The sequence below is a fragment of the Nocardioides sp. CCNWLW239 genome (genome assembly GCF_037137035.1).
Taxonomy (GTDB): domain Bacteria; phylum Actinomycetota; class Actinomycetes; order Propionibacteriales; family Nocardioidaceae; genus Nocardioides.
Genome location: NZ_JBBBNW010000002.1, coordinates 512,256 through 568,570, shown reverse-complemented (window position 1 = coordinate 568,570; position 56,315 = coordinate 512,256). Strand labels below are relative to the sequence as shown.

54 protein-coding genes and 3 tRNA genes (2 of these 57 cut by a window edge) are annotated in these 56,315 nt (G+C 68.5%); 42 read left to right on the top strand and 15 right to left on the bottom strand.

Going from position 1 to position 56,315, the window contains the following annotated elements:
• On the bottom strand, positions 1-561 hold part of the coding region annotated (locus tag WBG06_RS08680; RefSeq protein WP_336736187.1) for a hypothetical protein (this coding region is incomplete at its 3' end). The annotated region extends 2,472 nt beyond the left edge of the window; 561 of 3,033 annotated nt are visible.
• A 110-nt stretch (positions 562-671) separates the two neighbouring features.
• On the opposite strand from WBG06_RS08680, the gene WBG06_RS08675 reads away from it, so the two are divergent.
• Positions 672-1,850 (top strand): Fic family protein, encoded by a 1,179-nt coding sequence (locus WBG06_RS08675; protein WP_336736186.1) that lies wholly within the window; start codon positions 672-674, stop codon positions 1,848-1,850.
• 146 nt (positions 1,851-1,996) lie between these two features.
• On the opposite strand, the gene WBG06_RS08670 is transcribed toward WBG06_RS08675, so the two are convergent.
• Positions 1,997-2,524 carry a type III effector gene (locus WBG06_RS08670; protein ID WP_336736185.1) on the bottom strand — a complete coding sequence of 176 codons (528 nt, stop codon included), beginning with the start codon at positions 2,522-2,524 and terminating at the stop codon, positions 1,997-1,999.
• A gap of 266 nt (positions 2,525-2,790) precedes the next feature.
• On the opposite strand from WBG06_RS08670, the gene WBG06_RS08665 reads away from it, so the two are divergent.
• Positions 2,791-4,560, top strand: coding sequence for a hypothetical protein (locus WBG06_RS08665; RefSeq protein ID WP_336736184.1), 1,770 nt, complete (start codon positions 2,791-2,793; stop codon positions 4,558-4,560).
• A gap of 69 nt (positions 4,561-4,629) precedes the next feature.
• Positions 4,630-5,526: a DMT family transporter gene (locus WBG06_RS08660; RefSeq protein ID WP_336736183.1), complete on the top strand. Its 897-nt coding sequence runs from the start codon at positions 4,630-4,632 to the stop codon at positions 5,524-5,526.
• On the opposite strand, the gene WBG06_RS08655 is transcribed toward WBG06_RS08660, so the two are convergent.
• Together WBG06_RS08655 and WBG06_RS08650 are read right to left on the bottom strand one after the other, a co-directional pair.
• Positions 5,523-5,744 carry a hypothetical protein gene (locus WBG06_RS08655; RefSeq protein ID WP_336736182.1) on the bottom strand — a complete coding sequence of 74 codons (222 nt, stop codon included), beginning with the start codon at positions 5,742-5,744 and terminating at the stop codon, positions 5,523-5,525. The genes WBG06_RS08660 and WBG06_RS08655 overlap by 4 nt on opposite strands.
• 68 nt (positions 5,745-5,812) lie before the next feature.
• Positions 5,813-6,922 (bottom strand): glycosyltransferase, encoded by a 1,110-nt coding sequence (locus WBG06_RS08650; protein ID WP_336736181.1) that lies wholly within the window; start codon positions 6,920-6,922, stop codon positions 5,813-5,815.
• A 109-nt stretch (positions 6,923-7,031) separates the two neighbouring features.
• Between WBG06_RS08650 and WBG06_RS08645 the strand changes: the two genes are divergently transcribed.
• From WBG06_RS08645 to WBG06_RS08595, 11 genes are all read left to right on the top strand, one after another.
• On the top strand, positions 7,032-8,063 hold the full coding sequence (locus WBG06_RS08645) for a pirin family protein (RefSeq protein WP_336736180.1): 1,032 nt from the start codon (positions 7,032-7,034) through the stop codon (positions 8,061-8,063).
• 68 nt (positions 8,064-8,131) lie between these two features.
• Complete coding sequence (locus WBG06_RS08640) at positions 8,132-9,070, top strand: ROK family protein (RefSeq protein ID WP_336736179.1); 939 nt, start codon at positions 8,132-8,134, stop codon at positions 9,068-9,070.
• Complete coding sequence (locus WBG06_RS08635; RefSeq protein ID WP_336736178.1) at positions 9,067-9,456, top strand: CidA/LrgA family protein; 390 nt, start codon at positions 9,067-9,069, stop codon at positions 9,454-9,456. The genes WBG06_RS08640 and WBG06_RS08635 overlap by 4 nt, the downstream gene beginning before the upstream one ends.
• A gap of 76 nt (positions 9,457-9,532) precedes the next feature.
• Complete coding sequence (locus tag WBG06_RS08630) at positions 9,533-10,210, top strand: LrgB family protein (protein WP_336736177.1); 678 nt, start codon at positions 9,533-9,535, stop codon at positions 10,208-10,210.
• 45 nt (positions 10,211-10,255) lie between these two features.
• Positions 10,256-11,686, top strand: a complete 1,431-nt coding sequence (locus WBG06_RS08625) for an amidase (protein WP_336736176.1) — start codon at positions 10,256-10,258, stop codon at positions 11,684-11,686.
• A 74-nt stretch (positions 11,687-11,760) separates the two neighbouring features.
• Positions 11,761-11,833 (top strand) — tRNA-Thr (locus tag WBG06_RS08620).
• A gap of 50 nt (positions 11,834-11,883) precedes the next feature.
• Positions 11,884-11,957, top strand: a tRNA-Met gene (locus WBG06_RS08615).
• Positions 11,958-12,003: 46 nt separating this feature from the next.
• A complete protein-coding gene (gene rpmG / locus WBG06_RS08610; protein ID WP_091042824.1) occupies positions 12,004-12,174 on the top strand; it encodes a 50S ribosomal protein L33 in 171 nt (56 codons plus the stop codon).
• A 215-nt stretch (positions 12,175-12,389) separates the two neighbouring features.
• The gene (locus WBG06_RS08605) at positions 12,390-12,797 is read left to right on the top strand and encodes an FAS1-like dehydratase domain-containing protein (protein ID WP_336736175.1); all 408 of its coding nucleotides are present in this window, start codon (positions 12,390-12,392) and stop codon (positions 12,795-12,797) included.
• Complete coding sequence (locus tag WBG06_RS08600) at positions 12,797-13,195, top strand: MaoC/PaaZ C-terminal domain-containing protein (protein WP_336736174.1); 399 nt, start codon at positions 12,797-12,799, stop codon at positions 13,193-13,195. Before WBG06_RS08605 ends, WBG06_RS08600 begins: the two co-directional genes overlap by 1 nt.
• Entirely contained in the window at positions 13,188-14,216 is a 1,029-nt protein-coding gene (locus tag WBG06_RS08595; RefSeq protein ID WP_336736173.1) for a UDP-N-acetylmuramate dehydrogenase, read from the top strand. Before WBG06_RS08600 ends, WBG06_RS08595 begins: the two co-directional genes overlap by 8 nt.
• Here the strand turns inward: WBG06_RS08595 and WBG06_RS08590 are convergent.
• Positions 14,194-14,859, bottom strand: coding sequence for a response regulator transcription factor (locus WBG06_RS08590; protein WP_336736172.1), 666 nt, complete (start codon positions 14,857-14,859; stop codon positions 14,194-14,196). The genes WBG06_RS08595 and WBG06_RS08590 overlap by 23 nt on opposite strands.
• The gene (locus tag WBG06_RS08585) at positions 14,856-15,965 is read right to left on the bottom strand and encodes a sensor histidine kinase (RefSeq protein ID WP_442945418.1); all 1,110 of its coding nucleotides are present in this window, start codon (positions 15,963-15,965) and stop codon (positions 14,856-14,858) included. Before WBG06_RS08585 ends, WBG06_RS08590 begins: the two co-directional genes overlap by 4 nt.
• A 171-nt stretch (positions 15,966-16,136) precedes the next feature.
• Between WBG06_RS08585 and WBG06_RS08580 the strand changes: the two genes are divergently transcribed.
• Entirely contained in the window at positions 16,137-16,511 is a 375-nt protein-coding gene (locus WBG06_RS08580; protein WP_196875697.1) for a DUF6223 family protein, read from the top strand.
• Positions 16,512-16,599: 88 nt separating this feature from the next.
• Here the strand turns inward: WBG06_RS08580 and rlmC are convergent, their stop codons facing one another.
• The 5 genes from rlmC to WBG06_RS08555 are packed head-to-tail and all read right to left on the bottom strand — an operon-like array spanning position 16,600 to position 21,188.
• A complete protein-coding gene (rlmC, locus tag WBG06_RS08575) occupies positions 16,600-17,727 on the bottom strand; it encodes a 23S rRNA (uracil(747)-C(5))-methyltransferase RlmC (RefSeq protein ID WP_336736170.1) in 1,128 nt (375 codons plus the stop codon).
• A 3-nt stretch (positions 17,728-17,730) separates the two neighbouring features.
• Entirely contained in the window at positions 17,731-18,129 is a 399-nt protein-coding gene (locus tag WBG06_RS08570; RefSeq protein ID WP_336736169.1) for a DUF4190 domain-containing protein, read from the bottom strand.
• Positions 18,130-18,132: 3 nt separating this feature from the next.
• Positions 18,133-18,831 carry a DUF4190 domain-containing protein gene (locus tag WBG06_RS08565; protein ID WP_336736168.1) on the bottom strand — a complete coding sequence of 233 codons (699 nt, stop codon included), beginning with the start codon at positions 18,829-18,831 and terminating at the stop codon, positions 18,133-18,135.
• Between the two features lie 15 nt (positions 18,832-18,846).
• A complete protein-coding gene (locus WBG06_RS08560) occupies positions 18,847-19,908 on the bottom strand; it encodes an adenosine deaminase (RefSeq protein WP_336736167.1) in 1,062 nt (353 codons plus the stop codon).
• Positions 19,905-21,188 carry an aminotransferase class I/II-fold pyridoxal phosphate-dependent enzyme gene (locus WBG06_RS08555; RefSeq protein ID WP_336736166.1) on the bottom strand — a complete coding sequence of 428 codons (1,284 nt, stop codon included), beginning with the start codon at positions 21,186-21,188 and terminating at the stop codon, positions 19,905-19,907. The genes WBG06_RS08560 and WBG06_RS08555 overlap by 4 nt, the downstream gene beginning before the upstream one ends.
• A 128-nt stretch (positions 21,189-21,316) precedes the next feature.
• Between WBG06_RS08555 and WBG06_RS08550 the strand changes: the two genes are divergently transcribed.
• From WBG06_RS08550 to WBG06_RS08535, 4 genes are all read left to right on the top strand, one after another.
• A tRNA-Trp gene (locus WBG06_RS08550) sits at positions 21,317-21,389 on the top strand.
• A 16-nt stretch (positions 21,390-21,405) separates the two neighbouring features.
• Positions 21,406-21,684 (top strand): preprotein translocase subunit SecE, encoded by a 279-nt coding sequence (gene secE / locus WBG06_RS08545; protein WP_336736165.1) that lies wholly within the window; start codon positions 21,406-21,408, stop codon positions 21,682-21,684.
• A gap of 62 nt (positions 21,685-21,746) precedes the next feature.
• Positions 21,747-22,553, top strand: a complete 807-nt coding sequence (gene nusG, locus WBG06_RS08540) for a transcription termination/antitermination protein NusG (protein WP_336736164.1) — start codon at positions 21,747-21,749, stop codon at positions 22,551-22,553.
• 478 nt (positions 22,554-23,031) lie between these two features.
• On the top strand, positions 23,032-24,360 hold the full coding sequence (locus WBG06_RS08535; protein ID WP_336736163.1) for a LamG domain-containing protein: 1,329 nt from the start codon (positions 23,032-23,034) through the stop codon (positions 24,358-24,360).
• A gap of 62 nt (positions 24,361-24,422) precedes the next feature.
• Here the strand turns inward: WBG06_RS08535 and WBG06_RS08530 are convergent, their stop codons facing one another.
• The gene (locus WBG06_RS08530; protein ID WP_336736162.1) at positions 24,423-25,607 is read right to left on the bottom strand and encodes a lytic transglycosylase domain-containing protein; all 1,185 of its coding nucleotides are present in this window, start codon (positions 25,605-25,607) and stop codon (positions 24,423-24,425) included.
• A gap of 240 nt (positions 25,608-25,847) precedes the next feature.
• Between WBG06_RS08530 and rplK the strand changes: the two genes are divergently transcribed.
• The 6 genes from rplK to WBG06_RS08500 all read left to right on the top strand — a co-directional run bounded on the left by rplK (position 25,848) and on the right by WBG06_RS08500 (position 31,213).
• Positions 25,848-26,276, top strand: coding sequence for a 50S ribosomal protein L11 (gene rplK, locus WBG06_RS08525; RefSeq protein ID WP_008362894.1), 429 nt, complete (start codon positions 25,848-25,850; stop codon positions 26,274-26,276).
• A 62-nt stretch (positions 26,277-26,338) separates the two neighbouring features.
• Positions 26,339-27,055, top strand: a complete 717-nt coding sequence (gene rplA / locus WBG06_RS08520) for a 50S ribosomal protein L1 (RefSeq protein ID WP_336736161.1) — start codon at positions 26,339-26,341, stop codon at positions 27,053-27,055.
• A 154-nt stretch (positions 27,056-27,209) separates the two neighbouring features.
• Positions 27,210-28,766, top strand: coding sequence for a carboxylesterase/lipase family protein (locus WBG06_RS08515; protein ID WP_336736160.1), 1,557 nt, complete (start codon positions 27,210-27,212; stop codon positions 28,764-28,766).
• A gap of 79 nt (positions 28,767-28,845) precedes the next feature.
• Positions 28,846-29,637, top strand: coding sequence for a transporter substrate-binding domain-containing protein (locus WBG06_RS08510; protein WP_336736159.1), 792 nt, complete (start codon positions 28,846-28,848; stop codon positions 29,635-29,637).
• Positions 29,634-30,446, top strand: coding sequence for an amino acid ABC transporter permease (locus WBG06_RS08505; RefSeq protein WP_336736158.1), 813 nt, complete (start codon positions 29,634-29,636; stop codon positions 30,444-30,446). The genes WBG06_RS08510 and WBG06_RS08505 overlap by 4 nt, the downstream gene beginning before the upstream one ends.
• Positions 30,446-31,213: an amino acid ABC transporter ATP-binding protein gene (locus WBG06_RS08500; protein ID WP_336736157.1), complete on the top strand. Its 768-nt coding sequence runs from the start codon at positions 30,446-30,448 to the stop codon at positions 31,211-31,213. Before WBG06_RS08505 ends, WBG06_RS08500 begins: the two co-directional genes overlap by 1 nt.
• 4 nt (positions 31,214-31,217) lie before the next feature.
• Here the strand turns inward: WBG06_RS08500 and WBG06_RS08495 are convergent, their stop codons facing one another.
• Positions 31,218-32,408, bottom strand: coding sequence for an MFS transporter (locus WBG06_RS08495; RefSeq protein WP_336736156.1), 1,191 nt, complete (start codon positions 32,406-32,408; stop codon positions 31,218-31,220).
• Between the two features lie 64 nt (positions 32,409-32,472).
• Between WBG06_RS08495 and WBG06_RS08490 the strand changes: the two genes are divergently transcribed.
• Both WBG06_RS08490 and WBG06_RS08485 read left to right on the top strand, forming a co-directional pair.
• Positions 32,473-33,012 (top strand): CGNR zinc finger domain-containing protein, encoded by a 540-nt coding sequence (locus WBG06_RS08490; RefSeq protein WP_336736155.1) that lies wholly within the window; start codon positions 32,473-32,475, stop codon positions 33,010-33,012.
• 224 nt (positions 33,013-33,236) lie between these two features.
• Complete coding sequence (locus tag WBG06_RS08485) at positions 33,237-33,947, top strand: maleylpyruvate isomerase family mycothiol-dependent enzyme (RefSeq protein ID WP_336736154.1); 711 nt, start codon at positions 33,237-33,239, stop codon at positions 33,945-33,947.
• A gap of 6 nt (positions 33,948-33,953) precedes the next feature.
• Here WBG06_RS08485 and WBG06_RS08480 read toward each other — a convergent pair whose 3' ends face one another.
• Positions 33,954-35,150 carry an MFS transporter gene (locus WBG06_RS08480; RefSeq protein ID WP_336736153.1) on the bottom strand — a complete coding sequence of 399 codons (1,197 nt, stop codon included), beginning with the start codon at positions 35,148-35,150 and terminating at the stop codon, positions 33,954-33,956.
• 148 nt (positions 35,151-35,298) lie between these two features.
• Complete coding sequence (locus tag WBG06_RS08475; protein WP_336736152.1) at positions 35,299-36,288, bottom strand: aldo/keto reductase; 990 nt, start codon at positions 36,286-36,288, stop codon at positions 35,299-35,301.
• Positions 36,289-36,534: 246 nt separating this feature from the next.
• Between WBG06_RS08475 and rplJ the strand changes: the two genes are divergently transcribed.
• The 15 genes from rplJ to WBG06_RS08400 form a co-directional block, all read left to right on the top strand.
• A complete protein-coding gene (rplJ, locus tag WBG06_RS08470; protein ID WP_336736151.1) occupies positions 36,535-37,116 on the top strand; it encodes a 50S ribosomal protein L10 in 582 nt (193 codons plus the stop codon).
• Positions 37,117-37,209: 93 nt separating this feature from the next.
• Entirely contained in the window at positions 37,210-37,599 is a 390-nt protein-coding gene (gene rplL / locus WBG06_RS08465) for a 50S ribosomal protein L7/L12 (RefSeq protein WP_045547017.1), read from the top strand.
• A 393-nt stretch (positions 37,600-37,992) separates the two neighbouring features.
• Positions 37,993-38,976 carry an ABC transporter ATP-binding protein gene (locus WBG06_RS08460; RefSeq protein ID WP_336736150.1) on the top strand — a complete coding sequence of 328 codons (984 nt, stop codon included), beginning with the start codon at positions 37,993-37,995 and terminating at the stop codon, positions 38,974-38,976.
• The gene (locus tag WBG06_RS08455; RefSeq protein ID WP_336736149.1) at positions 38,976-39,761 is read left to right on the top strand and encodes an MlaE family ABC transporter permease; all 786 of its coding nucleotides are present in this window, start codon (positions 38,976-38,978) and stop codon (positions 39,759-39,761) included. The genes WBG06_RS08460 and WBG06_RS08455 overlap by 1 nt, the downstream gene beginning before the upstream one ends.
• 13 nt (positions 39,762-39,774) lie before the next feature.
• Complete coding sequence (locus tag WBG06_RS08450) at positions 39,775-40,602, top strand: MlaE family ABC transporter permease (protein WP_336736148.1); 828 nt, start codon at positions 39,775-39,777, stop codon at positions 40,600-40,602.
• Positions 40,599-41,960 carry an MCE family protein gene (locus WBG06_RS08445; protein WP_336736147.1) on the top strand — a complete coding sequence of 454 codons (1,362 nt, stop codon included), beginning with the start codon at positions 40,599-40,601 and terminating at the stop codon, positions 41,958-41,960. Before WBG06_RS08450 ends, WBG06_RS08445 begins: the two co-directional genes overlap by 4 nt.
• Positions 41,957-43,009: an MlaD family protein gene (locus WBG06_RS08440; RefSeq protein WP_336736146.1), complete on the top strand. Its 1,053-nt coding sequence runs from the start codon at positions 41,957-41,959 to the stop codon at positions 43,007-43,009. The genes WBG06_RS08445 and WBG06_RS08440 overlap by 4 nt, the downstream gene beginning before the upstream one ends.
• On the top strand, positions 43,006-43,980 hold the full coding sequence (locus WBG06_RS08435) for an MCE family protein (RefSeq protein ID WP_336736145.1): 975 nt from the start codon (positions 43,006-43,008) through the stop codon (positions 43,978-43,980). Before WBG06_RS08440 ends, WBG06_RS08435 begins: the two co-directional genes overlap by 4 nt.
• On the top strand, positions 43,977-45,140 hold the full coding sequence (locus tag WBG06_RS08430) for an MCE family protein (RefSeq protein WP_336736144.1): 1,164 nt from the start codon (positions 43,977-43,979) through the stop codon (positions 45,138-45,140). Before WBG06_RS08435 ends, WBG06_RS08430 begins: the two co-directional genes overlap by 4 nt.
• Positions 45,140-46,612 (top strand): MCE family protein, encoded by a 1,473-nt coding sequence (locus WBG06_RS08425; protein WP_336736143.1) that lies wholly within the window; start codon positions 45,140-45,142, stop codon positions 46,610-46,612. The genes WBG06_RS08430 and WBG06_RS08425 overlap by 1 nt, the downstream gene beginning before the upstream one ends.
• Complete coding sequence (locus WBG06_RS08420; protein ID WP_336736142.1) at positions 46,609-47,877, top strand: MlaD family protein; 1,269 nt, start codon at positions 46,609-46,611, stop codon at positions 47,875-47,877. Before WBG06_RS08425 ends, WBG06_RS08420 begins: the two co-directional genes overlap by 4 nt.
• Before the next feature lie 142 nt (positions 47,878-48,019).
• A complete protein-coding gene (locus WBG06_RS08415) occupies positions 48,020-48,652 on the top strand; it encodes a hypothetical protein (RefSeq protein ID WP_336736141.1) in 633 nt (210 codons plus the stop codon).
• Entirely contained in the window at positions 48,649-49,575 is a 927-nt protein-coding gene (locus WBG06_RS08410) for a DnaJ domain-containing protein (protein WP_336736140.1), read from the top strand. Before WBG06_RS08415 ends, WBG06_RS08410 begins: the two co-directional genes overlap by 4 nt.
• Before the next feature lie 362 nt (positions 49,576-49,937).
• A complete protein-coding gene (gene rpoB, locus WBG06_RS08405) occupies positions 49,938-53,408 on the top strand; it encodes a DNA-directed RNA polymerase subunit beta (RefSeq protein WP_336736139.1) in 3,471 nt (1,156 codons plus the stop codon).
• Positions 53,409-53,495: 87 nt separating this feature from the next.
• A protein-coding gene (locus WBG06_RS08400) for a DNA-directed RNA polymerase subunit beta' (RefSeq protein WP_336736138.1) crosses the window boundary here: on the top strand, positions 53,496-56,315 show its 5' portion. It continues 1,056 nt past the right edge of the window; 2,820 of the gene's 3,876 nt are visible here — the first part of the coding sequence; it begins with the start codon at positions 53,496-53,498; its stop codon lies off the right edge, out of view.

Here is a 56,315-nt window from a genome sequence, read left to right as displayed (position 1 = left end):
GCCCGTACGCCAGTCGGCGGCCGTCCCGGGAACGCCCGCCGCACCCTTGTCGACCAGGCGCAGCGGGAGGTCGGGCTGCTGCACCTCGCCGTCCTCGGCCGGGTCGAGGAGCGGACGAGCGGTGCGTACGCGGTCGGCGAGCCGGTAGAGCCCGGTTGCGGCGCCGGCGGCGTCGGCGGCCTCGAGCCGGATGTCGGTGCCCACGCTCGTCGCCCGGTACGCCTCGGCGCCGCTGCCTTCTCCGAGGTCGGAGCCGGTCGTCACGGTGAGCGTGCCGTCGGCCTCGGTCCCGGAGTCGTCGAGCGCCTGCTGGAAGGCCGCGGCCGCCAGCCGGACCTGCGGCGTCGGCTCGCCCTCGCCGGAGAGCCGCACCCGGCCGACGGTGGGTGTGGTCGCCGTCCGTGCCGCCGCGACGGTCGCCGTCTCGGGCGCGGCCGTGACCGGCTCGGCGCTGATCCCGAGGAAGCCGGAGACCTGGGTGCCGAGCACGAAACCGGTCGCCAGCAGGAGGGCGAGGGAGGCAATCAGGATCGCCGGCGCCCGTCGAGCACGCGTGTTCACGCGTGGATCGTAGGGGACTGTTGGATGTTGGCGACCAGCTTCCACGAGTCACTGGGAAGTTCCGAGAAACTTCCAACTCCAGTGCCTTTCTACTGGTAAGTTCAGGGGGCATGGATCCGGAGAGGTACGCCGCGCCGCAGTTCGGCAGCGCGACCAGGGAGCCCGGCAATACGTGGTCCTACTGGTACTACCGACCGGCTCACATCCCGCGTGACCTCCCGCTGCTGCCGCTCACCGTGAAGGCGCTGTCGGATGCCGACGCCGCCCTGGGGCGGCTGCAGGGAGTGAGCGCGCTCATCCAGGACCCGGAGCTGCTGATCGGGCCCTACCTGACCCATGAGGCCGTCGCCTCGTCGCGGATCGAAGGCACCCAGACCACGCTCAAGGAGGTCCTCCAGGCCGAGGCCGGCGGCCGGCAGGCCGCGTCGTCGGCGAGGAGCGAGGACATCGCCGAGGTCAAGGCCTACCTGGCCGCGACCCGCCAGGGCTTCGAGCTCATCCGGAGCTGGCCGCTCAGCCGGCGGCTCGTCCTCGAGCTCCACAAGACCCTGCTCACCGGGGTCCGCGGCCAGGAGCGACACCCCGGCGAGTTCCGGCGGACGCCGGTCTGGGTCGGGTCGCCGACCGACAACCCCACCACCGCCGCGTACGTCCCGCCGCTCCCCTCCGACCTGCCCGAGCTGATCGCGGACTGGGAGGCGTACGTCAACGTGCCCGATCTCAGTCCGACGCTGGTGCGGTGCGCGCTGATGCACTACCAGTTCGAGACGATCCACCCGTTCCTCGACGGCAACGGCCGCATCGGACGGCTGCTGATCAACCTGATGCTGATGGAGGAGGGCCGGATGACCACGCCGCTGCTCTATCTCTCCGGCTACATCGAGGCCCACCGGCAGACCTATTACGAGCGGCTGCAGAGCGTCCGCGAGCGCGGCGAGATGCAGGAGTGGCTGCAGTTCTTCCTCACCGCCGTACGCCGCTCGGCCGAGGACGCCACGACCAGGTCCGAGCGGCTGGTCGCGCTCCGGGAGAGCTATCTCAGCGAGGCCGCCACCTCACGGGCCAACCTGTCCGGGCTGGTCACGCTGCTGTTCGCCAACCCCTTCCTGACCGTCGCACGGGTGCAGGACGCGACCGGCCTGACCAACCAGGGGGCGCGCAACCTGATCCAGGACGCCGAGCGGCGTGGGTGGGTCGAGGCGGCCGGCCGGTCGGGCCGAGGCGGGCGGCACTACTGGCTCGCCCGGGCGGTGATGGACGTGATCGAGCAGCCGCTGGCGTACGACTGAGCTGGGCCGAGGCGGCCAGGACGTGCAGATGGCCCCGGGGGTGCACGAGTGCACGCCCGGGGCCATCGGTGCGACGTCGCCGGTCAGATCATGGTGGGTATGGTCTACCGGCCGTCGTCGCGTCTCTCAGCGGGAGCCGAGATCGGTCATCGACCCGGGATCTGGTCGAGGGGGAGACCCTCGAGAGCCGGGCTGTCCTCGGGGATGAGGAACGAGACCTGCTCGAGCTCCTCGGGCGAGAGGTCGCCCGGGGTCGCTCCGCCCGTGATCTTGTCGAAGATGTAGCCCGGAGCGCCGATGTAGGCACCCGAGACCAGCATGGCGGCACCCATGCCCGCCTTGTGCGCACCCTCGTTCCAGTCCTCCCAGGCCTGCATCTGCTCGGGGGTCATCGGGGTGCCGGTGGCGCCGGACATGAGGGTGCCCGGGGCACCGATCCAGGCACCGCTGGCCATCTGAGCGAGGCCCCCGGCGAGGAAGGAGCCGCCGAGGATGAAGTCGTCCCACGCCTTCTGGGTCGAGGGCGAGAGGTCTTCGGTAGAGGTGCTGACGGAGGTGGTGGCGTCGTTGGTGACCGGGGCCGCGGTCGCGGCTCCGGTCGTCAGTGCGAAGGCGACACCCGAGAAGGCGGCTACGGCCGCGGCGCGGCGGAGCATCCCTGTCTTCTTGCTCATTTCTAACCTTTCGTCGTCATGCAAATCGAAACAATTCGATCGGACGTGAGCTGACGAGACGGAAACAGTCGACTCGGCAAGCCCGCGTCCGACAATGACGCTAGGGACGTCGAACGACGGATGGGCCTACCGACACGGCAATTTGGTTACCAAGGAAACGTAAACGTTTCGTCCGGATCGGGCGGGTCGGAATTGAGTTCCCGGCTGCGGAGCTCCGCGCTAGATTGCCGCGTCCACTTTCTCGGGACCCCGCCTGGAAGGCCTCGATGAGCTCGGCAACGTACGCCCCCGTGATCCCTCCTTCGCAGCAGCCGAGGAGCCGGCAGCGAAAGAGCGGTCTGCTCCTCGCGGTGCTGCTGGGGCTGCTCGGCGCCCCGCTGCTCCTGGTCGGTTCCGGGCTGGCGATCGCGGTCGGCCCGGACGACGTGATGATGGGCAAGGAGACCCCGATCGAGCAGGGGGCGGCGTACTCCACGCCGGAGGCGTTCGCCTTCGAGCGGCTGCCGGTCACCGTGCGGGTGAAGGGTCTGGGGGAGACGTACGTCGGTGTCGGCAACCCGGTCGACGTGCTCGACGTCGTCGAGGACACGAAGGCCGTCGAGATCGCCACGACCCCGTTGACCAGGGTGAGCGGCTCCGCCGGGTCGGGCGAACCGGTGCCGGATGCCTCCCGGGCGCCGTGGTGGCAGAAGTCGGTCGCCGGACCGGGGACCCAGGAGCTGACGGTGACGCTCGAGGGCGAGCCGGTCTCGTTCCTGGCCGCGAGCAGGAACGGTACGCCGATCAAGCTGGCCTTCGGCTACCGGATCGACGGCCTCTTCGCAGCCGCTCTCGGCGCCGCAGGGATCGGCGCCCTGCTCCTCCTCGGCGCGGCTCTCGCCGTTCGCGCCGGCCGCCGCGGCCGCCCTGGGCGGGAGGACGAGTGGCAGCCGCCGACCCCGCCGACCCCGCCGCTCCGGTACGTCCCAGCGGGCTCGACGTGGCCGGCCCCGGCGCAGCACCCTCCGGCCCAGCACCCTCCGGCACAGCGTCCTCCGGCACAGCATCCTCCGGCGCCCGGCCTGTACCGGCGCCTCCGAGCAGCGGTCGGCGTCGGCGTACTCACGTTCGCGCTCGCAGGTTGCTCGATGCCCGCCTCGGTGGAACTGGAGGAGGCCACCAAGGTCTCGCTGCGGAAGGAGGCCGTCGGGGGCGTGATCGCCGACTGGAACCTGCGCAACAACAAGGCGATCAAGGCCAACCAGCCCGGGAAGTGGAAGGCCGAGGCATGGGCCCAGGCCGACAGCGGTCCGGTCCTCGCCAGGGACCAGCTCACGTCGGCCGCGGCCAAGGGCTTCGACCTCGAGGAGCGCGCGCCCACCTGGGAGGCGGTCCCCGGGCGGGTGTGGTCGGTGCAGCTCACCGACTACCCGATGTGGGCGGTCGTGGAGGTCGAGGTCAAGGGCGCGAAGAAGCAGAGGCTGACGCGGATGGCGGTCTACGAGCAGCAGGACGCGCTGTCGCCCTGGAAGGTGCGCAGCAGCCTGGCCGTCAAGAGGAAGGTCGTCCCGTCCGAGGTCGAGGGCGCCGCCCCGGCCGCCGCGTCGGCGACGAAGCAGGTCCAGGACCTGGCGGGGACGATCGATGCCTACCTGGAGAAGCCCGCGAAGAGCACGAAGAAGGCAAAGAAGATCGACGGCCTCAACGGGTCCAAGCTGCTCGCCGGCCCGGGCGCGGAGATCGCGGCGTACGCCGCGGACATGGGCGTCGACATGGTGAAGACCACGGCCGAGCCCTTCGACGCGGCCAGCACCCGGGTGGTGCCGACCTCCGACGGCGTGCTCGCGTTCCTGGACTTCACGGTCGACTCCGTCGTCGGCGGTCAGGACGGCGAGTGGGAGTGGAATCCGCCCTACGACGACTTCCGCAGCCAAGCGGGCAAGAATCTGTCGATCCGGACGGCGGTGACGGTCGCGCTGATCGTGCCGGCGCAGGGGAATCCGACGGTCATCGGCGTCGACTACGGCGAGATCATGGGCGCGAAGGTGAAAGGCTGACGCCCAGGATTCATCAGATGCTCGCCGACGGACCCGGTGAGTTTCCGAACCGGGCCTAGCGTCGAAACCATGGATCATGCCGCGGCCGTGGGCCTGGCCGTCGCCGCATGCGTCCTGTTCTCGCTCTCCGCCGCGGTCCAGCAGCGCGCCAGCGCCCTCGCTCCCGGCCGCAGCGGCGGGATCTCCGGCGTCGAGCAGCTGATGCTGGCGCTGGTGCGCAACCCGCTGTGGGTCGCCGGTGCAGCGATCAACGCGGCCGGCTTCGCCGTGCAGGCCGTCGCGCTCCACCTGGGGTCGGTCTCGGTGGTGCAGTCGGTGATGCCCACCCAGTTGCTCTTCGCGCTGGTCTTCGCCTCTCTCGCCGCCCGGCACTGGCCGACCTTCGCCGACTGCGTCAGCGGCGCAGCGATCTGCGGCGGCGTCATCCTGCTGGTGACCGACGAGCACCGCGGTGGCACCTACGCCGATGTCGGCCGGGTGGCGCTCTTCGCCGGGTGCGTGGCGGTCGTGATCTGCCTACTCCTGCTGGTCGCCCACCGGTTCCCGCCGCCGATCGCGGCGGCGACCACGGCCGTCGCGGCCGGATGCTCGTTCGCGACCACCTCGGTGCTGCTGAAGATCACCGCCGACCGGGCCGCCGCCGACGGCTTCGCCGGCCTGCTCACACTGCCGGCGTTCTACGGCCTGCTGTGCACCTGCGGCCTCGGCATCGTGCTCACCCAGGCCGCGCTCGCCGCCGGGCCGCTGCCGTGGGCGATGGCGGCGATGACGATCACCAACCCCACCGTCTCGTACGTGGCCGCCGTCGTCGCCTTCGGCGCCTCCGCCCCCACGTGGTGGGTCGCCGCGAGCGCCGCGGCCCTGCTCGTCACCGGCATCGTCGGGCTCGCCCGGTCACGCTCGGTGGTCAGGTGGACGCCGGTTCAGCCGGAGCCGGCCGAGATCCGGGCTCCGTCCGGCCGTTAGACCCGGTCCTGCATCGAGCGCGGCCAAGAGCGCCGCCTCGTGGACCTGGGCCGGAGGTGCTCGGGCAGGGCGCTGATGTAGGGCGCGGCATGCCGGCACTCGCCACAGGTGACGTCGCGGTAGTCGTAGGTGGTCAGCGGATCTTCTCCGTACGCGCGACACGCCGGCCCGAAGGAGTCGGCGAAATGCGTACGCTGCTGCGTGGTCAGCTCGCTCATGTGCGCCTCACGTGATCGACGGCAAGGAAAGGTCACAGCAGGGTAACGGCTGTTCAACAGAGAGTGCGCTACGACACTCTGAGGACCCGGGCGAGGCTCTCGTGGAGCTGGAGCATCTCCTCGATCGTCCGCGACCACGGGAACTGCTCGGCCCGCTGCCGCGCCGCGTGGCGGGTCGGGACCACCGGCCGCTCGGCGACGTCGATGACCGCGTCGGCCAACGCACGCGGGTCCGCAGAGGCCCAGGCCCCGCAGCGGCGGTCGATGAGCTCACGGGCGCCGCCGCGATCGGCGGTCACCACCGGCGTACCGCTGGCGAGGGCTTCCAGGACGGCGAGCCCGAAGGTCTCGCGGGGGCAGACCGAGAGCGCGACGTCGGCCGAGGCGAGGGCCCGGGCGATCCGGTGGCGGTCGGAGACGTGCCCGTGGAAGAAGACCGGCGCCCCGGCGGCAAGCGCCTCGATCTCGGCGCGGTGCGGACCGTCACCGAAGACGTCCATGCGTACGTCGAACCCGCGCCGGTGCAGCTCGACGGCGGTGGCGACGGCGAGATCGGGCGACTTCTCGCGGGAGAGCCGGCCGACATGGACGAGCCGCAGGGTGTCGTCGCGGTGCCCGAGCGAGGGTGAGAAGAAGGAGAGGTCGACGCCCAGCGGCACCTGCGCGATCGGGCAGCCGACGGTCGCGGCGAGGGGCTCGAACTCGTGCCGGGCGTAGTCGGAGGTCACCAGCACCTGGTCGAAGGAGCGCACCAGCATCCGGTTGAGCAGCGCGGTGGAGACCTTCGAGGTGGTGTCCATGCCGGTGTAGGTGGGCATGTACTCGTCGAGCCGTTCGTGGGAGAAGAGCACCGTGCCGATGCCCTGGCGCCGAGCCCAACGGGCGACCGGCAGCATCGTGAACTTGTCGCTGACCTCGAGGCTCGTCGGGCGGTAGCGGGTCAGCACGTCGGTCACCCGCCACGGCTCGATGATCAGCCGGTAGCCGCCGCCCACGCGCGGCGCTCTCAGCTGCACCACCTCGCCGAGGTCGGTCGAGGTGACCGCGTCGTACGGGCCGGGGACGACGAGAAGCCGGTCGTGGCCGGCCTCGAGGTAGCCCCGGGCGAGGGCTTCCAGAGCCGTCTTCATCCCGCCGGAGGTGGGGCCGACGAAGTTGGCGAGCTGAGCGATGAGCACGGCCCCATCGTGTGGCATCGAGTTGGCCCCGCGGCGACCTCGATGTGACGCCGGCATGGCGGGGCGGCGTACTGGCTCGGGGCCGTGCCGCCGGGAGTAGCGTTGAGCCATGACCAACCTGGACGCGCATCCCACCCCCGTCGAGTGCGTCGGCGGCACCGGCGACGAAGGCGTCGAGATCCAGATCATCACGCCGCGTGACGTGCCCCTGGGTGGCCCGCGGGCGATGAACGTACGCCGCACCCTGCCCGCCCGCGCGCGCTCGCTGATCGGCGCGTGGTGCTTCCTGGACCACTACGGTCCCGACGACGTCGTGGTCTCCGGCGGGATGGAGGTGCCGCCGCACCCGCACACGGGGCTGGCGACGGTCTCCTGGCTGTTCACCGGCGAGATCGAGCACCGCGACTCGGTCGGCACGGTGGCGATGGTGCGCCCGGGCGAGGTCAACCTGATGACCTCCGGACGTGGGATCTCCCACTCCGAGAACTCCACGGCCGAGACGACCGTCCTCCACGGGGCGCAGCTGTGGGTCGCGCTCCCCGACGAGTTCCGCGACGTCGAGCCGGCTTTCGAGAACCACCGCCCGACGCCGATCGAGCGCGACGGGGCGACGGTCCGGGTCTTCATGGGGTCGCTGCTGGGTGCCACCTCACCGGTGCACACCTACTCGGAGATCCTCGGCGCCGAGATCCTGCTCGAGCCCGGCACCCGGCTCGAGATCCCGGTCGACGCCCGCTTCGAGCACGGTGTCCTCGTGGACACGGGGGCGGTGTCGATGACCGGCCTCGGGGCGTCCGGTCCTGCCTCGGCGGACGTGGAGAAGGACTCGCTGGCCTACGCACCTCCGGGCGCCACCACGCTCGTCCTGCAGGCCGGTGAGGCGTGGACCCGGCTGCTCCTGCTCGGGGGTCCGCCGTTCGGTGAGTCGATCATCATGTGGTGGAACTTCGTCGGGCGTACGCACGACGAGGTCGTCGGCTACCGCCAGGAGTGGCAGGACCAGATCACCCGCGGCGGCGTCGAGGTGGCCGAGGACTCCCAGGACCTGGCCGACGGGCGTTTCGGCGTGGTCGAGGGCAACCACCAGAGGCCGATCCCGGCACCCCCGTTGCCCAACGCGCGCCTCCGCTCACGGTCTTAGCTGCGGTCTCAGCTGCGGTCTCAGCGGCGGTCTTAGGTGGGCCCAGTGCTCGTGCTTAGACTGCAGTCGTGAGTGACGAATCCGCAGACCCAGGGGTCGTGCTGGCCGTGGCGGTGGGCCGCAGCCGGAGTCAGGCGGCGGTCTTCGACCTCGCCGGGCGCGAGCTGGCCGGCGACACCCGTGACCACGAGGTCGGCATCTCCGCCGAGGCGCTGATGCCTGAGATCGTCGAGCGGATGACCAAGATGGTGACGTCCATCGACCTGCCGGTCCTGGCGATCGGGATGAGCCTGCCCGGTGTGGTCAACCCCGATCTCGGGATGAGCATCGACACCCCGGCGATGGGCGGCTGGGACGGCGTCCAGCTGGCCCCCTACTTCACCGCGCTGACCGACGCGCCGCTGATCCTCGCTCACGACGCGCACGCGCTGGCCCGCTCGGAACTCTTCAACTCCGACCATCCCGTCCGCAACGCTCTGGTCGTCAAGGCCTCGACCGGCCTCGGCATGGGGATCATCGTCGACGGCAAGCTGGTCACCGGCGCCCTCGGGGCGGCCGGCGAGATCGGCCACACCCGCATCGACGCCGCCGGTGACCGACCCTGCCGCTGCGGCTCGACCGGCTGCCTCGAGACGGTCGCATCCGGCTGGGCGCTCGCCCAGCGGCTCACCGACTCCGGTGTCCCCGCAGGCCACGTACGCGACCTGGTGGCGGCCGCGCTCGCCGGTGACGCCGTGGCGCGCGGGCTGCTGCGTGAGGGCGGGCGCCAGCTCGGCGAGGTGGTCGCCACGGCCGTCAACCTGCTCAACCCGGAGGTCGTCGTCATCGGCGGCGACATGGCCGGTGCCTTCGACCTCTACACCGCCGGGGTCCGCGAGAGCGTCTACGCCCGCTCCAACCCGATCGCGACCCGCGAGCTCACCTTCATGGCCCAGCTGCACGGCGACTCCTCGGGCCTGGTCGGCTGCGCCGCGATGGCGATCGAGTCCCTCGCCGACACCCGGTGATCGTCGGGCTGCTCTGGTTGCTCGGCTGCCAGCTGGCCGGAACCGTGATCGTCGAGCTGACCGGCATCCCGCTGCCCGGACCGGTGGTGGGGATGCTGCTGCTCTTCATCGTCCTCGTGCTGCGCCGCCGTGACGGCGAGGACGACCCGATCATCCAGGTCGGCGACTACTTCTTGTCCCACCTGCAGCTCTTCTTCATCCCGGCCGGCGTGGGCGTGATCGCCTACCTCGCGATCATCCGCGACGCGGCGGCGCCGATCGTCGTCGCGCTGCTCGGCTCCTGGCTCCTCGGACTGGCCACCGTCGGGTGGGTGCTCACCCTGTTCCTGCGCCGCGTCCCGCCGACCGTCGGCACGGATGGTGCGCCGGGGGAGGAGATCGAATGAGCGAGCGCCAACGAGCGACCATGAGCCTCGGACCGCCACGTCCGTATGGTGGCGCTTGCGCTATGGAGGTGGCGGTTTGAGCGTCATCCTGTGGCTGTTCGTGACGGTGGCCGCGTACGAGCTCGGGCGCTGGCTCCGCGCCCGGACCCGTTCGCCGCTCGCCCAGCCGGTGGCGGTCGCGATCGTGATCGTCGGCGCCCTGCTGGCGGTCAGCGGCACCTCCTACGACGACTACGCGGACGCCACCACGCTGATCAGCTTCCTGCTCGGTCCGGCGACGGTGGCTTTGGCGATCCCGCTCTACCACCAGGTCTCCCGGCTGAAGGGGATGGTGGTGCCCGTCCTGGTCGCGCTGACCGCCGGTGCCGTGGTGTCGATGGTCAGCGGCATCCTGCTGGTGCGCTGGCTCGGTGGCAGCGACGTGCTGGAGCGGACGATGGCTTCGAAGGCCGTGACCACGCCGGTGACGATCGAGCTGACGGCCCGCCTGGGCGGCTATCCGGAGCTGTCGGCGGCCTTCGCGATCGTGATCGGGATCGTCGCGGCGATGGTTGCGCCGCGGGTCCTGACCCTGCTCGGGATCCGTGACCCGCGCGCTCGCGGTGTCGCCGTCGGCGCGGTCTCCCACGGCATCGGCACCGCCCGGATGCTGGAGGAGAGCTGTATCGAGGGCGCATTCTCGGGGCTGGCGATGGGGCTCACCGCGGTGGTGACCTGTCTCCTGCTCCCGCTCGTGGCCTATCTCCTCCTCTGATCTGTGCCACCGAGCTTCGCCCGCGGAACCTCTACCGTTGGCGACATGGTCCGCGTGCACGCCTTCACCGACGACGTACTCGGCACTCTCGACGCGGTCGGGGTCGCCGAGGGACTTCGGCGCGGCGACTTCAGCACGCCGGAGGTCGTCGAGGCGGCCATCGCCAGGATCGAGTCGGTCGATGCCGCGCTCGCGGCGGTGGCGTACCGGACCTTCGACCGGGCCCGGGTCCAGGCGCGGGCGCCGCGGGCCGGCTTCTTCGCGGGCGTGCCCACGTTGATCAAGGACAACACCGATGTCGCCGGGGTGCCGACCAGGAACGGCACGGATTCGTACGCCATGCCGCCGGCTTCGCGCAACGGCGAGATGACCAAGCTGCTCTTCAAGCTCGGACTGCTGTCGCTCGGGAAGACACAGCTCTCCGAGTTCGGCTTCTCGGGCACCGCCGAGCACGCACGGCTCGGCACGGTGCGCAACCCGTGGGACACCGACCGGGTCGCGGGCGCCTCGTCGGCCGGTTCGGGTGCGCTGGTGGCCGCCGGGGCCGTGCCGCTCGCCCACGGCAACGACGGCGGCGGGTCGATCCGGATCCCGGCAGGGGCCTGCGGGCTGGTCGGGCTCAAGCCGACCCGCGACCGGCTGCCGCAGGACCCGCTCTACGGGCTGCTTCCGCTCAAGATCGTCACCGACGGGGTGCTGACCCGTTCCGTACGCGACACCGCCGTGTTCTTCCGGGAGGCCGAGAAGGCGCACCACACCTCGTTGCCGCCGATCGGGGACGTCACCGGCCCGGGATCGCGACGGCTGCGCTGCGCGATCTTCACCGGCGCGCTCGGTCGCGAGGCCAGCCCCGAGGTCGCCGAGGTGACCCTCAAGACCGCAGCCGTGCTCGAGGAGCTCGGCCACACCGTCGAGACCGTGCCCGCGCCGGTGCCCCCGACCTTCGCCGACGACTTCGTCCTCTACTGGGGGACCCTCGCGGTCGCCCTGGTCAACGCCGGCCCGCTCCGCGGCAAGACCTGGGACCGGCGCCGGCTCGACAACCTGACCCTCGGCCTGGCCCAGCACACGCTGAAGAACGCGAAGCATGTCCCGGCCGCCATCGTCCGGCTGCGCAAGGCGCAGGCGATCGCGGAGGGGTTCCACGCGGCGTACGACATCGTCCTGACGCCGACCGTCGCGCACGAGACCCCGGAGGTCGGACGGCTGGCGCCGAGCCAGGCCTACGAGGTGGTGATGACGCGGCTGATGGACTGGGTCGCGTTCACGCCGTGGCAGAACGTCACCGGTGGGCCCGCGGTGTCGCTACCGGTGCAGCAGACGCTGGCCGGGCTGCCGCAGGGGATGATGTTCGGGGCGGCTCCAGGGCAGGAGCGAATGCTGCTCGAGCTGTCCTACGAGCTCGAGGAAGCGATGGGTTTCGCGCGCATCTGGGAGTCCGACGGAAGTGCGGAGGACCCGTCTGACCTGGGATGATGCATGCGTTTGGCGGAGGGGCCGCCTCGATTTGTTGAGCATGGCGCCCCTGCCGTAATGTTCTCTCACGCAACGCCCCTTTAGCTCAGTCGGCAGAGCGTCTCCATGGTAAGGAGAAGGTCTACGGTTCGATTCCGTAAAGGGGCTCTGGAGTTCGGGTCCCGCAGTAGGAATACTGCGGGCCTGATTCCTGTTGAGGCGGGGTAGCTCAGGCGGTTAGAGCGCACGACTCATAATCGTGAGGTCGCGGGTTCGATCCCCGCCCCCGCTACCGCCAAAGACCGCATCACCTCGATCAGCACCGTAAGGAAACTCCTGTGGCCAGCAAGAGCAGCGACGTTCGCCCGAAGATCACCCTCGCTTGCACCGAGTGCAAGGAGCGGAACTACATCTCGAAGAAGAACCGTCGGAACGACCCCGACCGCATCGAGCTCAACAAGTACTGCCCGCGTTGCCGCAAGCACACCGCGCACCGCGAGACCCGCTGAATCTTCTCAGTAGAGCGCGACGCTGATCGGCGCTCCGAACTGCCCCGCCCCGAGTTCCGGTGGCGGGGCGTTCGTCATTTCGCCGAGACGTCACCCACGTCGGCCGAGACGTCACTCCCGTCGGTCGAGTTGGCACCCGCGTGCCAACTCGACCGACGCACGTGACGCCTCGGCCGACGCGGGTGACTTCTCGGCGGACCACTAGAGTTGTACGCATGGCAGTTGACGGGTCGCTCGTAGGGCGCGCATTTCCTCCGACCAGGCCCTATCGGGTCACCGACGAGAAGGTGCGGGAGTTCGCTGCCGCCACCGGCATGGGCTGGGAGAGCGGGGACGCGGTCCCGGCGACGTTCCCGATCGTGCTCGCCTTCGACGCGATGAACGCCTTCCTGGACGACGTCCAGGTCGAGCTGTCACGGATCGTCCACGGGGAGCAGAAGTTCTCCTACGCCCGGCCGATCGCGCCGGGAGACGTGCTGACCGCGACGCTCACCGTCGCATCGCTGCGTCAGATCGGCGGGAACGACATCATCGGCACCGTCTCCGAGATCACCGACGACTCCGGTGCCGTCGTGTGCACCACGTCCGCCACCCTGGTCCACCGCGCGGCGGAGGTCGCCTGATGACGCTCGAAGCAGGTGCCGAGCTGGCCCCGAAGACCTACCCCGTGACGCGCGCGTCGCTGGTGCGCTACGCCGGCGCGAGCGGCGACTTCAACCCGATCCACTGGTCCGACCGGATCGCGACAGCGGTCGGCCTCCCCGGCGTGATCGCCCACGGCATGTTCACCATGGCCCTGGTCGCCCGGGCGGTCTCGGAGTGGACCGACGGTGCCGAGGTCGTCGACTTCGGTGCGAAGTTCACCAACCCGGTCGTCGTCCCCGATGACGACGAGGGCACCACGGTGACGGTCAGCGGCACCGTGAAGTCGGTCGAGGACGGACTGGCGACGATCGCCCTGACCGTCGTCTCCGGCGACCAGAAGGTCCTGGGCATGCCGAAGGTGTCTGTGCGTGCCTGAGCTCCTCTCGCGACACACCACCTTCCATCTCGGCGGTCCGGCGGCAGAGTTCGTCACCGCGACCACCGAGGCGGAGATCGTCGAGGCCGTGACCGCCGCCGATACGGCCGACAAGGACGTGCTCGTCCTGGGCGGCGGCAGCAACCTGGTCGTCGCCGACGAGGGTTTCCCGGGCACCGTCATCAAGCTGGCGACCACGGGCGTCGAGGTGGAGACGGTCGAGGGCGGCGTACTCGTCACGGTGGCTGCCGGCGAGACCTGGGACGACTTCGTGGCGACCGCCGTCGACAAGGGCTGGAGCGGCGTCGAGGCGCTCTCCGGCATCCCGGGCAGCGTCGGTGCGACGCCGATTCAGAACGTGGGCGCCTACGGCCAGGACGTCTCCCAGACCATCACGTCGGTCAAGGTGTTCGACCGCGATCGCCGCGAGGTGCGGAGCTTCACGGCCGAGGAGTGCGCTTTCGGCTACCGCTGGTCGCGTTTCAAGGAGATGCTCGGACGCTACGTGGTCCTCGCGGTCACCTTCCGGCTCGGCACCGACGGCGAGACCGGCTCCCCGATCGCCTACGCCCAGCTGGCCGGCGCGCTCGGCGTCGAGCAGGGCACCCGGGTGCCGTCCAAGCAGATCCGCGAGGCCGTCCTCGCCCTGCGCCGCGGCAAGGGCATGGTCATCGACGAGACCGACCACGACACCTGGTCGGCGGGCTCCTTCTTCACCAACCCCGTGGTCGCGCCGGAGGACGTGCCCGAGGGTGCTCCGGCCTACCCCCAACCCGACGGCACCGTGAAGACCTCCGCCGCCTGGCTCATCGACCACGCCGGCTTCAAGAAGGGCCACACGCCCGAGGGGCTGGCGGGCAGGGTCTCGCTCTCCGCGAAGCACACCCTCGCCCTCACCAACCGCGGCGAAGGCACGACCGAGGATCTCCTCGTGCTGGCACGAGAGGTCCGTGACGGGGTCGAGGCTGCCTACGGGATCGTGCTCGTCAACGAGCCGGTCATGCTCGGCGTGGAGCTCTGACCAGCCCCGACTCGTACGCGATCACGACGAGCTGGGCGCGGTCACGCGCGTGCAGCTTCGTCATGGCCCGGTTGATGTGGGTCTTCGCGGTCAGCACGCTGATCACCATGGTCTCGGCGACCTCGTCGTTGCTCATGCCCCGGGCGACCAGGGTGACCGCCTCGCGCTCCCGGTTGGTGAGCTCGGCGAGTCCCAGGGGTGCGTCGGCGGGCGAGGGCTGGGCGACGTACTGGTCGATCAGCGCGCGGGTGATCGACGGCGCCAGCAGCGCATCGCCTCGGGCGGCGACCCGGACGGCGTGGACGAAGTCCTCCGGCTGGATGTCCTTGACGAGGAATCCGGCGGCGCCGGCGCGCAGGGCCTCGAGGACGTACTCGTCCATCCCGTAGTTGGTCAGGATGACGACGTGTACGCCACTCAGCGAAGGGTCGGCGGCGATCCTCCGGGTCGCCTCGAGACCGTCGGCGACCGGCATCTGGATGTCGACCATCGCCACGTCGGGCAGGTGCTCGCGGGCGAGCGCCACCGCCTCGACGCCGTTCGCCGCCTCGGCGACCACCTCGATGTCGTCCTCGAGGTTGAGAAAGGCCCGGAACCCGCTCCGGATGAGCGGCTGGTCGTCGACCAGGAGCACCCGGATCACGACGTACGCTCCACCGGCAGCCGCGCCTCGACCATGAAACCGCCCTCCTCGCGGGGTTGTGCCCGCATCTCACCTCCGAGAGCGGAGACCCGCTCTCGCATCCCGAGCAGGCCCACGCCGGGGACGGTCGTCGCCGGGGCGCCGGTGCCGTCGTCCTCGACCCGGATGCCGATCGAGCCGGGCCGGTGGTCGATGCGGACCGCCGCGGTGGTGGCCGCGGCGTGACGGGTCACGTTGGTCAGCGCCTCCTGGACGATCCGGTAGGCCGTCCGGCCCACCGCCACGGGCACCGTGCCGGGCTGCCCGTCGACGGTCAGCGTCACCTCCAGCCCGGCGGCTCCGGCGGACCCCACCAGATCGCGTACGTCCTCGAGCCCCCGCGGCGGGTTCGGATCGTCGTCACGCAGTGCCGTCAGCGTCGCCCGGAGCTCGCGGGCCGCCTCGCGCCCGGCCTCCCGGATCGCCAGCAGCGACTCGGGGACCTCCTCGCCGCGCCGCTGCGCGACGTGGACGGCGGCCTCGGACTGCACCTTGATGACCGAGATCTGGTGGGTGAGGGAGTCGTGCAGCTCGCGGGCGATGTGGAGGCGCTCGTCGTCGGCCCTGCGCTGTGCGGTGGCCTCCCGGGTGCGCTCCGCCTCGTCGGCCCGTCGCTCGGCCTGCCTGAGGGCCTCGCCCGCGGCACCCGCCGCGATCAGCCAGGCGATCTCCAGGGCACCGCGTGCCTGCTCGGAGGCGGCGCCGAGGTCGCCCGTGGCGGCGTACGCCACCAAGAACAGTCCGCTCTGCATCACCACGGCGGCGAGCAGCGTGACCAGCCGATGTCCCTCGCGCACCGCGGCGTAGACGGCGACCAGGAACGCGATCACCGCGACGTCGAAGCCGAGCGCCTGAAAGGCCAGTCCGCACGCGCCGCTGACGACCAGCACGGCGACCGGCGCCCGGCGCCGGACGACGAGGACCAGAGCGCTCGCGACCAGCGCGGCGTAGCCGAGGAGCCCGGTGCCGGAGACGGTCTGCCCGTCGCTCAGCGCAGCAGCCAGCTGGGCCACGGCCACGCCTGCGGCTAGACCTGCGTCCCCGACTGTGATCCGCCGCCTGGCCATGCGAGCAGGATATGCCCGCGGCGCCGCCCCGCGAGTCCCTCTCACGCAGTACCTCCGGCTACCACGTACGCAGTAGCGACGGCGCCGAAGAGTCCACGTCGGCAGGACGACTCGGAGGTGCGCCGACGAGACGATCGAGTCATCCGATGGAACTCGACGAAGGAGTCTCACATGTCCCTGAACGATGTGCTCGTCAACGCTGCCGGCTCGGACGTCGGCGCCTACACACTGACCACCGCCCGGCTCTGGGCCACGCTTGCCGCGTTCGTCGGGTTCGGTGGAGCGGTGGCCGGTGCTGCGGCACTGTCCCGCGCTGTCCGTGGCGTCGGCAACCGTGGCCGCAACGGCGCCGTCGTGGCGCTCGGCTGCGGTTCGATCGCCCTGGTCGTTGGCGTGGTCAACCTGCTGGTCGCCGACGGCGGTCCGGGCACCGGCAACGGCGTCGTCGGCGGCGGGATGGCGATCGTCCTCGGCCTCGCGGCCCTGGCCCTGGGCGCCCTCACCCTGCGCCGAGCCCGCCGAGTCGGCGCAGATGTCCCACGCTGAAAGGTCGAGTCGGCGCATCTGTCCCAGAATCCCGGGCCAGATGCGCCGACTCGGCGCGAAATTCCGGGACATCAGCGCCGGGTCGGGATCAGGCGCGCTTCAGGTGCACCAGGACCTCGTGGTGATCGGTGTTCGGGAACATGTCGAGCAGACGCGCGGACACCGGTCGCAACGAGGGCATGTCGCCCAGGTCGCGGGCGAGGGTGTCGACGTTGCACGAGGAGTAGACGACGTGCTCGACGCCCGACTGTTCCAGCCAGCCGGCCAGCGATGAGCCGATCCCGCGCCGCGGCGGGTTGACGATGACAAGGTCGGGCGCGGAGGCCGAGGAGAGGGCGTACGCAGCAGCATCCCCGGCCACCCAGCTGGTGCCGGTCAGCCCCAGCTCGGCAGCGGTCGAGGTGGCGGCTTCGATCGCCTGCTCGCTGGATTCGACGCCGAGCACCTCCCGCCCCGGCGCGGCGACGTGCAGGCCGAAACCGCCGACCCCGCAGTAGAGGTCCCACACCGAGCCCGGCCCAGCCGAGGAGACCAGGTCGCGGGCATGACGGTAGAGGGCCGCGGCGACGTCGGTGTTGGTCTGGAAGAACGAGTGCGGCCGCAGCCGCAGACCGATCCCGTTGACCTCCATCGTGAGCGACTCACGCTCGGTCAGGAAGATCTCCTCGGGGCCCTCGATGACGGCCTTGTGCTCCGGCTGGATGTTCACCGAGGCGACCGTGATCGGCAGCGCCTCCAGCAGCGCCGGAAGGTGCTTGCGCAGCCGGGCCAGCGCCTCGGTGGACCGCAGCACCCAGCGCACCATCAGCTCCCCGGTGGGAGCCTCGGTGACGATCACGTGCTTGAGCTCGCCGCGCCGCTCGGGCACCGAGTAGGGAGTCAGTCGGGCCGTCGTGACGAACCGGGACAGCACCGGCAGGGCAGCCTGCAGCCCCGGCGTGTGCAGCCCGCAGGCGAGCAGGTCCACGCCGAGACCGTCGTGAGACAGGATCCCCAGGGTCGGCGCCTCCACCGAACCCGCGACGACCATCTTGGCCTTGTTGCGGAAACCGGCCTCCGGGCTGGAGACCGGTTCCTCCCAACGTACGGCGTCGGGCACCGCCGCATCGAGCACCTCGGCGACCCGCCGCTGCTTCTGCGCGAGCTGGTCGGCGTACGCCATCTCCAGCCAGCGGCAGGAGCGGCAGACGCCGGCGGTGAAGTAGCCGCAGTCCATCCGTCAGATTCGGCTGCTCAGCATCGCGTTGACGCTGTCGTACGTCGTCGTGGGCTCGACCTCCGCGACGACGAAGAGCATCACGATGATGAAGACGAGGTAGGCGATCCAGAAGAGCATCATGAGCGCCCCGAAGATGGTCCCGATGAGGCCGGTGACGAACCCGGCCTGAGCGTTGCTGCGCCCACCGTAGGCCGCCGGGTTGGCGTCGATCTCGGCCATGACCCGCTTGCCCTTGATCCAGCCGAACGGAGCCACGAAGACACCGATCCCGCCGCACATGATCGACAGGGACAGCCCGACGATCCCGAGGACCATCGCCGAGGTGGCTTCGGGGTGCGGCGGGGGCTGGGGGAAGCCGTACGGCGCCGGCTGGTAGCCGGGTGGGGGAGTGCTCGTCATCGCTCAGAACTCGCTGTCGTACGAGTCGTAGCCGCTGTCGTAGCCGGAGTCCTCGAACCCGCCGCTGACCCCGATGATGATGAGGATCACGACGAAGATGATGGTCAGGACCAGCAGGACCGTGCCGATGATGCCGAGGATGAAACCGGCCTGTGCGTTGCCGCGGCCGGTCAGGGCGCCGGCGGACGCGTCGATCCGCTTCTTGGCCGAGAGACCCAGGAACAGCGCGAACGGCGAGAGGACGATCGGGAGGCCGCACATGAACGCCCCGACCAGTCCGATGATGCCCAGGACCATCGCCGTGGTCGCGCCCGAGTCCGGAGTGCCGACCGGACCTGCGTACGCGGCCGGGGCGCCGTAGGGCGCCTGACCGTAGCCCGGCTGAGCGCCGTAGCCCGGCTGACCGCCGTAGGCCGGCGGCGGAGGCGTCTGGCCGTAGCCCGCTGCCGGCGCCGGCGGGACCGGCGGGTTCTGGTCGAAGGTCGCGCCGCCGTAGGGGTTGGCCGGCTGCTCACCGTAGGTCTGGCCGTACATCGGCTGCGTCGGCGCCGGCGGCGTCGACCCAGGCGGGGTCGCCACCTGGGTCGCGTCGGCGTCGGTCGGCTCGGTCGGGCTCGGCGGGGGCGGGCCGGCGGCGTCGGCCGGATTGCTGGGGTCGGCCGGCTTGTTGGGGTCGGACTGGTCGTCGGACGGGTTCGTCATGGCCGCCATTCTGTCTTAACTCGGCGGATCCGTGGGCTGTGAGGGCGTGTCGATCCAGTCGTCGATCTCGGCGAGCAGACCCTTCTTCGTCGAATCGGGCGCCGTCGAGGCGGTGATCGACATCCGTGCCAGGTCGGCGAGGGTCTCGTCGGACAGCTCATGAGCTGCCCGCATCGTGGCGTACTGCCCCGCCAGCCGGGACCCGAACAGCAGCGGGTCATCGGCCCCCAGCGCCACCGTCGCACCCGCGTCGAGCAGCTGCGGCAGCGGCACCGAGGTGAGGTCGGAGTAGACCCCGAGCGACACGTTGGAGGTCGGGCAGACCTCCAGCGCGACGCCCGCGCGCACGATCTCGTCGAGCAGCACCGGGTCCTCGGCCGCGCGTACGCCGTGACCCAGGCGGGTCGCGTGCAGCGACCGCAGCACGGTGCGGATGTGCTCCGGCCCGCGCAGCTCACCGCCGTGCGGCATCAGCCGCAGCCCCGCCCGCTCCGCGATCCGGAAGGCGTGGTCGAACTCCTCGGTGCGCCCGCGCCGCTCGTCGTTGGAGAGGCCGAAACCGACCACGCCGTGGTCGACGTACTGCCCGGCCAGACGCGCCAGGGTGCGCGCGTCCATGGGGTGCCGGGTGCGGTTGGAGGCGATGATCACCGCGATCCCGAGGCCGGTCGCCCGCTCCGCATCGCGGACCGCGTCCAGCACCAGATCCGTGAACGCGGTGATCCCGCCGAACTTCGCCGCGTAGCCCGACGGGTCGACCTGGATCTCGAGCCACCGGCCGCCGTCGCGGACGTCGTCCTCGGCGACCTCCATGACCAGCCGCCGGATGTCGGCCTCGGTGCGCAGCACCGACCGGGCGACGTCGTAGAGCCGCTGGAACCGGAACCAGCCCTTCTCGTCGGCCGCGCTCAGCGCGGGCGGCCACTCCGAGACCAGCTGGTCGGGCAGCCGGATCCCGTCCCGGGCGGCCAGCTCGAGCAGGGTCTCGTGGCGCATCGCACCCGTGAAGTGCAGGTGCAGATGCGCCTTCGGCAGCGTACGGAGGTCGCGTCGGTCTCCGACAGAATCAGGAGTCACGCGAGCAGCTTCTCCGCGGCGGCCAGCTTCACGCACACCGTGACGACCTCCATGGCCCCGCTGACCTGCTCCAACGGCGGGAAGGAGGGGGCCAGCCGGATGTTGGTGTCCTCCGGGTCGACCTTGCCGGGGAACGCCGACCCGGCCGGGGTCAGCGCGACACCCGCGCCCTTGGCCAGCTCGATCACCCGGGTCGCGGTGCCGGGGAGCACGTCGAGGCTGACGAAGTAGCCACCGGCGGGCTTGGTCCAGGTCGCCACCCCGAGCGAGCCGAGCTCGTCGGTGAGCGCGTCTTCGACGGCCGCGAACCGCGGGGCGAGGAGCTCGCGGTGCTTGGCCATGTGCTCGCGTACGCCGGCCGCCGAGCCGAAGAACTCGGCGTGCCGCAGGTGGTTGACCTTGTCGGGACCGATGGCGCCGTGGCTCAGGTGGTCGAGCCACCAGGCGACGTTCTCCTTCGAGCCACCGAAGAAGCCGACGCCCGCACCCGCGTAGGTGACCTTGGAGGTCGAGGCGAAGACCAGCGGACGGTGGGGGTTGCCGGCCGCGTTGGCCAGCGAGACCACGTCGGCGGTCTTGGTCTCGGCCGGGGTCAGGTGGTGCAGCGCGTAGGCGTTGTCCCAGAAGATCTTGAAGTCGGGCGCGGCGGTCGGCATCGAGGCGAGCCGCTCGGCGATCTCCTGCGAGGTGGTGTCGCCGGTCGGGTTGGCGTAGGTCGGCACCAGCCACATGCCCTTGATCGTGGGGTCGTCCTTGACCAGCGCTGCGACGGCCTCGGCGTCGGGCCCGTCAGCGCTCATCGGGACGGTCACCATCTCGATCCCGAACCACTCCAGCAGCGTGAAGTGGCGGTCGTAGCCCGGCACCGGGCAGATGAACTTCACCGTCTCCTCGCGGCCCCAGGGACGCTCGCTGTCGACGCCGCCGTGAAGCCACAGGTACATCAGCGTGTCGCGCATCATGGTGAGGCTGGAGTTGCCGCCGGCGATGAGCTGGCCGGTCTCCAGGCCGAGCAGCTCGGCGTAGATCTCACGGATCTCGATGCCGCCCGCCAGACCGCCGTAGTTGCGCGTGTCGGTCCCGTCCGGGGCTGTCGTCGACTTGGGGAGGTGGAGCAGGCCGTCGGAGAGGTCGAGCTGGTCCGCCGAGGGCTTGCCCCGGGTGAGGTCCAGCTTCAGGCCCTTGGCCACCAAGCTGTCGTACGCCGTGCGCTGCTCCGTTGCGAACGCTTCGAGTTCCTCGCGCGAGAGCTCGGCGAGGGGACGGGGATCTGAGGTCATGCCAGCAATCCTAGGGTCAGCGCACCCCGGTTTTGGAAGGCCCGTTGCCCAGTGCGTAGACTCACCGTTGGTGGTCTTCCCACATGGTCAGTTGCGCCCTCAACCGCGCCCCTGATGCAGACCTCCGTAGGGCACTAGCTCAACTGGCAGAGCATCGGTCTCCAAAACCGAAGGTTGGGGGTTCAAGTCCCTCGTGCCCTGCAAAGCCGGACCAACGATGGAAGCGTTTTCGAGAGAAGGTGGCGGCGTGACGGACAGCAAGGCAGCAGTCCCGACTCCGAACGAGAAGAAGTCGGAGAAGCGCACCAGTATCCCGACGTTCTACCGTCAGGTCGTGGCCGAGCTCCGCAAGGTCGTCTGGCCGACGCAGCAGCAGCTCACGACGTACTTCATCGTGGTTCTGGTCTTCGTCCTGGTCATGATGGCGATCACCGCGGGCCTTGACCTCGCGTTCGGCAAGTTGATGTTCTGGGTGTTCGGCGGCCGCGACGCGTGATCGCGTGGGCCCCGGCCCGCGGAGCACACCCGATACACACAATCAACGGTTTGGAGCAGGACGTGTCTGAGCAGGACTACACCGAGGAGACCGAGGTCCTCGAGACGGCCGAGGCCGCCTCCGACGTGCCTGCAGAGGCCGAGCTCGACGAGGCCGGCGAGTCCGGTGACGCCGTCGAGGAGTCGGAGTCCTTCGACGAGATCGTCGAGGGCGAGGCCCCTGAGGCTGCTGACGACGACCCGCTCGAGGCGTTCCGCCGTGAGCTGTGGGCGAAGCCGGGCGACTGGTTCGTGATCCACACCTACTCCGGCATGGAGAACCGGGTGAAGTCCAACCTGGAGAACCGCATCGTCTCCCTCAACATGGAGGACTACATCCACGAGATCGTGGTCCCCACCGAGGAGGTCCCGGAGATCAAGAACGGCCAGCGCAAGATGGTCAAGCGCACCGTTCTCCCGGGTTACGTCCTGGTCCGGATGGACCTCACCGACGAGTCCTGGGCCGCCGTGCGCCACACCCCGTCGGTCACCGGTTTCGTCGGCCACAGCCACCAGCCGGTCCCGCTGTCGATGACCGAGGTCGAGAACATGCTCGCCCCCGCTGTCGTCGCCCAGGCCGAGGCCGAGGCTGCCGCCGCCGGTGAGGCTGCGACCACCACCGCCGGTGCCACCGGCACCGCCAAGAAGCCCGTCGAGGTCGTCGACTTCGCCGAGGGCGACTCGGTCACCGTCGTCGACGGCCCCTTCGCCACCCTCCACGCGACCATCACCGAGCTCAACGCCGAGTCCCAGCGCGTCAAGGCGCTCGTCGAGATCTTCGGCCGCGAGACCCCGGTCGAGCTCTCGTTCAACCAGATCGAGAAGGTTTGAGCCTATGACCTGCGACGGAGTCGCAGGTCATAACGCGAGAAGGCGATGTCCTGAGCTTGTCGAAGGGTCGAGCGAGCGTCACCACTGAGCCTGCGAAGTGGTGTAAGCGGGTCGAGACCAACCTTCGAGCAATCAGTACGAAGCGCCCTGCACACCAACGTGCAGGGCGCTCTGCTGTTCCCGAACCAACGCTCCTGCGGGTCACGCCGAGATAACAGGTTCTCGTTTCGGTGATCACCTCGTGCGTACGCCTCTAGGGTCCTCGTTGCACGACCGGCTCGGGACCGGGCCTGCACTCTCGGCCCCGAGCAAGCCTCGGCGGCTCCAGGTTTCCTTCGGATAGGTGGAGTGGTTGATGCACAGTCGCGCTGTCGTTGTTCTCGGAGTCGCAATGTGCGGCCTGGTGGCCAGTACCGGCCCGACCTGGGCAGGCGTCAACAGTGCGCCATCAGCGCCGACGGAGTTGACGACATCTCCGGTGACGACGTGCTCGGCTGGGTCCTACCTGAGCGACACGACTCCGGTGCTGGCCGCGAGGTTCGAGGACCCCGACGGACAGGATGTGTCGGCAAAGTTCGAGATCCTGTCCGGGGAGACGGCGATCTGGAGCACGGGCTACGGCAGCCCTGCCCCGTCGGGCGACCATCAGGCTGCAACGGTGTCCTCAGGAACGCTCGTCCACGGCACGACCTACGTCTGGCGAGCCCGTGGCCGCGACACGAGCAACCGTCAGGGACCGTGGTCGCCGCTGTGCGAGTTCACCGTGGACACCGTTCGGCCAGATGCCCCGACGGTCGTCTCTGAGACCTACCCCGAGGATCAGGTCTCCGGCGGCGTCGGGACCGCTGGTGCGTTCAGCTTCACCAGCTCGAGCGACACCGCCTCGTTCCGCTACTCGCTCAACGGCATGACACCGACGACCGTGGACGCGCCGGCTCTCGGTATGACCACGACCGTGAACCTCGCTCCGACGAGCGCGGGGGCGCAGCGCCTCAGCGTCGAGGCGATCGACCGCGCCGGGAATGTCTCCGACACGAGCACCTACCAGTTCGCGGTCCCGTTCGCGGCGTCGTTCGGTGCCCACTGGACCATGAACGCGGGCACCAGCCCTGAGCCGGACGGGGCGCCGGGTGGTGCGCACCCTCTGACTGTCCCGGCGGACGTCGACAGGGTCGACGGCGCGTTCAAGTCGTTCGTCCCGGATGCCTTCCCAGATGACCTGGCATTGCGCTTCGACGGTGCTGACGGTGGGGCGACGACCGAGGGCCGGGCGGTCAACACGGCCGAGTCGTTCACGATGAGTGCCCTCGTGCGTGCCGATGACGTGTCGGCTACGGAGCGCGTGGCGGTCTCCCAAGATGGTCGGCTCTACGGAGGTGCGCAGCTGGGTCAGCTCGCCTCGGGGGACTGCCCGGAGGGTCTGACGACCTGCTTCGGGTTCACGATGCGCACAGCTGACAGCAGCGACCGCTCGTTGGTGGCCTCCGACCGGCCGATCGCGCCGGGTGAGTGGGTCCACCTCGCCGGCGTCTGGGACGCATCCGCGCAGCAGATGACCCTCTATACGTGTGCCATCGGAACCCCGCCCAGCGACTTCCCGGCCGACAGTGGCGTGCCGATCGCGACATCGGCCGCGTTCGAGTCGACCGGATGGCCTGCCGAAGGCCCTGTCCGGATCGGATCCGCACTGGTCGACGGTCGAGAGTCGCACCGTTGGAACGGCGCCATCGACGAGGTACGCCTCTATGCGTCGGCGAAGACGGAGTCGGACGTCAGGAGGATCTGCGGAGGCGACTCCACCTACTGATGCCCAGAGCCTGGAGCCGGCCTACGAGTGGGGAAGCCACTCGTAGGCCGGTGAGCGGGGGACTACGGGAGGGTGTCGATCAGCCACTCGACGTACCCGGTGATGTCGGTGACGACTCCAGGGACGGCCGCGCGGGACTCGGTGACGGTCTTGCCGATCAGCCGTGTGCTGCAGGAGTCGACGGCACGGTTGGTGTCCCAGCCCTCGGCGAGGTCGGGGAAGCGGGAGGACAGCTCGGCTGTGCAGATGGCGCGACGCTCCGAGCGTGAGGCCCAGCTGCCGTCGTCGGTGGGGGTGGGGCTCGGGGTCGGGGTGGCCGAAGGGCTCGAGGAAGGACGCGTGCCGGGCTCGGCGCCGCCCGAGGGCTTCGGGTTCGGCTTGGCGTCGCTCGGCCGGGTCTTCCCCGGCTTCTTCCCGTCCGCCTTCTTCGACGCCTTCGGGTCGCGCTTGCCCGGCTTGGGGTCGGCATGCGCGGGTGCGGCGGCGGCGAGCTCGATGTCGTCACCGCCGTACGGGCTGTCGGCGTAGCCCTTGGCGATCTTCAGCACGGTGGTGACGTACGCCTGACTCTGGTTGTAGCGACTGAGCGCGGCGTGCTTCCCGCGATCGGTGGACACGTCCTCGTCTCCCGAGCAGAGGTAGACCGCGGCGGCGAGAGAGGCGTCGTCGATGTCCTGCGGGTCGCGGATGCCGTCTCCGTCTCCGTCGACCGCGACCAGCGGCCAAGTGGAGGGTACGAACTGCATCGGCCCGACGGCCCGGTCGCCGCTGGTGATCTTGTCGACGGCGCCGGCGTCGGTGTCGGGAGCCGGATCGCCGGCGGGAGTCTTCAGCACGGGACCGTAGATGGCCGGGGTCGCCTTGCCGGAGTCGTCGAGCCGGCTGCTCTTCAGGCGTCCGTGATCGGACTCGACCATCCCGACGGCCGCGAGCAGCGTCCAGTCGAGGGCGCAGGCCCGGTCGGCGGTGGTGACGACGGCAGCGGCGCGCTGATAGGCGGCCAGCGCCGGCATCGGGATCCCGCTTCCCTGCGCCATCGCGACGGCGATCGTCCCGGTCCGGGCGCCCTTGCGAGCTCCCTGTGCGGGAGCGGGCTCGGTCACGCTCGCGGGCTGGTCGATCGCCGAGGTCGCCATGGGCTCGCCGCCGGGCAGCTTCACCGGTCCGGTGGGACTGAACCCGGCCCCGGTGACGGTGACCGTCCAGGCGGCCGAGAGGGCGGCCAGGGGCACGAGTGCGGCGAACATGGACAGACGACGTCGATTGAACAACACAGCTCCCTTTGTAAATCCCGGGGGGAGTATGTCAGGGCAGTGTGGCGCTCGTCATGAAGAGGGTCCCGATCAGTGAACCGACGGCTGCGAAGATTTCGCGGAACCGGCCTCGATCACGGACAATTGACCAGTTGCGAGAGCAACACCGCAGGTGGCAGAGGCCGAAACATACACATGGCTTCGTCATGACCACGAGTAAGGAAGAGACAAGACATGCCTCCGAAGAAGAAGATCGCAGCGCTCGTCAAGGTGCAGCTGCAGGCCGGCTCCGCGACCCCGGCCCCGCCGGTCGGTACCGCGCTCGGTCCGCACGGCGTCAACATCATGGAGTTCTGCAAGGCGTACAACGCCCAGACCGAGTCCATGCGCGGCAACGTCGTCCCCGTCGAGATCACCATCTACGAGGACCGCTCGTTCACCTTCATCACGAAGACCCCGCCGGCCGCTGAGCTGATCAAGAAGGCCGCCGGTCTGAAGAAGGGCTCGTCGGTCCCGCACAAGGACAAGGTCGGCAAGCTGACCAAGGACCAGGTGCGCGAGATCGCGACCACGAAGATGCCCGACCTCAACGCGGAGGACATCGACGCCGCGATGAAGATCGTCGAGGGCACCGCCCGCTCCATGGGCGTCACCACCGACTGATACGTGGGAGAGCCGCGCTGGCTCGCTAACCACATCTCCTCTTAACTACCGAAGGAATCACCATGCAGCGCAGCAAGACCTACCGCGCGGCGTCGGAGACGTTCGACAAGAACGAGCTGTACGCCCCGCTGGCCGCGATCAAGATCGCCAAGTCTTCCAGCAAGAAGAAGTTCGACGAGACCGTTGACGTCGTCATGCGTCTCGGCGTCGACCCCCGCAAGGCCGACCAGATGGTGCGCGGCACCGTCAGCCTGCCCCACGGCACCGGTAAGACGATGCGCGTCATCGTCTTCGCCGCTGCTCCGGACAAGGCCGAGGCCGCTCGCGAGGCCGGCGCGGACGTCGTCGGTGGCGACGAGCTCATCGAGAGGGTCTCCGGCGGCTGGCTCGACTTCGACGCCGTCGTCGCGACCCCGGACATGATGGGCAAGGTCGGTCGTCTCGGCCGCGTGCTCGGCCCCCGTGGCCTCATGCCGAACCCGAAGACCGGCACCGTCACCCCGGACCCGGCCAAGGCCGTGACCGACATCAAGGGCGGCAAGATCGACTTCCGGGTCGACCGCCACGCCAACCTTCACTTCATCATCGGCAAGGCCTCGTTCTCCGAGGCTCAGCTCGCTGAGAACTACGCCGCTGCTCTCGAGGAGGTGCTTCGTCTGAAGCCGTCCTCCTCCAAGGGCCGCTACCTGAAGAAGGTCACCGTCTCCACGACCATGGGCCCCGGTGTCCAGGTCGACCCCAACCGCATCAAGAACGTTGCGGGTGAGGACGAGGCCTGAGCCTTCGACCAAGCACCGAGCGCCGCTGCCCCGACCGGGCAGCGGCGCTCGGTGCATTTGTGCGCTGCGTACGTCTTCTTTCTGTTCCTCCGGCCATGACCGATGAGGGTCGCGGGCCCCTAGTGTCGGGAGGTCGACCAAAGGAGCAGTATCGGTGTTCAGACTTCGCGTTCTCGTCCCCGTCCTCGCCTCAGCGGCACTCACCCTGACCGGCCTCACCGCCGCCTCGGCGACCCCGTCCGACACGGTCGTCGTGACCGACAAGGGCGTGGTCCGAGGCGTCGCCCATGACGGTTATCGCACGTTCCACGGCATTCCGTACGCCGCGCCACCGGTCGGCGAGCGGCGCTGGCAGGCCCCGGCGCCGGCCGAGCGATGGGCCGGGGTGCGGGAGGCCACCGAGCCGGGCAGCCAGTGCGCCCAGCTCGCACCGGCGTACGGCGGAGGAACCACGTACGTCGAGGACTGCCTCTACCTCAACGTCTTCGCGCCGGAGCGGCCGGTGAAGCGGAAGCTGCCGGTCATGGTGTGGTTCCACGGCGGTGGGAACACCACCGGGTCGAGCTCGAACTACGACGCGAGCAAGCTGGCGGTCGAGGGTGACGTCGTGGTCGTGACGGTCAATTACCGTCTCGGTGCGATCGGCTGGCTCGCGCACGAGCAGCTGGACGGGGCGTACGAGTCCGGCAACTACGGCCTGCTCGATCAACAGGCCGCGCTGCGGTGGGTGCAGCGCAACGTCGGTGCGTTCGGCGGCAACCGGGGCAACGTGACGGTCTTCGGCGAGTCCGCCGGCTCGATCGACACCTGCGCCCAGATCGCCTCGCCGGCGGCGGCCGGGCTGTTCCACAAGGCGATCCCGCAGAGCGGGTCCTGCGCTGCACCGGCCCGGACCGACGCGGGGGCCGAGGCCGAGGGGCAGTGGCTCGCGACCGCCGTCGGCTGTGGTGATGCGGCTGACGTGGCGAAATGCCTGCGGGCCACTCCGGTCAAGGACCTGATCGAGGCGTTCGGTGCCGCCGGCCTCAACGCGGGACCGGTCGTCGGCGACCCGCGCGTGCTGCCGCGTACCTATCCCGCGGCGATCGCGTCGGGGAAGTTCAACCGCGTGCCGGTGATGCACGGCTCGACCCTGGACGAGATGCGTCTCTACGTCGGTCTCGAGTATCCGCGGCCGATCACCGTAGAGAAGTACGAGGAGATCGTACGCAGCACCTACGGCCCCGCCGCCGATGCCGTTCTCGCGCTCTACCCGGCCGCCGCCTACGACGAGCCGCGGCACGCACTGGCGGCGATCCGGACCGACTCCGCCGGTGCACTGTCCACCTGTGCCCATCAGGACGCGTTCGAGTTGCTCACCGATGCCGGGGTGAAGGTCTTCGCCTACCAGTTCGCCGATCGGGGCGCGCCGCCGCTGATCGACATGCCGGGCTATGAGGAGGGTGCGGAGCACGCCACCGAGCTGACCTTCCTGTTCCCGGGGCTCCTCGGCGACCTCGACGACGCGCAGCAGGAGCTGTCCGACACGATGGTCGGCTACTGGACCTCGTTCGCTCATCACGGTCGTCCGGTCGATCCCGGCGCGGCTCGCTGGCCGGTCTTCCGGGACTCGGGGGACGTGCTCCAGCTGGCTCCCCGCGACGGGGGCATCCGCCTCGTGGACACGGCCGCTTCCAGCAACTGTAAGTTCTGGGCCGCCGGTCTCAGTTGATACACGATCTCACCACGATGGCCCGCCACCGCACGGGGTAGCGGGCCATCGGTGACCAAAGACACGTAGAGTGCCCCGCATGAATCTGCGGAAGCTCGCTGCTGCCCTGACCGTTCCCGCCCTCGGCCTGGCGCTCGCCGCCTGCGGTGGTGGCGACGAGGGTGGCACCTCCCCGTCGGGTGCGAAGCTCGTCAAGGCCGACACCCTGACCATCTGCACGCACCTGCCCTACAAGCCGTTCGAGTTCAACGAGGGCGGCGAGGTCGTCGGCTTCGACATCGACGTGCTCAAGATCGCGGCCGACGCCGAGAAGCTCGAGACCGAGGTCGTCAACATCGGCTGGGAGACCATCGTCTCCGGTGAGGCGCTCAACTCCGGCAAGTGTGACGTCGCCGCGGGCGCGATGACGATCAACGAAGAGCGCGAGAAGGTCATGGACTTCACCGAGCCCTACTTCGAGGCGACCCAGGCGCTGATGGTCAAGAAGGGCGCCGGCTACGCCTCGCTCGACGACCTCGCCGGCAAGACCATCGCCGTCCAGGAGGCGACCACGGGTGCCGACTACGTCAAGGAGAACGCGCCCAAGGATGCCAAGATCATCACGCTCGAGGACTCCGCGCTGATGATGCAGGCGGTCAAGTCCGGCAAGGCCGACGCCGGCGTCAACGACAACGGGCTGCTCTACGACTTCGTCAAGGACAACACCGACACGGAGATCACCAGCGAGTTCCAGACCGGTGAGGCCTACGGCTTCACGGTCAAGAAGGGCAGCAACGACAAGCTGCTCGAGGTGCTCAACAAGGCCATCAACGACAAGGCCGCCTATGACGAGGTCTACAAGAAGTGGTTCGGGGAGGCTGCCGCGCAGTGAGTAGCGCGACAGCAGTCCCCGCGAAGCGGATGTCGCCGCGCAAGCGCGCGGCGCTCGTCCGCTACATCCAGTACGCCATCTTGGTGCTGGTGGTCGTCGTCCTTGCCCTGATCGCCGACTGGGGTGAGATCAGGCGTGCGTTCCTCGACCTGGACATCGCGTCTCAGCTGTTCCCCGATGTCATCCTGATCGCGTTGAAGAACACGATCTTCTACACCGCCTGCGGGTTCGCCTTCGGGCTGGCGCTGGGCCTCGTGCTCGCGTTGATGCGGCTCTCCAGCGTCGGTCCGTACCGGTGGATCTCGACCGGCATCATCGAGCTCTTCCGCGGGCTGCCGGCGCTGGTTGTCTTCCTGGTGCTCGGGCTCGGGCTCTCGCTGGCGTTTGGGGTCAGCCCTTCCAACCTCACCATCGTCACCCTGGCGCTCGGTCTGGTCGGCGGCGCCTACATGGCCGAGACGATCCGGGCCGGCATCCAGGCGGTGCCGAAGGGACAGTACGAAGCGGCCCGCACCCTGGGGATGACGCACACCCGCGCGATGGTCACCATCGTGATCCCGCAGGCGTTCCGGATCATCCTGCCGCCTCTGACCAACGAGCTGATCCTGCTCACGAAGGACTCCTCGCTGGTCTACATCCTGGGTCTGTCGCTGGACGAGTACGAGCTCACCGCCTTCGGTCGCGAGAACATGAACGCCAACGCCAACCTGACCCCGATGGTCACGATCGCGCTGTGCTACCTGCTGATCACGGTGCCGCTCTCGATCGTCGTACGCCGCATGGAAGCCAAGTCCGGGAAGGCCCGCTGATGACCCAGACCGAGACGACACCGGCTGCCGAACGCGGCGAGGCGGTGATCGACGTACAGAACCTGCACAAATACTTCGGCGACAACGAGGTGCTCAAGGGCATCGACTTCCACATCGCACGCGGCGAGGTCGTCTGTGTGATCGGGCCCTCGGGGTCCGGGAAGTCGACGCTGCTGCGCTGTGTGAACCTGCTCGAGGAGCCGACCAGCGGCACGATCCTGGTCGACGGCGACGAGATCACCGACCCGGACGCCGACGTGGATGCGCTGCGCGCTCGGATCGGGATGGTCTTCCAGCAGTTCAACCTCTTCCCGCACATGACCGTGCTGCGCAACCTGACGGTCGCGCAGGAGAAGGTGCTCAAGCGCGGCAAGGCCGAGTCGCTGGAGATCGCCCGGGCCAACCTGGAGAAGGTCGGGCTCTCCGACAAGGCCGATGCCTACCCGGCGCACCTGTCCGGAGGGCAGCAGCAGCGCGTCGCCATCGCGCGGGCGCTGTCGATGAACCCCGACATGATGCTCTTCGACGAGCCGACCTCCGCTCTCGACCCCGAGCTCGTCGGCGACGTGCTCGCTGTCATGAAGGACCTGGCCGCCGAGGGCATGACGATGATGGTCGTCACCCACGAGATGGGCTTCGCCCGCGAGGTCGCCGACAAGGTCGTCTTCATGGACGGCGGCGTCATCGTCGAGGAGGGCCTCCCCGCCGACGTCCTCGGCAACCCTCAGCACGAGCGCACCCAGGCCTTCCTCGCCCGCGTGCTCTGATCGTTCACCGAGGCGACCCGAGTCGCCTCGGTGAACAGACGGCCGCAACCGGTGCGGTGACGAGCGCAAGCGCCAGGCACAGACCGCCGCCTGCGAGCCAGACCATCGGCACCCCGTGCGACATCAAGCCGGTCGCGAGCAGAGGGCCGATCGTCTGGGCTATACCCCAGCAGGTCCCGTACGCCGCCAGGTAGCCCGCCCGGGAGGCATCGCTCGCCAGCCCGGCCACGAGCGCGATCGGTGGGCCCAGGAGCAGGACCTCGCCGAGTGCCACGATCGCGACGCCGACGGCGAGAAGCGGAAGCGGTGCTGCGTACGCGATCACGGCGAAGCCGGTGGCCATGATCAGCAGCCCGGTGCGGATGAGGGTGAACGGCCGGGCAGCGGCGCCGCGGAGCAGCCGTTGGCCGGCGATCGTGACGAGAGCGGCGACCACGAGGAGCCAGCCGGTCTCCGCTGCACCGTGTCCCCTGGCGGAGACCGTGAGCGGGAGCGCGATCGTGCTCAGGATCCACGCCGTGGCGAACCCGGTCCCGAGCGCGAGCATGGTCAGGAGTCGACGGTCGCGCCAGGGGTTCCGCCCGTGTCGCCGGGTGCCGGTGACGCGGGCACCGGTGTCACGTACGAGCGCGAGGACGAGCCCGGCAGCACACAGGCAGGTGATCGCGTCGGCGACGAAGAGGAGCCGGAGGTCGACGCCGCCCACCAGAGCGGCCAGTGCTCCGGCGGCCACGCCGGCGACGGCCATCGCGGCGCCGTAGAGCCCGTAGGCCTGCGGCCGGAGCTCGACGTCGACCGACTCCGCGATCAGAGCCTGGGACGCGGGCTCGTAGATCTCGTAGGCCAGGCCAAGCAGCGTCGCGCCGACAAGTGCGCCGGCGATCCCGGGCGAGGCGGCGATGACCAGCTGCGCTGCGGCGCAGGCGACGAGGCCCGTGACGATGGTCGGTCGGCGGCCAACGGTGTCGGCCATCCAGCCGCCGAGAAGCCGCGACGGGATGGTCGCGGCCCCGAACGCGGTGACCACCGCGCCGGCGGTGGTGAGGGATGCGCCGTGCACCTCGACGAGGGCGACCGCCATGAAGGCCATCGCGAACGAGCCGGTCCGGTTGACCGCTCTGGCGATGACCAGTGCGACGAGTGACCGCGGCCACCTCGTGCGCTCGTGACTGGTCAATGATTGAATGACGGTCATGAGCGAGACGCTAGATCCGTCGATGGTGACTGGTCAAATACATTTCGACAGTCACGTGCATACGGTGACGGAACAGGCCTGCAAACTCGTCAACGCGCTCACCCCAGGTCACGAGGGCACCCAGGCGATCGAGCCGCCGCCGCGTGGGCAGCGGGCCCAGGTGGTGCACGATCTGCTGGCTCGCCCCGACTACGACCCGCAGGTCGACGAGGCGTCGGCGGACGGCATGGTGGTGCTCGCCGAGTCGTTGCGGATCGTGTTCGAGGCAGCGGCCGGAGACGACCTCGACACCGCGGCCACCACAGTCAACGAGCTCCTGCGCGAGATGGGGTCGATGCCGCAGCTCGACCGGGCCCGCGGAGGAGGCTGGGCGCTGCACTTCCACGGTCGCGATCCGGGTCTCGTCGTCGGCTGGGGTGCCGGTATCGCGGCCGGGCTCGCCCTGGCGATCGGCTCGGATCTCGCCGGTCGGCTCGGCGTCTGCCAGGCGGAGCCCTGTGACCGGGTCTTCGTCGACACCTCCAAGAACGCCGGCCGCCGGTTCTGCTCCACCCGCTGCCAGAGCCGGGTGAAGGCCGCCGCGCACCGGGCCCGGCAGAAGTAGTTTCAGACGTTCGGGCCCTGCTGCCGGCAAGTAATGGGCTGGAACGTCTGCAACTACCTTCTAGGGTGGCGGCGTGACCGATCCGTCGTCGGGTTCCTCCCGCCGCCCGGCAAGACCTCGTTCATCACCGACCCGGCCGAGCTGGCTCGCTTGGGGGAGCGGCTTGCCGTGGTCGTGATGAGATACCGCTGAGGGCATCCTTCCGGGCCAGTAGGGTCTGCGACGTGCCGACGTCTGACGACTACTTCGTGATCCTTGGTGAGCTGCAGGACGAGTTCACGGCCGCGCTGAAGCAGGCCGACCCGGACCTGCCGGTGCCGTCCTGCGACGACTGGTCGGTCGGAGACCTGGCCGACCATCTGGCCGGCGTGCACCACTGGGCTGCGGCGATGGCGCGCGACGAGGACGAGGTGCCGCTGCCGGTCCCGCTCGACCTGGTCGCGACCTACGAGGCGCAGGCCGCCGAGCTGCGCGAGACGCTCTCGGACCTCGGGCCCGACGCGACCGGCCGGATCCTCAACGGGCTGACCGAGGACGGCCGCGGCCCGGCGTCGTTCTGGTTCCGGCGTCAGGTGCACGAGACGCTGATCCACCTGTGGGACATCCGGACGGCGCTCGGGCTCGAGGCGCCCGAGGCGACCCCGGAGCTCTGGGCCGACGCCGTCGACGAGGTGCTGACCGTGATGTACCCGCGGCAGATCGCGCTGAAGCGCACCCGGAAGGTCGTCACCCGCATCGAGCTCACCGCCACCGACGTCGACGGCACGTGGGCGATCGGTGCTCCGAACGCGGTCCAGAAGGCCTACGTCACCGGGTCGGCGCGTGACCTGGCGCTCCTGCTCTGGGGCCGGATCTCGCCCCGCTCCACCGACCTCACCGTCACCGGGGACGCCGACGCCCTCGCCGAGGCCCTGACGCGCGCGATCGTTCCGTAGTCCGGCTCAGCGTCCGGTGAGCCGCAACCGATCGGCTCGACCCGTCCAGTAACCGACCCAGACAGTCCCGGCCAGCGAGAAGAGCCCGAGCGCGACCGGCGCGGCGGCGATCGAGAAGACCGCGGCCAGACCGGAGACGAGGAGAGGTCCGCCGGTTCCGCCGATGTCGCCGCACAGTCGCCAGCCACCCAGGAACTGGGCCCGGCCGTCGGTCGGTGCGGCATCGGCGCCGAGGGTCATCACGATTCCTGAGCCGAGGCCGTTGCCGAGCGCGATCAGCGCCATCACGGCGCCGAGCGTGAGTGCGGAGTGGGTGAGCGGCAGCAGCAGGCAGCCGATGCCGACGGAGAGCACCACGGGGATCGCCACGAACTGTCGGCCGCGGTGGTCGAGCAGCCAGCCGCCGGGGAAGGTGAGGGCGATGTCGACGAGCGCGGCGCCGGCGAAGAGCAGGGACACGACCGATGCTTCGAGATGGATGTGGTCGGCCCACAGGGGGAGCAGACCGGTGCGCACGGACCGCGAGATGCCGATGATCACCACGGCCACCCCGAGCGTCGCGAAGGTCCGGCGGTAGGCCCACAGCACGCTGCGTACGCTCAGATGCCCGTGCTCGCGTGATCGGGTCCGGCCGAGCTCGGGCATCCAGCCGCCGATCACCGCCGAGCACAGCGACGACGCGGCCGCGAACAGGAAGACCACCGGAAGGCCGAAGGCGTGGATGAGCCCGGCGCCGAGCAGCGGTCCGACGAAGACCCCGAGCCGGAAGGATCCACCCAGCAGCGCCATCGCCCGCGCCCGGTGAGAAGGCGGGGTCGCATCGATGAGGAAGCCCTGTCGTGCGATCAGGAACGCCGTCCAGCTCATCCCGCTCACAAAGACGGCGACGGCGAACACGGCGAGCGAGCTGCTGAGGAACGCGACGGTCATCGCGACCGCATCGAGCGCACCGGCGCCCATCAACGTACGCCGCTCTCCGATTCTCGCCACCAGCGATCCCGCGGGCAGCGACGTGGCCAGCGACCCGATCCCGAGCAGTGCGACCACGAACGCGGCCATCGACGCATCCGCACCCAGGTCGGACGCGCGGAGCGCGAGCACCGGCATCACCGCACCGTGTCCCATGGAGCTGACGATCGACGGTGCGTACGCCACCACGGCGATGTCTCGGAACCGGAACTCCTGGGTCGTCTCCGTCGTCACACCTTTACTCTGCCGGATTCGTTACCAAGGCTCACTATTTGTACGCCGATCGAGACGTCGCGCGCGTCGGCCGAGACGTCACGCGCGCCGGCCGAGGCGTCACCCGGTGACGCCTCGGCCGACGGGGCCGACGCCTCGGCAGGGGGTGTCACCAGCGAGGGTGGACGGCCTCGCGGAAGTGAGTGTCGTAGATCCGACGTACGCCGTCGAGCAGTGCCTCGGAGAGGGGCGGGAGGGAGCCGGCGGCGGAGTTGGCGTGGGCCTGGGCCGGGTTGCGGGCGCCGGGGATGACCGTGGTGACGCCGGGCTGCTGGGCCACCCAGGCGAGAGCGACCTGCGCCGGCGTGGCACCTGCGGGGCCGTGCTCGGAGACCAGCGCGGCGAACTCCTGGGCGGCCTCGACGCCGGTGGCGAAGTCGACGCCGGAGAAGGTCTCGCCGACGTCGAAGGCCTCCCCGTGGCGGTTGTAGGTGCGGTGGTCGTCGGCGGCGAACGTCGTCGACGACGAGTAGCGGACCGACAGCAGCCCGGAGGCCAGCGGCACCCGCGCGATGATCCCGACGCCGGCCTCCGTGGCCGCGGGAAGCACGCGGTCGAGCGGCTTGAGCCGGAACGCGTTCAGGATGATCTGGACGGAGGCCACGTGAGGCCGCGCGATCGCCGCGAGGGCCTGGTCGCAGGTCTCCACACTGACCCCGTAGGCGGCGATCACGCCCTCGGAGACCAGGGTGTCCAGCGCGTCGTAGGTGGCCGAGGACTCGATCGTCTCCGACGGCGGGCAGTGCAGCTGCACCAGGTCGATCGTGTCGACCCCGAGGTTCGACCGGGACCGATCCAGCCACGACCGGAAGGCGCTCAGCGTGTAGTTCTCGGGCACCTGGTCCACCCGGCGCCCCATCTTCGTCGCGACGAAGATGCCGTCGTGCGACCGGAGGAACTTCCCGATCACCTGCTCGCTCCGACCGTCGCCGTAGACGTCGGCGGTGTCGAGGAACGTCACCCCGTCGCCCACAGCGGCCTCGAGCACCGCCAGGGCGTCCGTCTCGCTGACCTCGCCCCAGTCGGCGCCGAGCTGCCAGGTGCCGAGACCGATGACCGACGCCGAGCGTCCGATCCTGCCGAAGGTGTGGCTCTCCATGCCCGCAAACCTAGTGGAGTCCGTCGATTTGGCCCCACCCCGTGGCGTACGCATAATTGTTGCTCGAAACCAGAGACCGCCGGTTGTCAGGTGTGCATGCACCCGATCGAAGGTTCCGTAGGATGCGGACGGCCAGCGTAGGTAAGAGCAAGACGAGAACGTACGTCACGCCCTGAGCCTGCGCTCGGGGCGTTTGTCGTTCGTGGGCCCTCGCCGGTGGGATCGATTCCCGGAAGAAGGAGACCCATGGCGCGGGCTGACAAGCAGACTGCCGTTGCCGAGATCGCTGACGAGTTCAGCGCCTCGTCCGGCGTCGTGCTGACCGAGTACCGTGGTCTCACCGTCGGCGAGCTGAAGACTCTTCGTCGCTCGCTTGGTGAGAGCGCTAACTACGCCGTGGTCAAGAACACGCTGGCCAAGATCGCTGCCTCCCAGAGCGGCATCGAAGGCTTCGACGACCTGCTGACCGGCCCGACCGCGATCGCCTTCATCAAGGGTGACGTCGTCGAGGCGGCCAAGGGTCTGCGTGACTTTGCCAAGGCCAACCCCAACCTTGTCATCAAGGGCGGGTACCTCGACGGCAAGGCCATCGACGCTGCTGAGGTCGGCAAGCTTGCCGACCTCGAGTCGCGCGAGGTCCTGCTCGCCAAGCTTGCGGGCGCGTTCACCGCGTCGCTGTCGCAGGCTCTGTACGCCTTCAACGCTCTGCCCTCGAAGACCGCGCAGCTCGCTGCCGCTCTCGAGGCCAAGGCCGCGGAGGACCCCTCGATCCTCGCAGGTGGTGCCGCTGAGCCGGCTGCCGCCGAGGAGGCTCCGGCCGAGGCCTGATGGCCCCGGTCGTAACTAACCACCACCTGTAACCCGGTCCTGGCGCGTATCCACATCCATCACGCCCAGGGCCACCAAGAAAGGAATGCCATCATGGCGAAGCTCTCCACCGACGAGCTGCTCGACGCTTTCAAGGAGCTCACCCTCATCGAGCTCTCCGAGTTCGTTAAGGCCTTCGAGGACACCTTCGGTGTCACCGCTGCCGCTCCGGTTGCCGTTGCCGCTGCTGCCGGCGCCCCGGGCGCCCCGGCCGGCGAGGCCGCTGCCGAGAAGGACGAGTTCGACGTCATCCTCGAGTCCGCTGGCGACAAGAAGATCAACGTCATCAAGGAGGTGCGCGGCCTCACCTCCCTCGGTCTGAAGGAGGCCAAGGAGCTGGTCGAGGGTGCGCCCAAGGCCGTCCTCGAGGGCGCCAACAAGGAGACCGCTGACAAGGCGAAGGAGGCCCTCGAGGCCGCCGGCGCCACGGTCACCGTCAAGTGATCTGAGGGCTTCGGCCCTTGAGCCCGGGTTCGGCGGTTTCCGCCGGGCCCGGGCTTGCTACATCGCGGACACAGTTCCGCCACAGTTCGGTCAAGCTGCAGCGCAGATCTCGGCCGTTCCGTCCACGGGCGGCTACTCCGGAGTAGCCGCCCGTGTCCTGTTTGGTTATCGTGGCCGCACTTCTGGCGCGAAGGTCGGGATCCGACCACCGACGCGTTGGCTGGGATACGTGTCTCGGGTAGTGATCACCGTCATCGTTCGCGCCCGCTATGGTTTACAAAAGTGTGACGCGTGTCGCGGAAAGTGCGTAACCCCTGTCACACTCTGCCGTTAGTCGGGCAGTAGGGGGACTTGAGGGAGAACCCCCCGCGAACAGGAAGGGAGCCGGCCCGGATGGGTGTAGACGTAAAGATCGAAGGGCTGACCAAGAGCTTTGGTAAGCAGCTCATCTGGAAAGACGTCACGTTGACGCTGCCTGCGGGCGAGATCAGCGTGATGCTGGGTCCGTCCGGCACGGGTAAGTCGGTGCTCCTCAAGACCCTGATCGGGCTGATCAAGCCTGACGCGGGCTCGGTGGTCATCGAGGGCGTCGACATCGCCAGCTGTTCCGAGAAGGACCTCTACGAGGTCCGCAAGCTGTTCGGTGTCCTGTTCCAGGACGGCGCCATGTTCGGCTCGATGGACCTCTTCGACAACGTCGCGTTCCCGCTTCGTGAGCACACGAAGAAGAGCGAGTCCGAGATTCGCAACATCGTCATGGAGAAGATGGACCTGGTCGGTCTGATCGGTGCCGAGAACAAGCTCCCCGGCGAGATCTCCGGCGGTATGCGCAAGCGTGCCGGTCTGGCCCGTGCGCTCGTCCTCGACCCGGAGATCCTGCTCATCGACGAGCCCGACTCCGGTCTGGACCCGGTGCGCACCGCGTTCATCAACCAGCTCTTCATCGACCTGAACGCGCAGATCGACGCGACCTTCCTGATCGTGACCCACGACATCAACTCGACGCGTACGGTGCCGGACAACATCGGGCTGCTCTACCACAAGCACCTGGCGATGTACGGTCCCCGCGAGATGCTGCTCAGCTCCGAGGAGCCGGTGGTCCGGCAGTTCCTCAACGCCCAGACGATCGGCCCGATCGGTATGTCGGAGGAGAAGGACGCCGACGAGCTGGCCGCGGAGAAGGACATGGGCCTGCCGCCGCTGCCGCCGATCCCGATGCAGCTCGAACCGTCCAACGGCATTCCTCGCAGATACCAGCGCCCGCCGGGCGCCTGGTGCCGGGAGAACGGTGTCACCCCGCCGCCGGGATCGTTCCGGCCGGACGCGGCGATGGCTCCCGGCGGCGTGAAAGCAGCACCAACTGAGGCTCCTCACTGATGTCTTCCCTGACCGCCGCCAGGGTCCTGAAACCGATCGGGACCGCTGGCTCGCTCTTCGCGTTCGGACTGGACGTAGGGCGCGCCGTGTTCCGGCGCCCCTTCCAGTTCCGTGAGTTCATCCAGCAAGCGTGGTTCATCGCGTCGGTGACGATCATCCCGACGGCGCTCGTCGCCATCCCCTTCGGCGCGGTCATCGCGCTGCAGGTCGGTGGCCTCGTGGCCCAGTTCGGTGCGCAGTCGTTCGTCGGGTCGGCCGCGGTCCTCGCGGTCGTCCAGCAGGCTGCCCCGATCGCGACCGCGCTGCTGGTCGCGGGTGCTGGTGGCTCGGCGATCGCCGCCGACCTCGGTGCTCGCAAGATCCGCGAAGAGCTCGACGCGATGATGGTTCTGGGCATCGACCCGATCCAGCGTCTGGTGGTCCCGCGTGTCCTGGCCGCGATGATGATCGCGGTCTTCCTCAACGGCTTGGTCTCGATCGTCGGCGTCATGGGCGGCTACGTCTTCAACGTCATCATCCAGGGCGGCACCCCGGGTGCCTACCTGGCCAGCTTCACCGCGCTCGCGCAGATGGCCGACCTGTGGCAGGGCCTCGCGAAGGCGCTCGTGTTCGGTCTGATCGCCGCGATCGTGGCCTCCTACATGGGCATGAACGCCGGTGGTGGCCCCAAGGGCGTCGGCGACGCCGTGAACCAGTCGGTCGTCATCACGTTCCTGCTGCTGTTCATCGTCAACTTCGTGATGTCGGCGATCTTCCTGCAGATCATCCCGAGCAAGACCGGTTAGGAGGACGAGACCCATGGCGAACATCAAGGCGATCTACCAGAAGCCGGCCAAGAGCCTCGACCACCTCGGTGACGAGCTCGGCTTCTACCTGCGTGCGGTGTCGTGGTTCCCACGTACGCTGCGGCGCTACAAGAAGGAGATCCTCCGGATCCTGGCCGAGGTCACCCTCGGCTCCGGCGCGCTGGCCGTCATCGGCGGCACCGTCGGCGTGATCCTGGCGATGACCTTCTTCACCGGAGCCCAGGTCGGCCTCTCGGGCTACACCGCCCTCGACCAGCTCGGCACGAGCGCGTTCTCCGGCTTCGTGTCGGCCTACTTCAACACCCGTGAGATCGCGCCGCTGGTCGCCGGCATCGCGCTCGCGGCGACGGTGGGCTGCGGATTCACCGCTCAGCTCGGGGCGATGCGGATCTCGGAGGAGGTCGACGCGCTCGAGGTGATGGCGATCCCGTCGCTGCCCTTCCTGGTCACCACCCGGATGATCGGTGGGCTGATCGCGATCGTGCCGCTCTACGTGGTCGGTCTGCTCTCCTCCTACGTCGCCACCCGGTTCACGGTGATCCTCTTCTACGGCCAGAGCGCCGGCACCTACGACCACTACTTCAACACCTTCCTGCCACCGGTCGACGTGCTGTGGTCCTTCGGCAAGGTGCTGATCTTCGCGGTCGTGGTGATCCTGATCCACTGCTACCACGGCTACAACGCCTCCGGTGGTCCCGCCGGCGTCGGCGTCGCGGTCGGCAAGGCGGTGCGTACGAGCATCGTGGCCGTGTCCGTGCTCGACCTGATGCTCTCGATGGCGATCTGGGGCAGCACGACGACGGTGAGGTTGGCCGGATGACTCAGACACTCGACCGTGACAGCATCGAGCACCACGTTCCCGCGCCTCACAAGAGGAGCGCCGTGGCCTTCGCCTGGGCTCGGCAGAAGGGCAAGATCCTCGGCATCGTCTTCATCGCCCTGGTCCTCGCCGCTCTCACCCTGACCTGGGCGCAGTTCACCAACAAGTTCGGCGACTTCGAGGAGATCACCCTCAAGGCCGACCGCATCGGTCTCCAGCTTCCCGACCGCGCCGACGTCAAGGTCCGTGGCCTGATCGTCGGGGAGGTCCTCGATATGAAGCCGACCGACGACGGCGCCGAGCTGACCCTGGGGCTGTTCCCCGAGGAGATCAGCAAGGTCCACCCCGACGTGACCGGAGCGATCCTGCCCAAGACCCTCTTCGGGCAGAAGTACGTCGCGCTGGTCCCGCCCGACACCGAGTTCACCGAGCCGATCCAGCCGGGCGCCGTCATCGAGAAGACGAAGATGGCCACCGAGGTCCAGGCCGTGCTGCGTGACCTCTACCCGCTGCTGCGTACGATCCAGCCCGCCGATCTCAACAACACGCTGAACGCGCTCGCCACCGCGCTCGAGGGCCGTGGCGACAAGCTCGGGGAGTCGCTCGACACCCTCGACTCCTACCTGAAGCGGCTGAACCCCGAGATCCCGGCACTGATCGAGGATCTCGAGCTCGCCACCGAGGTGTCGGGCACCTACCGGGCGGTGCTGCCCGAGATCGGCCAGATCCTCCGCAACACGATCGTCACCGCGACGACGCTCGAGGACCGCGAGGCGCAGCTCAACAAGATGCTGACCGACGTGACCGCGTTCTCCAACACCGCCGACGGGTTCCTCGACGACAACGGCGACACGCTCATCCAGCTGGGTGAGGTCGGTCGGCCGGTCACCCAGGCGCTGGCCCGCTACGCCCCGATGTTCCCGTGCCTGATCGGAGGCATGGACATCCTGACCGATGAGTTCACCGAGGTGTTCCGCAACTACACCGTCCACATCACGCTGGAGACGCTGCCGCACCAGTCGCGGCCCTACTCGACCAAGGACAAGCCGCGTTACGGCGAGGACAGCGGCCCCCAGTGCGGCGAGCTCCCGAACGCGTCGTGGAACCAGAAGAAGCCGTTCGCCCCGTTCCCCAACAAGGACGACGGCGTCGACGAGCCCACCGGAAAGGGCGTCATGCGCTCCGCCACCGGGATGAACGAATACTCGGCCCTGTCCTACGCCGGCACGTCGGCCGAGGCCGATGTCATCAACGAGCTGTTCGCTCCGGGCATGGGCATGAGCGCCGACGAGGTCCCTGACCTCGGTGCACTGATGCTCGGTCCGGCCGCACGTGGAGCGGAGGTGAGCTACGAATGAGCGCCGTCAAGCTCTTCGACGCCAAGACCTTCCAGGACTTCTGGAAGCTGGTCGTGTTCGTGGTCGTCACGACGCTGGCCACCGCCCTGCTCGCGATCACGATCGGCAACGTCACCTTCGGTCAGACCGATGAATACAAGGCCGTCTTCACCGACGTCACCGGGGTGAACAAGGGCGACGACGTACGCATCGCCGGGGTCAAGGTCGGCTCCGTCAAGGAGATCGAGATCTCCGACGACGCGCACAGCGCGGTGGTGACCTTCTCGGTCGACAGCGCCCAGCAGATCGCGACCACGACCGAGGCGACGATCAAATACCGCAACCTGATCGGCCAGCGCTACCTCGCGCTGACCAACCAGCTGGTCGGCGACGCGTCGGCGATGCAGGAGGGGCAGACCATCCCGGTCGGGCAGACCCACCCGGCGCTCGACCTGACGGTGCTGTTCAACGGGTTCAAGCCGCTCTTCCAGGCGCTGTCGCCCAACGACGTCAACACGCTGTCCTACGAGATCGTCCAGGTCTTCCAGGGCGAGGGCGGCACGCTGGAGAGCCTGCTCTCCCACACGGCGTCGCTGACCTCGACGCTGGCCGAGAAGGACCAGATCATCAACGCCCTGATCGACAACCTCACCGAGGTGCTCGAGCACGTCGGTGACCGCGAGAAGGAGCTCTCCCGGCTGATCGTGACGTTCCGCGACTTCGTCGGCGGCCTCAACAACGACCGCGAGGCGATCCTCGGATCGCTCGACCAGATCTCGGCGCTCTCCGTGGAGACGGCCGACCTGGTGCACGAGGCGAAGGACCCGCTCCTGGAGGACCTGCGCGAGGCCCGGAGGTTCTCCGACGAGGTCGCCAAGGACAAGAAGCAGCTCGACAACGCCCTGCAGCTCCAGCCGATCAAGCTGGACAAGATCGGTGCGACGGCGAGCTACGGCGGCTGGTTCAACTTCTACCTCTGCGGCCTGCGGGGCACGATCCGGGACGCTCAGGGCAACGACCAGTTCATCGACGTCTACAAGCCCGGTCAAGCGAGGTGCAACCTCGGATGATTCCCTTCCGCGAACGTAACCCGGTCAAGATCGGCGCCGTCTCGATCGCCGTCCTCGCCCTGCTGATGGCGATGGCGTTCAAGGCCGACAGCCTGCCGCTCATCGGTGGTGGCACCACCTACTACGCCAACTTCTCCGAGGCCGGCGGCCTGAAGACCGGCGACGAGGTCCGCGTGGCCGGTGTCCGGGTCGGCAAGGTCGACTCGATCGAGCTCGACGGCAACCAGGTCAAGGTCGGCTTCAAGATCCGGGAGAAGGTCAAGTTCGGCCCGAGCTCCGCAGCCGGCGTACGCGTGAAGACGCTGCTCGGCGACATGTTCCTCGACCTGCAGCCGGCGGGAGAGGGCCAGATGAAGGCGGGCGCCACCATCCCGGTGGACCGCACCGACTCGCCCTACGACGTGGTCGAGGCCTTCGAGGGCCTGGCCGACACCTCGGCCAACATCGACAAGGACCAGCTCGCCGCGGCGCTCACCACGCTCGCCGACCTGACCCGGTCGACGCCGGAGGAGTTCCAGGCCGCGCTCACCGGCGTCTCGGACCTCTCCCGCAACCTGGCCGCCAAGGACGAGCGCATCGAGTCGCTCCTCACCCAGCTCGACCGGGTGACCAAGGTGCTCGACGAGCGCGACGGCGACCTGATCACGCTGATGAACGACGCCAACCAGCTCTTCGCGGCGCTGGTGCAGCGGCGCGAGGCCGTCCACAACCTGCTCATCTCCACCCAGCAACTCTCGAAGGAGCTCTCGCAGCTGGTCGATGACAGTCGCGCCGACCTCAAGCCCGCGCTGGAGAGCCTCGACGTGATCCTCGACGTGTTCACGAAGAACGAGGAGAACCTGGAGAAGTCGCTGGAGCTGATGGCGCCGTTCTACAAGGTCTTCAACAACACCCTGGGCAACGGTCCCTGGTGGGACACCTACATCCAGAACATGCCTCCCGTCCCGGCTCTCACCGGGAGGACCCCATGAGCGAGCGCAAGCCAGTGAACATGAACAAGTTCATCGTCCCGATCATCATCGGTGCCCTCGTCCTCGGCGTCGGAGCGTGGGCGCTGGTGCGCGACACCGGCGAGAAGACGCTGGTGGCGCACTTCCCGCGCACGGTCTCGCTCTACGAGGGCAGCGACCTGCGTGTGCTCGGTGTCGCCGTCGGCAAGGTGACCGACGTGGAGCCGAACGGCACCGACGTCAAGGTCACCATGGAATACGAGAGCGACGTCAACCTGCCTGCCGATGCGAAGGCGGTCGTCATCTCGCCCTCGATCGTCGGTGATCGCTACGTCCAGGCCACGCCTGCCTACGACGGCGGGAAGAAGCTCGCCGACGGCGCAGTGCTGAGCACGGACAAGACCTCGGTCCCCGTCGAGCTCGACCAGATCTACTCCAGCGTCGACGACCTGGTGGTCGCGCTCGGCCCCGACGGCGCCAACAAGAACGGCGCCCTCACCGACCTGCTGCAGCAGACCGCGAAGAACCTCGGCGGCCAGGGCGAGAAGATCAACTCGACCATCGGCGATCTCGGCAAGCTGACCAAGACGCTCGACAACCGCGACGAGCAGTTCTTCGACTCGGCCGAACAGCTCGAGGGCTTCATCGGCACGCTCGCCGAGAACGACAAGACCGTACGCGACTTCGCCCAGGCCCTCGCGGAGGTCTCCTCGATGCTGGAGGGCGAGCGCGAAGAGCTCGCCGCGTCGATGAAGAACCTCTCGGTGGCGCTGACCAAGGTGACCCAGTTCGTCAGGGACAACAAGTCGATCCTGCGTGAGGACATCCAGGGCCTCAACCGGATCGCCAAGGTGCTCGTGCGGCAGCGCAAGGCGCTCGACGAGAGCCTCCGGACCGCCCCGCTGGCCCTCAACAACCTCGGCCTGGCCTACAACCCGGAGACCGGCACGCTCGACACCAACGCCAACATCACGATGATCCTCGACGAGATCATCGAGAATCCGGCGGCGTTCCTGTGCAGCCTCGTGGACCAGGCGACCAACGGCAGCAGCGCCGAGACCTGCTCCCAGATCCGGCAGCTGCCGGGGCTGAACCGCTCCGCGGCGATCGGCCTGGGCACGGGTTCGTCCTACGGCGTCCCCTACGACATGTCGCTCGGCGGCCTGGTGGAGGTGAAATGATGACCACGATGAAGCGCGCCTTCCAGACGCTCGTCGGTGTGATCGTCGGCGCCTTGGTGCTGACCGGTTGTGGCACCTTCTCCGTCTACGACCTCCCGCTCCCGGGTGGCGTGGACGCAGGCGACGACGCGATCTCGGTCACCGCCCAGTTCCAGGACGTCCTCGACCTGGTGCCGCAGTCGACCGTCAAGCTCGAGGACATCGACGTCGGCAAGATCGACAAGGTCTGGCTCGACGACGGCGTCGCGACCGTCGAGATGCTGCTGAAGAAGGACGTCGACCTGCCCACCAACGTGCGGGCGTCGATCCAGCAGACCTCGTTGCTCGGCGAGAAGTTCGTCTCGCTGGAGCGCCCTGCCGAGCCCGAGACGACCAAGCTCGCCGACGGTGGGACCATCCCGCTGTCGCAGACCGGGCGCAACCCGGAGATCGAAGAGGTCTTCAGTGCGCTCAGCCTGCTGCTCAACGGTGGCGGCGTAGCCCAGCTGAAGACCATCTCGACGGAGCTCAACAAGGCGCTCGCCGGGCGTGAGGACGCGGCTCGCTCCGTCCTTGACCAGATCGAGCAGCTGGCCCGCGATCTCGACAACAACAAGGAGAAGATCGTCGCGGCCATCGAGGCGCTCGACGCGCTGGCGAAGGCCACGAACGCCCAGATGGGCTCGATCGACGCTGCCCTCGACGAGCTGCCCTCGGCGATCGCGAGCATCGACCAGCAGCGTGCCGACCTGGTCAAGATGCTCAAGGCGCTCGAGCGGCTCGGAGACACCGGCGTACGCGTCATCAGGGCGTCCAAGGACAACACCATCGGCATCATCAAGGACCTCGAGCCGGTGCTGTCGAACCTGGCCGACTCCGGCGACAAGTTCGTCCGGGCGATGAACACGATCCTCACCTACCCGTTCGTCGACGCGGCCGTCGGCGGTTCGCCCCAGACCGCTCGCAACCTGCATCAGGGTGACTTCGTCAACCTCGACGTCACCCTCGACCTCAACCTCGACACGCTGCTCCAGAACGCGCCGCGCGTGGGCAGCACCGTCTGCTGGGGTCTCGACGAGATCAACCGCAAGATCAAGACGTTCCCCGACGAGAAGACCGCCCTCGACTGGCTCAACGACCTCACGAACGTCTGCAAGACGGGCGGGCTGGCCAGTGCCATCGACACCTGCCAGGAAGCGCTGACCGGGCAGTCGAACGCGCCCCAGGAGTGCGTGACCGGCCTGCTGCGCTCGATCGGGAAGACCCTCGAGGGTGTTCTCGGGCTCGGGTCGACCACGCCGGGCGGCGGTGGCAGCACCACCGACGACGGTTCCGGGTGCGTCCTGATCCTGTTCTGTCGCGCAGGCGCGACCCCCGGGACGCATGCCGTGACGTACGACGAGCTGAGCAAGGAGCTCGACCCAGGTCTGACCTCGCTGATGATCCCGGCGCTGAGCACCTCGAGCAACACTCACCAGGAGGGCGTCTCATGATCACCCGCCGGACGAAGATGCAGCTGATGGTCTTCCTGCTGATCACCCTTGTCGGGGTCAGCTTCGTCGGAGCGCGCTACGCCCGCCTGGGGTCGCTGTTCGTCAAGGACCACTACGTCGTGATGGCCCACTTCGCCCAGTCCGGAGGCATCTACGAGGATGCCGAGGTCGACTACCGCGGCGTCAAGATCGGCCAGGTCGGTGAGCTGGTGCTCAACCGCAGCGGTGTCGACGTGACGCTGAAGATCGACAACGACTGGAAGGACAAGATCCCGGCGGACAGCCTCGCCGTGGTCGGCAACCGCTCCGCCGTCGGTGAGCAGTACGTCGAGCTGCAGCCGCAGTCGAAGGGTGGCCCCTACCTGGAGGACGGGTCGGAGATCGCCCGCGCCGCCACGACCACGCCGCTGCCGACCGAGAAGCTCCTGGAGGACGTCGCCACGACCGTGAACTCGGTCGATCAGAAGGCGCTCACGACCACCGTGGACGAGCTCGGCAAGAGCTTCGCCGGCACCGGTCAGGACCTGCAGACCATCATCGACACCGGCACCGCCTTCGTGGAGACGGCTGACCAGAACTTCGGGCTCACGACGCAGCTGATCCGGGACAGCAACACCGTCCTTCAGGGACAGCTCGACAGCAGCTCGGCCATCAAGTCGTTCGCGACCGACCTGGAGCTGTTCACCGGCACGCTGGCCGGCTCCAACAAGGACCTGATCAGGCTGATCCAGAGCGGATCGGCCAGCTCCGTCGAGCTGAGGCAGTTCCTGGAGCAGAACGAGGTGGAGATCGGTGAGCTCCTCAACGAGGTGCTGGTGACCGGCAAGGTCGTCCGCAAGAACCTGCCGGGCGTCAAGCACCTGCTCTCGATCTTCCCTGTCGTGGTCGAAGGCAGCTTCGCCGTCGTCGACGTCGGTCACCCCGGTCTGGCCCAGGCTCACTTCGGCCTGGCGCTGACCAGCCAGACGCCGTGCAAGCAGGGCTACGAGAGCACCAAGAAGCGCAGCCCGCTGGATCTGCAGAGCCGTCCGTTCAACACGGAGGTCTCCTGCACCGAGGACCCGAGCAAGTCGAACGCCCGTGGTTCCAGCCAGTTGCCGCGCGCCGCTGCCGGTGGGACCGGCGCGATCGCGAGCTTCGACCCCGAGACGGGCAAACTCACCTGGGACGAGGCCGAGGACTCCTCGGTGTCGACCGCGGCCCCGTCCTCCTACGGTGACGACGCCTGGAAGTGGCTCTACCTCCAGCCGATGGAGACCGAGTAGCCGACCGACCACCACGCAGCCACCGGGTCGGGGTCTCGGAGTGCTGCCGCATCGACCGATCCGCCGGCGGCGTACGGTGTTGATGCTTGGAATCGGCTTCTCGCCGAGCCAGTGACCACAACGTCTGCAGGAAAGTGATCCTTTGAGCACCACGACCGATCCCGGCCCCGCCGCGGAGACCGGCGCAGCCTCCGACGGGGGCAGCGACCAGCGGGCGAGCCTGCTCCGCTGGGGCGTCCTCGCGCTGCTGGTCGCCGTCATCGTTGCTGCCGTCGGCTACGTCGGGTGGCAGCTGACCCGCGGTGCCGACGAGTCCGTCGTGAGCCAGCGTGAGCAGGTGATGGCGGCAGCCGACAAGTTCGTCGGACGGGTCAACACCTATGGCCCCGAGGACGTCGGCAGCGACAAGAAGACGATGCCGGACTACCGCAAGGAGGTCGGTGAGCTGCTGACCCCGAAGTTCGAGAAGAGCTTCTTGGGCAACGTCGCCTTCGCCGAGGCCACCGTGGTCCAGCAGGGTGTCGGCCGCTCCAGCGATGTCCACAGCACGGCGGTCGCGGGCCTCGACGAGGACAGTGCGACGGTGCTGGTCGTGGCCGAGCTGACGATCAGCTACCCGAAGGCCGAGGGCTCCGAGGAGCGCGTCGAGGCGGCGCGCCAGCTCGCCAGGACGGAGGTGGAGCTCGTGAAGCATAACGGGGAGTGGCTGGTCGACGACTGGTACCCCGCCGAGGAGGCTCCTACCTCCGAGCCCAGCGAAGGAGTGACCCCATGACGTCGCCGACTTGGTACGACCTGCTCGACGTCGAGCCCGATGCCTCCACCGACGACATCCGGGCGGCGTGGAAGTCCGCGATCGCCGATCTGGACCCGACCGACCGCCGGTTCCGCACGCTCAACGAGGCCGCTGCAGTCCTCCTGGACGCTGACAAGCGGGCTGCGTACGACGCGGAGCTCGCCGCGCTCGAGGAGCCTGCGACCGAGGACGAGGCCGAAGCGGACGAGGGCGGCGACCGTGAGGCCGCCGGGGCGACCGCTGCCGTCGAGGACGAGGCCGCCGAGGACGCGCCGGACGCCGACGAGGATCCGGCTGCCGAGACGGAGGAACCGAAGGGCCGTACGCTTCCGGTGCTCCCGACCTGGGGGCTGGCCGCTGCAGGCGCGCTCGCGCTGGCCGCCGTGGTTGCTGCCGGTGTGGTCTTCTTCGGGCAGGACAAGGTGGAGACCGTCTCCAACAACAACGTCACGACCAGCACGGTCGAGGGGGCGGTCGGCAAGCAGATCACCCGTAACCACAAGCTTCTCGTCGAGGAGCAGGGCGCGGAAGCGCTGGAGGCGGCCAAGAAGGCCGTGGTCCCGCTGCTCTCCTACGACTACAGCACGATGGACGAGTCGAAGAGCAAGGCTCACGACGTGATGACGAAGGACTACCGCGAGGACTACGACCGTCTGTTCGCCGTGCTCGTCGACAACGTCCCGGAGACGAAGACGGTGGTGAAGACGCTCCCGCCGGTCGATGCCGGCGTCATCCGGGTCTCCGAGGACACCGTGCAGATCCTGGTGCTGGTCGACCGTCAGGTCACCAACGCGCAGCGGACGACCCCGATCGGCTACCAGGAGTACGCGATGCTCACGATGGCGAAGGTCGGCGACGAGTGGCTGGTGGACAAGGTCGAGACGCGGCCCAGCCAGGACTGACGCGGGACCACAGCGGAGCCAGGACCCGGCCCCCGGGCCTTTGCCCTACCTGTCAAGTGACTGGAATATCTTTTCCGGGGGACGGACCGATTGGCGCGGATGCTTGACCCGGAGCGCCGAAGGGGCGCATGATCATCCGCGATGCTCGACAAGGCACTGCTTCACGAACGCCGACGCTCGAGTGCCGCAGGTGTGAATGAAGGTACGCCGGACTTGTAACTGGGCCCGGTGTTGTGAAGTGCGCTTTTATGCCGTACGATGGCGCTTTGCGCATGCCTTCATATGCCCCTCAGCCTGCCCGGTGGCTGTTCGGTGGTCGGCGTGCTGCGAATCCACCTGCGAACCTTGTCGAAGGATTCCTCTTGGCCGCGCGCACCTCGTCGGGTGACTCCACCCCTCGCCGCATCTCTTTCGCTAAGATCTCAGAGCCTCTCGAGCTTCCCAAGCTCCTCGCCCTCCAGACCGACAGCTTCGACTGGCTGATCGGCAACGAGCGCTGGCAGGAGCAGGTTGCCGCCCGCGAAGCAGCGGGTGAGGACGTGTCTCACAAGTCCGGTCTGCAGGAGATCTTCGAGGAGATCTCCCCGATCGAGGACTTCTCGGAGACGATGTCCCTCTCGTTCGAGAGTCCTGTCTTCTACGACCCCAAGTACACCGTCGAGGAGTGCAAGGAGAAGGACTTCACCTACTCCGCGCCTCTCTATGTCTCGGCGGAGTTCACCAACAACGACACCGGTGAGATCAAGGGCCAGACGGTCTTCATGGGCGACTTCCCGCTCATGACCGAGCAGGGCACCTTCGTGATCAACGGCACCGAGCGTGTTGTCGTCTCGCAGCTCGTCCGGTCCCCGGGCGTCTACTTCGAGCGCACCGCCGACAAGACGTCCGACAAGGACATCTACACCGCCAAGCTGATCCCCAGCCGCGGCGCCTGGCTCGAGTTCGAGATCGACAAGCGCGACCTGGTCGGCGTCCGTCTCGACCGCAAGCGCAAGCAGAACGTCACGGTGCTGCTCAAGGCCCTCGGCTGGACCAACGAGCAGATCCGCGAGGAGTTCGGCGAGTACGAGTCGATGATGCTGACCCTGGAGAAGGACAGCACCACCGCTCAGGACGACGCGCTGCTCGACATCTACCGCAAGCTGCGCCCGGGCGAGCCCCCGACGCGTGAGGCCGCGCAGACGCTGCTGAACAACTACTACTTCAACCCGAAGCGTTACGACACCGCCAAGGTCGGTCGCTACAAGGTCAACAAGAAGCTCGGTCTGACCGAGGCCTTCGACCAGCAGACCCTGACGGTCGACGACATCGTCGCGACGATCAAGTACGTCGTGGCGCTGCACGACGGGCGCACGCAGCTCGAGACGCCGCAGGGCACGATCGACATCGCTGCCGACGACATCGACCACTTCGGCAACCGCCGGATGCGGACCGTCGGCGAGCTGATCCAGAACCAGCTGCGTACGGGTCTTGCCCGTATGGAGCGCGTCGTGCGCGAGCGGATGACGACCCAGGACGTCGAGGCGATCACGCCGCAGTCCCTGATCAACATCCGTCCCGTGGTCGCTGCGCTGAAGGAGTTCTTCGGCACCTCGCAGCTGTCGCAGTTCATGGACCAGAACAACCCGCTCGCGGGCCTGACGCACAAGCGGCGTCTGTCGGCTCTGGGCCCGGGTGGTCTCTCCCGTGACCGCGCCGGCATGGAGGTCCGAGACGTCCACCCGTCGCACTACGGCCGGATGTGCCCGATCGAGACCCCTGAAGGTCCCAACATCGGTCTGATCGGTTCGCTGGCCTCCTTCGGCCGGATCAACCCGTTCGGTTTCGTCGAGACGCCCTACCGCAAGGTCGAGAACGGTGTCGTCACCGACAAGATCGACTACCTGACCGCCGACGACGAGGACCGCTACGTCATCGCGCAGGCCAACGCGGCCGTCGACGAGAACATGAAGTTCGCCACCGAGCGCGTGCTGGTCCGCCAGCGCGACGGTGAGGTCTCCGAGCTTCTGGCCGACGAGGTCGACTACATCGACGTCTCGCCGCGCCAGATGGTCTCGGTCGCGACCGCGCTGATCCCGTTCCTCGAGCACGACGACGCCAACCGTGCGCTCATGGGCGCCAACATGCAGCGTCAGGCGGTGCCGCTGGTCCGCAGCGACTCGCCGCTGGTCGGCACGGGCATCGAATACCGCGCGGCTGTCGACGCCGGTGACGTGCTCGTCGCAAAGAAGGCCGGTGTGGTCAAGGAGGTCTCCTCCGACCTGATCGAGACCCTCAACGACGACGGCACCTACACCTCCTACAAGCTCGCGAAGTTCGAGCGCTCCAACCAGGGCAACTGCGTCAACCAGCAGCCGCTGGTCGACGAGGGCGCCCGGGTCGAGGTCGGCTCCCCGCTGGCCGACGGTCCGGCGACCCAGGGTGCCGAGATGGCGCTCGGCGCCAACCTCCTGGTCGCCTTCCAGTCGTGGCAGGGCCACAACTACGAGGACGCGATCATCCTGTCCCAGCGTCTGGTGCAGCAGGACTACCTCACCTCGATCCACATCGAGGAGCACGAGGTCGACGCCCGCGACACCAAGCTGGGCCCGGAGGAGATCACCCGGGACATCCCGAACGTCTCCGAGGAGATGCTGGCCGACCTCGACGAGCGCGGCATCATCCGCATCGGCGCCGAGGTCACCACCGGTGACATCCTGGTCGGCAAGGTCACGCCGAAGGGCGAGACCGAGCTGACCCCGGAGGAGCGCCTGCTCCGCGCGATCTTCGGTGAGAAGGCGCGCGAGGTCCGCGACACCTCGATGAAGGTTCCGCACGGCGAGGAGGGCACCGTCATCGGTGTCCGCGTCTTCGACCGTGAAGAGGGCGACGAGCTGCCCCCGGGCGTGAACCAGCTGGTCCGCGTCTACGTGGCGCAGAAGCGCAAGATCTCCGTGGGTGACAAGCTCGCCGGCCGTCACGGCAACAAGGGCGTCATCGCGAAGATCCTGCCGGTCGAGGACATGCCGTTCATGGAGGACGGCACCCCGGTCGACGTTCTGCTCAACCCGCTCGGTGTCCCGCGTCGTATGAACATCGGACAGGTCCTGGAGCTCCACCTCGGCTGGCTCGCCAAGCAGGGTTGGGACCTCAACCTCTCCGACGACCCCGACGACAGCGCCTGGAAGCAGCGCCTGATCAAGATCCACGCCGACAAGGCCGAGCCGGGCACCAAGGTGGCCACCCCGGTCTTCGACGGTGCGCGTGAGGACGAGATCACCGGCCTGCTCAGCGCGACCCTCCCGAACCGGGACGGTCAGCGTGTGGTCGGCACCGACGGCAAGGCCCGCCTCTTCGACGGTCGCTCCGGCGAGCCGTTCCCGGAGCCGGTGGCCGTGGGCTACATGTACATCCTGAAGCTGCACCACCTGGTCGACGACAAGATCCACGCGCGTTCGACCGGTCCGTACTCGATGATCACCCAGCAGCCGCTCGGCGGTAAGGCCCAGTTCGGTGGCCAGCGCTTCGGTGAGATGGAGGTCTGGGCGATGGAGGCGTACGGCGCCGCCTACGCCCTGCAGGAGCTCCTGACCATCAAGTCGGACGACGTGCCCGGCCGCGTGAAGGTGTACGAGGCGATCGTCAAGGGCGAGAACATCCCCGACTCGGGCATCCCGGAGTCGTTCAAGGTTCTCGTCAAGGAGATGCAGTCGCTGTGCCTGAACGTCGAGGTGCTGAGCCAGGACGGTTCGGCGATCGAGCTCCGTGACGCGGAGGAAGACGTCTTCCGCGCCGCCGAGGAGCTCGGCATCGACCTGTCCCGCCGCGAGCCCTCTTCCGTAGAGGAAGTCTGACGAGCGGGAGGTGCGCCTCCGGGCGCACCTCCCTCCCTCAGTCCCCTTTGAACTTTCCAAGAACTAACGAAGGAACTGGAAGCCACCGTGCTCGACGTCAACTTCTTCGATCAGCTCAAGATCGGCCTGGCCACCGCGGACGAGATCCGCGCGTGGAGCCACGGCGAGGTCAAGAAGCCTGAGACCATCAACTACCGCACGCTCAAGCCCGAGCGTGACGGCCTCTTCTGCGAGAAGATCTTCGGTCCCACCCGGGACTGGGAGTGCTACTGCGGCAAGTACAAGCGCGTGCGCTTCAAGGGCATCATCTGTGAGCGCTGTGGCGTCGAGGTCACCCGCTCCAAGGTACGCCGCGAGCGCATGGGCCACATCGAGCTCGCCGCTCCGGTGACCCACATCTGGTACTTCAAGGGCGTTCCGTCGCGGCTGGGCTACCTGCTCGACCTCGCCCCGAAGGACCTGGAGAAGGTCATCTACTTCGCCGCGTACATGATCACCTCGGTCGACGAGGACGCGCGTCACCGCGACCTGTCCTCGCTCGAGGCCAAGGTCGACCAGCAGCGCAAGATGCTGACCGGCCGGCTCGACGTGGCGATCAACGACCGCGCCAAGAAGCTCGAGACCGACCTGGCCGCGCTCGAGGCGGAGGGTGCCAAGGCCGACGCCAAGCGCAAGGTCAAGGACGGCGCCGAGCGCGAGATGAAGCAGCTGCGCGACCGCACCGAGCGTGAGGTCAACCGTCTCGACGAGGTCTGGGACACCTTCAAGAACCTGAAGGTCCAGGACCTCATGGGCGACGAGCTGCTCTACCGCGAGATGAAGACCTGGTTCGGCAAGTACTTCGAGGGCCACATGGGCGCCACGGCGATCCAGAAGCGCCTCGAGAACTTCGACATCGACGCCGAGGTCGAGAACCTGCGCGAGACCATCGCCACCGGCAAGGGTCAGCGCAAGGTCCGCGCGCTCAAGCGCCTCAAGGTCGTCGACGCCTTCCGCAAGACCGGCAACCAGCCGACCGGCATGGTGCTCGACGCCGTCCCGGTCATCCCGCCGGACCTGCGCCCGATGGTGCAGCTCGACGGTGGCCGCTTCGCGACCTCCGACCTCAACGACCTCTACCGTCGTGTGATCAACCGCAACAACCGCCTCAAGCGTCTCCTCGACCTCGGTGCCCCCGAGATCATCGTGAACAATGAGAAGCGGATGCTGCAGGAGGCCGTCGACTCGCTGTTCGACAACGGCCGTCGTGGCCGTCCGGTCACCGGGCCGGGCAACCGCCCGCTGAAGTCGCTCTCCGACATGCTCAAGGGCAAGCAGGGTCGTTTCCGTCAGAACCTGCTCGGTAAGCGCGTCGACTACTCCGGCCGTTCGGTCATCGTGTCGGGTCCGCAGCTGAAGCTGCACCAGTGCGGTCTGCCGAAGCAGATGGCGCTGGAGCTGTTCAAGCCGTTCGTGATGAAGCGCCTGGTGGACCTGAGCCACGCTCAGAACATCAAGTCCGCCAAGCGGATGGTCGAGCGCGCCCGCCCGGTCGTGTGGGACGTCCTCGAAGAGGTCATCACCGAGCACCCGGTTCTGCTGAACCGTGCGCCCACCCTGCACCGACTCGGCATCCAGGCCTTCGAGCCCCAGCTGATCGAGGGTAAGGCCATCCAGCTGCACCCGCTCGTCTGCACCGCGTTCAACGCGGACTTCGACGGTGACCAGATGGCTGTCCACCTGCCGCTGTCGGCGGAGGCCCAGGCCGAGGCTCGCATCCTGATGCTCTCGACCAACAACATCCTCAAGCCGTCCGACGGTCGTCCGGTCACCATGCCGACCCAGGACATGATCATCGGTCTCTACTTCATCACCTCCGACCGTGAGGGTGAGGTCGGCGAGGGTCGTGCCTTCTCGTCCCCGGCCGAGGCCATCATGGCCTTCGACCACCTCGAGATCACGCTGCAGTCGAAGATCAAGATCCGCCTCGACGACATCGTCCCGCCGATCGGCTACGACGTGCCGGAGGGTTGGACCGCGGGCGACCCGCTCGTCCTCGAGACCACGCTGGGCCGGGTGATCTTCAACGACACCCTCCCCGCCGACTACCCCTTCGTGAACTACGAGGTCGGTAAGAAGCAGCTCGGCGCGATCATCAACGACCTGGCCGAGCGTTACACCAAGGTCGAGGTCGCGGCGTCGCTGGACGCGCTCAAGGACAACGGCTTCCACTGGGCCACCCGTTCGGGTGTCACGGTCTCCATCGACGACGTCACCACGCCGCCGAACAAGGCCGAGATCCTGGAGACGTTCGAGACGCAGGCTGCCAAGGTGCAGAAGCAGTTCGAGCGTGGTCTGGTCACCGACGAGGAGCGCCGTCAGGAGCTCGTCGAGATCTGGACCGAGGCCGCCAAGGTCGTCGGTGCCGCCATGGAGCAGGCGTTCGATCGCAAGAACCCGATCTTCATGCAGGTCACCTCGGGTGCTTCGGGTAACTTCAACCAGATCCGTCAGGTCGGCGCCATGCGAGGCCTGGTGGCCAACCCGAAGGGCGAGATCATCCCGCGGCCGATCAAGTCGAACTTCCGCGAGGGTCTCTCCGTCCTGGAGTACTTCATCTCCACCCACGGTGCTCGTAAGGGTCTGGCCGACACCGCGCTGCGTACCGCCGACTCGGGTTACCTGACCCGTCGTCTGGTGGACGTCTCGCAGGACGTCATCATCCGTGAGGACGACTGCGGCACCGAGCGTGGTCTGCCCAAGGTCATCGGTGTCGACCAGGGTGGCGTCGTCGTCAAGGACGACAACGCCGAGACCGCTGCGTACGCTCGCACGGCCGCCGTCGACATCGAGCACCCGGAGACCGGCGAGGTTCTCGCGGTCGCCGGTGAGGACCTGGGCGACGTCAAGATCGAGGAGCTGGTTCGC

What these genes read in the sequence shown, in the direction of transcription:
- WBG06_RS08675 (WP_336736186.1), top strand. Translation starts at nt 672, where the DNA reads ATGGATCCGGAGAGGTACGCCGCGCCGCAGTTCGGCAGCGCGACCAGG.
- WBG06_RS08670 (WP_336736185.1), bottom strand. Translation starts at nt 2,524, where the DNA reads ATGAGCAAGAAGACAGGGATGCTCCGCCGCGCCGCGGCCGTAGCCGCC.
- WBG06_RS08665 (WP_336736184.1), top strand. Translation starts at nt 2,791, where the DNA reads ATGAGCTCGGCAACGTACGCCCCCGTGATCCCTCCTTCGCAGCAGCCG.
- WBG06_RS08660 (WP_336736183.1), top strand. Translation starts at nt 4,630, where the DNA reads ATGGATCATGCCGCGGCCGTGGGCCTGGCCGTCGCCGCATGCGTCCTG.
- WBG06_RS08655 (WP_336736182.1), bottom strand. Translation starts at nt 5,744, where the DNA reads ATGAGCGAGCTGACCACGCAGCAGCGTACGCATTTCGCCGACTCCTTC.
- WBG06_RS08645 (WP_336736180.1), top strand. Translation starts at nt 7,032, where the DNA reads ATGACCAACCTGGACGCGCATCCCACCCCCGTCGAGTGCGTCGGCGGC.
- WBG06_RS08625 (WP_336736176.1), top strand. Translation starts at nt 10,256, where the DNA reads ATGGTCCGCGTGCACGCCTTCACCGACGACGTACTCGGCACTCTCGAC.
- WBG06_RS08605 (WP_336736175.1), top strand. Translation starts at nt 12,390, where the DNA reads ATGGCAGTTGACGGGTCGCTCGTAGGGCGCGCATTTCCTCCGACCAGG.
- WBG06_RS08600 (WP_336736174.1), top strand. Translation starts at nt 12,797, where the DNA reads ATGACGCTCGAAGCAGGTGCCGAGCTGGCCCCGAAGACCTACCCCGTG.
- WBG06_RS08585 (WP_442945418.1), bottom strand. Translation starts at nt 15,965, where the DNA reads ATGGCCAGGCGGCGGATCACAGTCGGGGACGCAGGTCTAGCCGCAGGC.
- WBG06_RS08580 (WP_196875697.1), top strand. Translation starts at nt 16,137, where the DNA reads ATGTCCCTGAACGATGTGCTCGTCAACGCTGCCGGCTCGGACGTCGGC.
- rlmC (WP_336736170.1), bottom strand. Translation starts at nt 17,727, where the DNA reads ATGGACTGCGGCTACTTCACCGCCGGCGTCTGCCGCTCCTGCCGCTGG.
- WBG06_RS08570 (WP_336736169.1), bottom strand. Translation starts at nt 18,129, where the DNA reads ATGACGAGCACTCCCCCACCCGGCTACCAGCCGGCGCCGTACGGCTTC.
- WBG06_RS08565 (WP_336736168.1), bottom strand. Translation starts at nt 18,831, where the DNA reads ATGACGAACCCGTCCGACGACCAGTCCGACCCCAACAAGCCGGCCGAC.
- WBG06_RS08555 (WP_336736166.1), bottom strand. Translation starts at nt 21,188, where the DNA reads ATGACCTCAGATCCCCGTCCCCTCGCCGAGCTCTCGCGCGAGGAACTC.
- secE (WP_336736165.1), top strand. Translation starts at nt 21,406, where the DNA reads ATGGAAGCGTTTTCGAGAGAAGGTGGCGGCGTGACGGACAGCAAGGCA.
- WBG06_RS08530 (WP_336736162.1), bottom strand. Translation starts at nt 25,607, where the DNA reads ATGTTCGCCGCACTCGTGCCCCTGGCCGCCCTCTCGGCCGCCTGGACG.
- rplK (WP_008362894.1), top strand. Translation starts at nt 25,848, where the DNA reads ATGCCTCCGAAGAAGAAGATCGCAGCGCTCGTCAAGGTGCAGCTGCAG.
- rplA (WP_336736161.1), top strand. Translation starts at nt 26,339, where the DNA reads ATGCAGCGCAGCAAGACCTACCGCGCGGCGTCGGAGACGTTCGACAAG.
- WBG06_RS08510 (WP_336736159.1), top strand. Translation starts at nt 28,846, where the DNA reads ATGAATCTGCGGAAGCTCGCTGCTGCCCTGACCGTTCCCGCCCTCGGC.
- WBG06_RS08500 (WP_336736157.1), top strand. Translation starts at nt 30,446, where the DNA reads ATGACCCAGACCGAGACGACACCGGCTGCCGAACGCGGCGAGGCGGTG.
- WBG06_RS08495 (WP_336736156.1), bottom strand. Translation starts at nt 32,408, where the DNA reads ATGACCGTCATTCAATCATTGACCAGTCACGAGCGCACGAGGTGGCCG.
- WBG06_RS08475 (WP_336736152.1), bottom strand. Translation starts at nt 36,288, where the DNA reads ATGGAGAGCCACACCTTCGGCAGGATCGGACGCTCGGCGTCGGTCATC.
- rplJ (WP_336736151.1), top strand. Translation starts at nt 36,535, where the DNA reads ATGGCGCGGGCTGACAAGCAGACTGCCGTTGCCGAGATCGCTGACGAG.
- rplL (WP_045547017.1), top strand. Translation starts at nt 37,210, where the DNA reads ATGGCGAAGCTCTCCACCGACGAGCTGCTCGACGCTTTCAAGGAGCTC.
- WBG06_RS08460 (WP_336736150.1), top strand. Translation starts at nt 37,993, where the DNA reads ATGGGTGTAGACGTAAAGATCGAAGGGCTGACCAAGAGCTTTGGTAAG.
- WBG06_RS08455 (WP_336736149.1), top strand. Translation starts at nt 38,976, where the DNA reads ATGTCTTCCCTGACCGCCGCCAGGGTCCTGAAACCGATCGGGACCGCT.
- WBG06_RS08450 (WP_336736148.1), top strand. Translation starts at nt 39,775, where the DNA reads ATGGCGAACATCAAGGCGATCTACCAGAAGCCGGCCAAGAGCCTCGAC.
- WBG06_RS08445 (WP_336736147.1), top strand. Translation starts at nt 40,599, where the DNA reads ATGACTCAGACACTCGACCGTGACAGCATCGAGCACCACGTTCCCGCG.
- WBG06_RS08440 (WP_336736146.1), top strand. Translation starts at nt 41,957, where the DNA reads ATGAGCGCCGTCAAGCTCTTCGACGCCAAGACCTTCCAGGACTTCTGG.
- WBG06_RS08435 (WP_336736145.1), top strand. Translation starts at nt 43,006, where the DNA reads ATGATTCCCTTCCGCGAACGTAACCCGGTCAAGATCGGCGCCGTCTCG.
- WBG06_RS08430 (WP_336736144.1), top strand. Translation starts at nt 43,977, where the DNA reads ATGAGCGAGCGCAAGCCAGTGAACATGAACAAGTTCATCGTCCCGATC.
- WBG06_RS08425 (WP_336736143.1), top strand. Translation starts at nt 45,140, where the DNA reads ATGACCACGATGAAGCGCGCCTTCCAGACGCTCGTCGGTGTGATCGTC.
- WBG06_RS08420 (WP_336736142.1), top strand. Translation starts at nt 46,609, where the DNA reads ATGATCACCCGCCGGACGAAGATGCAGCTGATGGTCTTCCTGCTGATC.
- WBG06_RS08410 (WP_336736140.1), top strand. Translation starts at nt 48,649, where the DNA reads ATGACGTCGCCGACTTGGTACGACCTGCTCGACGTCGAGCCCGATGCC.